The sequence below is a fragment of the Nocardia sp. NPDC004123 genome, assembly GCF_053603795.1.
The window spans coordinates 1-43,364 of sequence record NZ_JBSGGG010000047.1 but is presented as its reverse complement, the minus strand read 5'-3'; the positions used below and the strand labels follow the sequence as shown (position 1 = coordinate 43,364).

Here is a 43,364-nt window from a genome sequence, read left to right as displayed (position 1 = left end):
CGGGCGGCCCGTGGAACCGGAGGTATAGATGACATAGGCGACATGGTCCGGACGCAACGCCGCCCGGCGGTCGGCATCGGTGACCGGGGCATCGGCCGCGTCCACGATGTTGCCCGCCTCCAGAGAGAACCCGTCCAGCAGGATGGTGTTCAGCTCGGCCGCCGCTCCACCTCCCAGCACTTGCTCGACCTGCACGGTCGAGTCGGTGATCACACTGGTCGGCTTCGCGTCCGAGAGCACGTAGGCGATGCGGTCGGCCGGATAGGTGGGATCGATCGGCACGTAGCCCGCACCGGTCTTGATCACGGCCAGCAGCGCCACCACCAGATCCGCCGAACGCGGCAGCAGCACCGCGACCAGCGATTCCGGTCCCGCGCCCTCGCCGATCAGGCGGCGCGCCAGCACATTCGCGCGGCGGTCCAGATCGAAGTAGGTGAGTTCCTCGTCGCCGAAGCGCACCGCGACGCGCTCCGGATTCGCGGCCACCGCCAGATCGAACAGGCTCGACAGGGTGGCGTCGGCCGCCACGAACGGGCTGGCCAGGGCGGCCAGCGGGTTGGCCAGGCGCTCGGCAGACGCGCCCAGCGCGAGCAGGGCGGCGGCCTCGGGCGCGATGCCCGAGGTGCCCTCGGCGACAGCGCGTTCGGCATCGGCGACCGCGGCCCGCGCGGTCTGGGCCAGGGCGACGATGTCCTCGCCCGCGGAGACCCAGTGCTCGGCCACATTGTGGCGCTCGCCCTCGCCCAGCAGGTCGATATCGCCGATGAGCGCGGCCGGATCCTCGGCGACCGCGCGCAGGATGCGGACCAGGCGCTCGGCGAAGGAGATGACGGTCTCGGCGTCGAACAGGTCGGCGGCGTAGTTCCAGGACAGGCCCAGCGAGCCGTCGGCGCGCTCGCTCACGGTGAGCTGCACGTCGAACTTGGCGGTGCCCGGGTCGAATTCGACGACCTCGAGCTCGAGGCCCGGCAGCGCGACCGCCGCGGCGTCCTTGGCCCCGGCGGCCTCGAAGGTCAGCGCCACCTGGAACAGCGGGTGGTGCGCCTGCGAGCGGACCGGGCTGAGCACGTCGACGAGACGCTCGAACGGCACGTCGGCGTGCGCGAAGGCGGCCAGGTCGGTGCGGCGCACCTGGGCCAGCAGGTCGCGGAAGGCGGCGTCCGGCCGCACCTCGCTGCGCAGCACCAGGGTGTTGACGAACATGCCGACCAGGTCGTCCAGCGCGCGTTCGCCGCGGCCCGCGATGGGGGTGCCGATGGCGATGTCGGTGGCCCGGGACAGGCGCGCGGCCCAGGTGGCCAGGGCGGCGTGCACCAGCATGAACAGGGTGACGTCGTGCTCGCGGGCCACGCCGGTCAGGGCGCGGTGCAGCTCGGCGTCGATCGAGAAGTCGTAGGTGCCACCGGCATTGGTGGCGATCTCCGGCCGCGGGCGGTCGGCCGGCAGTTCGATCTGCTCGGGCAGGTCGGCCAGCCGGTCGGTCCAGTAGGCGATCTGCTGGGCCGCCAGGGACTCGGAATCGGTTTCCGCGCCGAGGATCTCGCGCTGCCACAGCGTGTAGTCGGCGTACTGCACCGGCAGCGGCGCCCAGGCCGGGGCCTCGCCGGTGCTGCGGGACAGGTAGGCGGCCACCACATCCCGCAGCAGCGGGCGCAGCGAGACGCCGTCCGCGCTGATGTGGTGCAGCACCAGCACGACGACGTGCTCGTTTTCGCTGAGGCTGAGCACGGTGGCGCGGAACGGCAGTTCGCGGGTGACGTCGAAGAACACGCTCGCGAGCTGGGTGACGCGGGCGGTCAGGTCGGCCGCGGTGACGGTCTCGGTCCGCACCTCGAACTCGACCTCGGACAGCGGCAGGATGCGCTGGTAGCCGTCGCCCTCGACCTCGGGGTAGATGGTGCGCAGCGACTCGTGGCGGGCCAGCACGTCGCCGATGGCGGCGGTGAAGGCGGCCGGGTCGATCGCCCCGGTGAGCTTCAGCGCCACCGGGATGTTGTTGACCGCGGTGCGGTTGTCGAAGCGGTTCAGGAACCACATGCGCTGCTGTGCGAGCGACAGCGGCACCAGCTCCGGGCGCTCCTGGGCGGCCAGCGCGGCGCGCGCGCCGGTGCCGACGCGCGATTCCAGTTGCGCGGCAAGGGAAGCCACGGTGGTGGCCTCGAACAGCGCGCGCAGCGGGATGTCGGCGTCCAGGGCGGCCGACAGGCGCGCGATCACCTGGGTGGCGATGAGCGAGTTGCCGCCGAGCTCGAAGAAGTCGTCGTCCAGGCCGACCCGGTCCAGGCCGAGCACGTCGGCGATGGTGCCGGCGACCGTCTGCTGCACCGGCGTGGCCGGGGCGCGGTAGGTCTTGGCGGCGAAGGTCGGCGCGGGCAGCTGCTTGCGGTCCAGCTTGCCGGAGGCATTGAGCGGGAAGGCGTCCAGCACCATGAAGGCGGCCGGGACCATGTAGGCCGGAAGCCGCTCGGACAGTTCGTCCTTGACCGCGTCGAGGTCGAGGTGACCGTCGGCGGCGATCAGGTAGGCGACCAGCTGATCGCCGGTGCGCTCGTCGGTGCGGACCACCACCACGGACTGGGCGATCGACGGCAGCGCGGTGAGCGCCGACTCGATCTCGCCGAGCTCGATGCGCAGACCGCGCAGCTTCACCTGGAAGTCGGTGCGGCCCAGGTACTCCAGCTCGCCATGACCCGTCCAGGTGACCAGGTCACCGGTGCGGTACATGCGGGCGCCGGCGCCGAAGGGGTTGGCCACGAAACGATCCGCGGTCAGGTCGGGGCGCGCCACATAGCCGGTGGCCAGCTGATCGCCCGCCAGGTACAGCTCACCCGCGACACCCACCGGAACCGGCTTCAGACGCGAATCCAGCACGTACACCTGGGTGTTGAAGACCGGCGCGCCGATCGGCACCGAGGCCAGGTCGGCGTCGGTGACCTCGTGGAAGGTCACGTCGACCGCCGCCTCGGTGGGGCCGTACAGGTTGTGCAGGCGAGCGCCGGTCAGTTCGCGCAGCTTCTGCGCGGTCGGCGCGGGCAGGCCCTCACCGGAGGCGAAGACATTGGTCAGGCTGACGCAATCGGCCGCGGTCGGCTCGGCCACGAAGACGGCCAGCATGGACGGCACGAAGTGGGTGACCGTGACGCCCTCGCGGACGATGATCTCGGCCAGGTAGGCCGGATCGCGGTGGCCGTCCGGCTTGGCGACCACCAGGCGCGCGCCGACCTGCAAGGGCCAGAAGAACTCCCACACCGACACGTCGAAGGTGGCGGGGGTCTTCTGCAGCACCACGTCATAGGCGGCCAGCCCGTACTGGGCGTGCATCCACACCAGACGGTTCACGATCGCGGCGTGGCTCACGGCCACACCCTTGGGGCGGCCGGTGGAGCCGGACGTGAAGATCACGTACGCGGTGTTCCGCGGCCGCAGCGGCGAGCGGCGCTCGGCATCGGCGACCGGGGTGTCGGCGAAGCCGGACAGGTCCAGCTCGTCGATCCGGACCTGGCGCGCGTCAACGCCTTCCAGGTCGTCGCCGGAAGTCAGCACGCAGACCGGTTGTGCGGTCTCGAGGATGTACTGGGTGCGCTCGGCCGGGTGATCCGGATCCAGCGGCACGTACGCGCCACCGGCGACGGCGACCGCGTACATGCCCGCGACCAGGTCGATGGAGCGGCGCATACCCAGCGCCACGAAGGATTCCGGTCCGACACCCTCGGCGATGAGCCAGCGCGCCAGCTTACGCACGCGAGCGGCGAACTCGGCGTAGGACAACTGTGTCTTATTTTCCGGGCTCCGCCCGGGCGTCCCCTCGAAAGTGACAGCAGTCGCTTCGGGAGTCAGTGCGACCTGCGCCTCGAACAGCGAAACCAGGGTCGCCGCAGCGCCTTCGGAGATCTCCGGCAGTGCGGTATCCAGCTCGAACGCGGTCTCGTTCCAGCCGACCAGCAGCTGGCGGCGTTCGGCCTCGCTCAGCAGCTCGACATCGCCGACCAGCTGGGCCGGGTCCGCGGCCACGGCGGTGAGCATGGCGACGAAGCGCTGCGCGAACACATCGGCGTACTGCGCGTCGAAAAGGTCTGTCGCATAGACGAGTTCGGCATCCATGGCCGCGATGTCCGATTCGCGGCCCGCCGCGGCACCGTCGACGACCTCGCTCAGCGTCAGCTGCAGGTCGAACTTGGCCGACTGCTGGTCGATGGCCAGCTCGGACACGCTCAGACCCGGTAGCTCCAGCGAGGTGCGGCCCAGATTCTGGAACGACAGCATGACCTGGAACAGCGGGTGCCGGGCCTGCGAGCGGGCCGGGTTGAGCACCTCGACCAGCCGCTCGAACTGCACATCCGCGTGGGCGAAGGCCTGCAGATCGCGCTCGCGCACGGTCTTCAGCAGGTCGGTGAAGCTGGTGCCGGTATCGACCGGCGACCGCAGCACCAGGGTGTTGACGAACATGCCGACGAGATCGTCGAGGGCCTGCTCGCCACGGCCCGCCACCGGAATGCCGACCGCGATGTCCTCGGTGCCGCTCAGGCGCGCCAGCAGCGCGGCGAAAGCGCTGTGCACCACCATGAACAGGGTGGTGCCATTGGACTGCGCCACCCGGTTCAGCCCGGCGATGAGCTCGCCCGGCACCTGGAACCGGTGGGTACCGGCGTCGTAGGACGCGACGGCCGGCCGCGGCTTGGCCGACAGGCGCAGCTCGTCCGGCAGGCCGGACAGGGTGCCGCGCCAGTAGTCGAGCTGCTCGGTGATGAGCGAGCGCGGATCCTCTTCCGAGCCCAGTGTTTCCCGCTGCCACAGCGCGTAATCCGCGTACTGCACCGGCAGTTCGGTCCAGCCCGGGGTCTCGCCGTTGCTGCGCGCGATGTAGGCGGTCATCAGGTCGCGCACCAGCGGGTTCATCGAGAAACCGTCGGCGGCGATGTGGTGGGCCACCAGCACCAGCACATGATCGTCGGCCGCGAGGCGATAGGCGCGCAGGCGGACGGCGGTCTCGGTGGTGACGTCGAAGCCGCGGGCGGCGAACTCGTAGACCGCGGCGAACAATTCGCCCTCGGTCACGTCCAGCACATCCAGCTCGGGGATGGCGCGGCCGGTGGGCAGCACCTTCTGGTAGGCGACGCCCTCGTGCGACGGGTAGAGGGTGCGCAGCGACTCGTGCCGCGCCACCACGTCGGCGATGGCCCCGCGCATGGCGTCGAGATCCAGTGCACCGGTGAGCCTTACGGCCGCCGGGATGTTGTTGGCGGCCGAGTCCGGATCGAACCGGTTGAGGAACCACATGCGCTGCTGCGCCAGCGATAGCGGCGGGTACTCCGGCCGGGACCGAACCGTGAGGGCCTGACGCACACCGGTTCCCGCGTGCGACTCGACACGGGCGGCCAGCGCGGCCACGGTCGGGGCCTCGAACAGCACACGCACGCCGATCTCGGCGTTCAGCGCCGCGGCCAGGCGGGCCACCACCTGGGTGGCGACCAGCGAGTTGCCGCCCAGCTCGAAGAAGTCGTCGTCCACGCCGACGCGCTCGGCACCGAGCAGGTCGGCGAAGATCTGCGCGATGATCTCCTCGATCGGGGTGGAGGGGGCGCGGAAACGCTTGGCCTCGAAGACCGGCGCGGGCAGCGCCCGGCGGTCCAGCTTGCCGGAGGCGTTGACCGGGAAGGCGTCCAGCACCACGAGCGCGGCCGGGACCATGTAGGCGGGCAGCGAGCCGCTCAGCGCGGCCTTGACCGCGTCGACGTCCACGACCGCCTCGGCCTCACGCACCACATAGCCGACCAGCTGGTCACCGGCGTGCGCGTCGGTGCGCACCACCACGACCGACTGGGCGATGGCCGGCTGCGCCAGCAGCGCGGCCTCGATCTCGCCGAGCTCGATGCGCAGACCGCGCAGCTTGACCTGGAAGTCGGTGCGGCCCAGGTAGTTCAGTTCACCGTCGGCGGTCCAGGAGACCAGGTCGCCGGTGCGGTACATGCGGTCGCCGGAGACGAACGGGTTCGCGACGAAGCGATCGGCGGAGAGGTCGGGGCGGCCCAGGTAGCCGCGCGCCAGCTGGTCGCCCGCCAGATAGAGCTCACCCGCGACACCCGGCGCGACCGGGTGCAGGCGGGCGTCGAGCACGTAGGTCTCGGTGTTCCAGACCGGGCGGCCGATCGGCACGAACACGGTGTCGGTGTCCACGACCTCGTGGTAGGTGACGTCGACGGCCGCTTCGGTCGGGCCGTACAGGTTGTGCAGCCGCGCACCGGTCAGCTGACGCAGCTTCTGCGCGGTCGGCGCGGGCAGCGCCTCACCCGAGGCGAAGACCTGCCGCAAACGCGGTGCGGGGACCGAGGAGTCGCCGTTCTCGTTGCCGAGGGTGGCGACGAACACCGACAGCATCGACGGCACGAAGTGGGCGGTGGTGATGCCGGTCTCGGCGATGACCTGGGCCAGGTACACCGGGTCGCGGTGGCCGTCCGGCCTGGCGACCACCAGGCGGGCGCCGGTCTGCAGGGGCCAGAAGAACTCCCAGACCGACACGTCGAAGGTGGCCGGAGTCTTCTGCAGGACAGCGTCGTTCGCGTCGATCGGGTACTCGTGCTGCATCCACAGCAGGCGGTTCACGATCGCACCGTGCTCGACCGCGACACCCTTCGGGCGGCCGGTCGAACCGGAGGTGAAGATGACGTAGGCCGTGTGCTCCGGCCGGATCGCCTGTCCCCGTTCGGCAGCCGTGATCGGCGCGTCGGAGTAGGCTTCCAGGTTCAGCGTGTCGACCTCGAGCACCGGCACATTGCGGCCGGTGACGAAATCGTCGCGGCCGGTGGTGAGGATCGCGACCGGGCGGGCGGTGTCGAGCACGTAGTCGATGCGCTCGTCCGGCTGATCCGGATCCAGCGGCACGTACGCGCCACCGGCCTCCAGCACCGCGTACATGGCGACGACCAGATCCAGCGAGCGCCGGATGGCCAGCGCCACATGCGATTCCGCGCCGACGCCCTGGGCGATGAGCTTGCGGGCCAGCTGGTGCACCCGCGCCGCGAACTCGGCGTAGGACAGAACTGTCCCCTCGAATTCCACGGCAGGCGCATCGGGGCTGGTCAGAGCCTGTGCTTCGAACAGCGAAACCAGCGTCGCGGCCTCACCCTCCGGCAGCGCGGGCAGCACCCGCGCCAGGTTGAACGCGGTGTCGTTCCAGTCGTCGAGCACCCGCTCGCGCTCGTCGGCGACCAGCAGGTCGATATCGCCGAGCGGCCGGTCCGGGTCCGCGACAACGGCTGCCAGGATCAGGTCCAGGCGGTGCGCGAAGGCCGCGATGGTGGGCTCGTCGAAAAGGTCCAGCGCATAGGAGATCTCGGCGGACATACCGGCGTTCTCGCCGTGGTCGTCCTGCGCCTCCTGCAGGGTCAGCTGCAGGTCGAACTTGGCCAGGCGGGCGTCGTAGTCGATGCCGTTGACCGAGAGCCCGGGCAGTTCCAGGCTGGCCTGCCGGGTGTTCTGGAAGGTCAGCATGACCTGGAACAGCGGGTGGCGGGCCTGCGAGCGGGCCGGGTTGAGCACCTCGACCAGCCGCTCGAACGGGACGTCCGCGTGCGCGAAGGCGTGCAGGTCGGTGTCGCGGGAGCGGGCCAGCAGGTCGGCGAAGGTCTCGCTGCCGTCCACCTCGGTGCGCAGCACCAGGGTGTTGACGAACATGCCGATCAGGTCGTCGAGCGCGGCCTCACCGCGGCCGTGCACCGGGGTGCCGATGGCGATGTCGCCGGTCCCGGACAGGCGGGCCAGCAGCACCGCGAGCGCACTGTGCATGACCATGAACAGCGAGGCATTGTGCCGGCGGCCCAGATCCACCAGCGCCTGCTGGGTTTCGGCGGAGATGGCGAACGGGTAGGTGCCACCCTGGTAGCTGGCCACGGCCGGCCGCTGCCGGTCGGCGGGCAGCACCAGCTCGTCCGGCAGATCGGCGAGCGCGTCGGTCCAGTAGCGGATCTGCTTGGCGATCAGCGAATCCGGGTCGTCCTCGGAGCCGAGCACCTCGCGCTGCCAGAGCGCGTAGTCGGCGTACTGCACCGGCAGTTCCGCCCAGGCCGGGGCCTCCCACGAGGTGCGGGCGGCGTAAGCGACCATGACGTCGCGGGCCAGCGGGCCCATGGACCAGCCGTCGGCACTGATGTGGTGGACCACCATGCCGAGGATGTACTCGGACTCGCTGATCTCGAAAAGCGCGGCGTGCAAAGGCACTTCGTCGGTGACGTCGAAGGCCATGGTGGCCAGCTCGACCAGGTGGTCGATCAGATTCGACTCGGTCACCGGCACCGGCGTCAGGTCGGGCACGATCTGCGCGGCGTCCAGCACCCGCTGCACCGGGCCGTGCGCGGTCTCCGGGAAGACGGTGCGCAGCGACTCGTGGCGGTCGATGACGTCGATGACCGCGACCTGCAGGGCCGCGATATCGAGCTCACCGGAGAGCCGGATGGCGACCGGGATGTTGTTCACCGCCGAGGCGGTATCGAAGCGGTTGAGGAACCACATGCGCTGCTGCGCCAGCGAAAGCGGGACCTCGCTGGGCCGTTCGCGGGCCACCAGGGCCTTGCGGCCGCCGTCGCCGACGTGCGATTCCACCCGGGCCGCCAGGGCTTCCACGGTGGCGGCCTCGAACAGCATGCGCACCGGCACGCGGGTGTCGAGGGCCGTACCCAGTCGGGTCGCCACCTGGGTGGCGATCAGCGAGTTTCCGCCCAGTTCGAAGAAGTCGTCGTCGACGCCGACCCGGGCGATGCCCAGCACCTCGCCGAAGATCTGGGCGACGATCTCCTCGATCGGCGTTGTGGGAGCACGGAATTCGCGGACCTCGAAGCGCGGCGCGGGCAGCGCGCGGCGGTCCAGCTTGCCGGAGGCGTTCACCGGGAACGCGTCCAGCACCATGATCGAACCCGGCACCATGTAGGCGGGCAGGGTGCGCTGCAGCGAGGTCTTGACGCCGTCCAGATCCACCGGGCCGCCGGCCACGATGTAGGCGACCAGCTGATCGCCGGCCACGGTGTCGATGACCAGCACCACGGCCTGCTGCACCTTGGGGTGGTCCAGCAGCGCGGCCTCGATCTCGCCGAGCTCGATGCGCTGGCCGCGGAACTTCACCTGGAAGTCGGTGCGGCCGATGTAGTCGATGACGCCCGGGTCGTTGTGGTTCCAGCGCACCAGGTCACCGGTGCGGTACAGGCGCGAACCCGGCTCGCCGTAGGGGTTGGCGACGAAGCGCTCGGCGCTCAGGTCCGGGCGGCCGAAGTAGCCGCGGGCCACCTGGACACCGCCCAGGTAGAGCTCACCCGGGACACCCGCGGGCACCGGGCTCAGGCCCTCGTCCAGCACATAGGTCTGCGCGTTCCACACCGGGCGGCCGATGGGCACCGAGGTGACCACGGGCGCGTCGATGGGCGCGTAGGTGGCGTGCACGGTGAACTCGGTCGGGCCGTACAGGTTGTGCACGGCCGCGGTGGAGAAGCGGCGGAAGGCGGTCACGGTGGACGGCGGCAGCGCCTCACCGGCGACCAGCACCGCACGCAGCGACAGGCATTCGGCCGACGAGGCGCTGGAGGCGAACACGCTCAGCATGGACGGCACGAACGAGGTCATGGTGACCCGGTGCCGGCCGATGACCTCCGACAGGTACATCGGATCGCGGTGGCCGTCCGGCGCGGCGATGACCTGCTGCGCGCCCACGGCCAGCGAGCCGAACAGCTCCCACACCGAGACGTCGAAGGTGACCGGCGTCTTCTGCAGGATCACATCGGTGTCGTCGATGTCGTATTCGCGGGTGATCCAGGCGATCTGGTTGAGCACCGCGGCATGCGGGATGGCCACGCCCTTGGGGCGGCCGGTCGAGCCGGAGGTGAACAGCACATAGGCGGCATTGGTCGGCCGCAGCGGCGCCAGGCGGTCCGCGTCGGCGACCGGGGCGGCACTGTAATCGCCCAGATCCAGCGAATCCAGGTGCAGCACCGGGCAATCCGAGGATTCCACGGCATCGTCGGCGGTGGTGAGCAGCACCACCGGCTCGGCGGTGCGCAGCACGTAGTCGGTGCGCTCGGCCGGGTGGTCCGGGTCGATCGGCACGTAACCGCCGCCGGCGGTGAGGGTGGCGTAGATGGCGACCAGCATGTCCACCGAGCGGCGGATGCCCACCGCGACCAGGGACTCCGGACCCACGCCGGCGTCGATCAGCCTGCGCGCCAGGCGATTCACGCGCGCGGAGAACTCCGCGTAGCTCAGCTCCTCGGCGGGGCCGAACATGCTGCCGTTGCGCTCGCCCGGATCGAAGATCAGCGCGGTGGCGTCCGGCCGGATCCGCACCTGCCGCTCGAACAGGTCGAGAACGGTTGCGGCGGACGGAAGTTCACGTGCGGTGTGGTTCCACGCGTGCAGCACGGTCTCGCGCTCACCGGCGTCGAGGACGTCGATATCGCGCACCACGGTGTCCGGTGCGGCGACCGCGGTTTCCAGGACGCGGAGGTAGCGCTGCCCGAACTCGGCCACGGTCGAGGCGTCGAACAGATCGGTGGCGTAGGACAGCACCACCGCCAGCCCGGCCGGCTCACCGGCCAGGCCGCGCTGCTCGGTCAGCGTCCACTGCAGGTCGAACTTGGCGATGTCGACCTCGAGCTCGTCCGCGGAGACGGTGAGGCCGGGCAGCTCCATGGAGCCGTGCGACATCTCCTGGAACGACAGCATGACCTGGAACAGCGGGTGCCGGGCCTGCGAACGGGTCGGGTTGAGCACCTCGACCAGCCGCTCGAACGGGACATCGGTATTGGCGAAGGCCGCCAGGTCGGTCTCCCGGGTGCGGGCCAGGAAGTCGGTGAAGCGCTCGGCCCCATCCACCTCCGAACGCAGCACCAGGGTGTTGACGAACATGCCGATCAGGTCGTCGAGCGCCTGCTCACCACGACCGGCGACCGGGGTGCCGATGGCGATGTCGCTGGTGCCCGAGAGCCGGGCCAGCAGCACGGCCAGCGCGCTGTGCATGACCATGAACAGCGAAACACCCTGGGCGCGCGCCAAACCCGCCAGCCGGGTGTGCAACTCGGCCGGAATGTCGAAGGTGACGCGGGAGCCGTGGAAGCTCTGCACCGGCGGACGCTGACGGTCGGCCGGCAGGTCCAGCTGATCCGGCAGCCCGGCCAGCGCCCCACACCAGTAGGCGATCTGGCGGGCGGCCATGGACTCGGCATCGGATTCCGAACCGAGCACCTCGCGCTGCCAGATGCTGAAGTCCTGGTACTGCACCGGCAGCGGCGCCCACGCGGGCTCCTGACCGGCCACGCGCGCCAGGTAGGCGGCGGTCATGTCGCGCGAGAGCGGCCCGAACGAGAAGCCGTCCGCCGCAATGTGATGCACCACGAAGGCGACGGCGAGATCGACCTCGCCGGCCTCGAGCGCCGCCGCACCGGCGACCCGGAAGACGCGCACGCGAATCGGCAGCTGGGTCGAGACATCGAAACCGGCGGAGGCGAATTCCGCCAGCGCGGACGGCAATTCGGTCTCGGCGAGATCGATGACCTCGATGCCCAGCTCCACCTCGGACATCGGCAGCACCTGCTGGAAGCCGCCGTCGCCGGACTCGGGGAAGATGGTGCGCAGGGATTCCTGGCGCGCGACCACATCGGCCAGCGCCAGCTGCAGGGCCTCGATATCGACCTGCCCGCGCAACCGCACCACGAACGGCAGGTTGTAGGTGGGGACGTTCGGGTCGAACTGGTTGAGGAACCACATGCGCTGCTGCGCCAGCGACAGCGGCACCCGATCGGGGCGCTCCTGCGCCACCAGCGGAGTACGCGAAACATCGGACGGCCCAGCGGCTTCCACCCGCGCGGCGAGGCCCGCCACGGTGGGGGTCTCGAACAGCGCGCGCACACCCAGGCGGGTGCTGAACGCGGCCGAGATGCGGGCCACCACCTGGGTGGCGACCAGCGAGTTGCCGCCCAGATCGAAGAAGTTGTCGTCGACGCCGACCCGGTCGTGGCCGAGCACATCGGCGAACACGCCCGCCACGATCTCCTCGGCGGCGGTGCGCGGCGCGCGGTAGCCGGCGGCATCCGCGCTGAACACCGGCTCCGGCAGGGCCTTGCGGTCCAGCTTGCCGGAGGTGTTGAGCGGGAAGGCGTCCAGCACCATGATCGACGCCGGAACCATGTAGGACGGCAACTTCTCGGCGGCGAAACGGGTCAGCTCGGCCGGATCGATGGACTGGCCGGGGACCGGGACCACGTACGCGACCAACTGCTGACCGGTGGCGGTGTCCATGACCAGGACGGCGGCCTGGCTGACGGCCGGGTGGGCCAGCAGGTCGGTCTCGATCTCGCCGAGCTCGATGCGCTGACCGCGGAACTTCACCTGGAAGTCGGTGCGGCCGATGTACTCCAGCGCGCCCGCCTCGTTCCAGCGGACCAGGTCACCGGTGCGGTACATGCGTTCGCCGTTGGGCGACAACGGGTTCGCGACGAAGCGATCGGAGGTCAGATCCGGACGGCCCTTGTACCCGCGGGCCAGCTGACGACCCGCTAGATAGAGCTCACCCGCGGCGCCGATGGCGGCGGGCCGCAGCCGCGAATCCAGAACGTAGACTTCGACATTCCACTCGGGCAGACCGATCGGCACCGTGACGGTGTCGGCGGCGGTGTTCTCCCAGTAGGTGACCGAGACCGCGGCCTCGGTGGGGCCGTACAGGTTGTGCAGGCCGGCCGAGGCGATCTCGCGGAAGCCGGCGCCGGTCTCCGGCGGCAGCGCCTCACCGATCACGAAAACGTACTTCAGCGAGGCACACTGGGCCCGGGTGGCGTGCGCGACGAAGACCGTCAGCATGGACGGCACGAAGTCGGTGACCGTGACGCCGTGGCGCTCGATCATCTCCGCCACGTACAGCGGATCGCGGTGGCCGTCCGGGGTCGCCACGATGAGCTTCGCGCCCACCAGCAGCGGCATGAAGTAGCCCCACAGCGACACGTCGAAGGTGGTGGCGGTCTTCTGCAGGTAGACATCGTCTTCGGTGAGCGGATACTCGTCGAGCATCCACAGCTCTTGATTGACGATGGCGTGGTGGGTGACGGCGACGCCCTTGGGGCGGCCGGTCGAACCCGAGGTGTAGATGACGTAGGCGGTGTTGTCCGGGCGCAGCGGGGCCCGGCGATCCGCATCGGTCACCGGCTCCGCGGAGAAGCCGGAGACGTCGAGCGTGTCGATCGCCAAGCGGCGCACGGAGTCCGGCAGCTCGAGTTCGTCGCGGGCGGTGGTCAGCACACAGACCGGTGCCGCGGACTCGAGGATGTAGGCGGTGCGGTCGGCCGGGTGATCCGGGTCGATCGGCACGTAGGCGCCACCGGCGCGCAGCACCGCGTGCATGCCGACGACCAGGTCGAGCGAGCGGCGCATGCCCAGGGCGACCAGCGATTCCGGGCCGACGCCGTCCGCGATGAGGAAGCGGGCCAGGCGATTGACGCGCGCACCGAACTCGGCGTACGTGAGCTGCTCGCCCTCGAACTCGACGGCGACATTGTCCGGGGTCAGCGGAATCTGCTTGTCCAGCAAGGCCGGCAGCGTGGTGACCGGCACCTCGTGCGCGGCGGAGTTCCACTCCACCAGGGTGCGGGTGCGCTCGGCCGCGGTGGTGATGGGCAGGCCCCAGACGGGCTGCTCCACCCCCGCCGCCAGGAAGCGGTCGAAGAACTCCAGGAACCGCGCGTGGTGACGCTCGGTCTCGTCCTCGGAGTACAGGTTGGGGTTGGTCTCGAAATCGATGTGATTCCGGGTGCCCTTCACCGACTGGTAGAAGTTGACGCCCAGATCCTCGATGGAACCGGTGGACAGCACGCTGTATTCACCGGTGATGTCACCGAGCACGACCTCGTTGTGGAACAACATGATGTTGACCCACGGGCCGAAGAACTGCGAGCCCACCTCGCCGCCGGTGAACTCGCCGGTCGAGTCGCGGCGAATGTCCTCGGCACGGTAGCGCTGGTGACGCAGCGCACCCGACACCTCGACCTGCACCTGCTTGAGCAGATCGCTCACGGTCACGCCGTGGCCGACGCGCAGGCGCAGCGGCACGATGTTCGAGGCCGCGCCGCCGGAGCGGCGCATGATCGCGGTGGTGCGCGCGGTCACCGGGAGGCTGAGGATGACGTCCTCGCTGCCGGTCCACTGCGCGAGATAGGCGGCGAAACCGGCGATGAGCAGGCCCGCGGGCGACGACTCGTGGCGCGCCACGGCGTCGTCCAGCAGCGAGCTCTGGTCCTCGCTGAGCGCGCCCGTGGCGATCCGGTTGATGGCGGCCGGCGGCGCGGAGCGGCCGACCAGGCTGGTGCCGTCCTCGAGCCCGGCGACCCGCTCGGCCCAGTACTCCTTGTCCGACTTGAAGCGGCTGCTCTCGCGGTAGGCGAATTCCTGCTCGACCAGGGTGGGCAGGTCGGTCAGCTTGTGCGGCGCGGGCTCGACGCCCCGCACATACGCGGTGTACAGCTCGGCGACGCGGGTCATGTAGGTCACCGCGCCGAAGCCGTCCAGCACGATGTGGTGGATGCGCGCGTACCAGTAGTAATGGCCGTCGGCCAGCTTCAGCATGGCCGTGCGGATGAGGCGGTCCCGGGTGAGGTCCAGCGGGGCGCTGTAGTCGGCGCGCATCCAGGCCTGGGCCGCGGCGGCCGGATCGGCCTCATCGGTCAGATCGACGTGGTAGATGGTGCGGTCCAGCGAGTGGTCCACCATCTGCATGGGCTCACCGTCACGCTCGACGACGCGCAGGAAGCCCGACCCGAACTCCTCCGAGCCGTGGACCATGGCGCGTTCCAGCAACTCGACGTCGAGTTCGCCGCGCAGTTCCACGTACTGGGCGATATTGATCGGGACCTGCGGGTCCAGGTGCTGGGCATACCAGATGCCGAGCTGCGCCGGCGACAGCGGGAAAATTTCGCCCGATCCCGGTGCGATTTCGCTGCCAGCTTCGCCGATGCCGCCGAAATCCAGCCGGTCCAACCCAAACCTCGCTTCCGGAACACCACGACACGCAGCGCTCCCCGCCGAAAACCCGAACAGGACGCCACGCCTGCTTCAGCGTGGCGTCCGGTGTTCGGGGCTCACTTCACCGTAAATTGAGACTCCCTGGGGTATCCCCCCAGCTGGCCGATCTTGTTACATGGGCGCGACCACACCCGTCGGCCGCTGCAGGGCAGCCACAGTCGCAAACTTGGTGACGGACACTCGGTCCAATCTACCGTCAGCGTGCAAGCGACAATAAGAAAGGGCCATAGCCCTTAACTATCATCGCATTTCGTACTTTCAGCCAGTGATGTGCGACCTATCGCGAGCAGGATCGTACAGATGCGACTGGGCACAGTTCAGGGTTTCGGCCAATGCGGGACCGACCAGAATCACGGCCGCCTGCCGCAGTCCGGCCGCCTCCACGCGATCGGCGATATCGGCCAGGGTGCCCCGGAGAACCTGCTGTTCAGGCTGGGTCGCGCGGTAGACCACCGCGACCGGACAGTCCGCGCCGTAGTCGGGGACCAGCTCCTGCGCGAGGGTCCGGATCCGGGTGATGGCGAGATGCAGGATCAGGGTCGCCCGGGTGCGCGCGAAATTTGCCAGCGCCTCCGATTCCGGCATCGCGGTCGACCGCGCCCGGGTGCGGGTCAGCACCACCGACTGCACCTGCTCCGGCACGGTGAGCTCCGCACCCAGCAGCGCCGCGGCGGCCGCGTACGCCGGCACCCCGGGCGTCACGTCCCAGGGGATTCCCAGGGCGTCCAGCCTGCGCTTCTGCTCGGTGAGCGCGGAATACAAGGAGGGATCGCCCGAGCACAACCGCGCGACGTCCTTGCCCTCGGCGTGTGCCCGCGCACAGTGCGCGATGATCTCGTCCAGATCCAGCCGCTGGGTATCGATCAGCTCGGCATCCGGCGCGCAGTGCCCCAGCACCTCGGGATCCAGATAGGTCCCCGCGTACAGGCACACCGGCGACCGCCGCAGCAGCTCGACCGCCCGTACGGTCAGCAGATCCGCCGCCCCCGGCCCGGCCCCGATGAAGTGCACTGTCATCGGCCGAGTCTCGCACACCCGCTCAGCCGAATTGCCCGGCCGCCACCGGCACCGCGATCAGCCGCTCACCGAGAAGTCGGTGACGATCTTGGTCGGGCGGAGGCGGACCACGAGTTCGCCGGGGACGGCATTGCGCTTGCCGAATTCGTCGGCGCGGTCGGGACCCATGTAGCGGGCGGCGATGTCGGTGGCGGTGCGGAGGAGTTCGTCCGGGTCCTCGGAGACTTCGGCCACACCCTGGACCTGAACGAAGGAGTACGGGGGTGTGGAGACGTCCACGCAGAGGCTCAGTCGGCCGTCGCGCCGGATCGAGCGGCCCTTGGCCGTGTCCCTACCGGTGTTGAAGACGATCTCGTCGCCTTCGAGGATGAACCAGACGGGCGCCACCAGGGGGCGGCCGTCGCTCGCCACGAAGGCGAGCTTGCCGGTCCGGGTGCCCTCGGTCAGGAAGTCGCGTACACGCTGATCGGACAGTGAGGCCATGGGCGACACCGTACGACCTCAGATGGCCCCGCGCTCGCGAGCCCGGGCCACGGCGGAGGTTCGGGATTTGACGCCGAGCTTCGAATAGATGTGGACCAGGTGGGATTTCACGGTGGTCTCGGAGAGGAACAGGCGCTTGCCGATCTCCCGGTTGGAATGGCCGTCGGCCACCAGGCGGAGGACCTCGATCTCGCGGGGACTCAAGGTGGTGTCGGGCTTGCGGACTCGCGTCATGAGACGCGAGGCGACCGAGGGCGACAGGACGCTCTCGCCCTCGGCGGCCGAGCGGACGGCGGCCAGCAGTTCGGCGGGCGGGGTGTCCTTGAGGATGTAGCCGACCGCGCCCGCCTCGATCGCGCCGAGGATGTCGGCGTCGGTGTCGTAGTTGGTGACCACCAGGACATTCGGCGGATTCGGGAGATCGCGCAGGGCCGCGGTGGCGTCCGCGCCGGACTTGCCGGGGCCGAAGCGCAGATCCATCAGGACCAGGTCGACAGGGGTGGTGGAGCAGAAGGCCACGGACTCTTCGGCGGTCGCCACCTCGCCCACGACTTCGATATCGTCGCAATCGGTTTCGGCGACGCTGGAGTCCAGCAGCGCGCGCAGGCCCGCGCGGACGATGGCGTGGTCGTCGGCGAGGAGGATGCGGATCATTTCTGCTCCGAGGGGACGGTGGGCTGCTCCTCCAGGGGGAAGGAGACGGTGACCGCGGTGTGGCCGGGCTCGGATTCGACATCCATGGTGCCGCCCTGCTGCTCCACCCGGCTGCGCATGGCATTGAGACCGAAACTGCCGGAAGGGGATTCGGCCAGCACCGCGGGATCGATGCCGACGCCGTCGTCGACCACGTCCAGGTGCACGGCGTCATCGGCGTAGGTGAGGGTGACCCGCATGCGCTGAGCGTGGGCGTGCCGCACCACATTCGAGACCGCGCCCTGGGTGATGCGGACCAGGGCGGCCTCCATGGACATGGGCAGCGCCTGCGGCTCCCCCTCGACGAGCACCTGGGCATCCAGGCCGGGCGCGGCGGCCCGCTCGGCAATGCGGTGCAGCGCACCGGCGAGGGACTGGCCCTCGAGTGCGGCGGGCGTGAGTTCCGCGATGAGCTGGCGGGTTTCGACCAGGCTGTCGGCGGCGGTCTCGCGGGCCAGCCGGATCTTCTCCAGCGCGGGATGATCCGGGGCGGCGCGCTCGACGGCGTGCAGCAGCAGCTGAATACTGCTGAGGCCCTGGGCAACCGTGTCGTGGATCTCCTGGGCCAGGCGCTCCCGCTCGGCCATCTTGCCGGCGGTGCGTTCCTGTTCGGCGAGAGTGTTTCTGGTGGCGAGCAATTCGTCGATGAGGCGCTGCCGTTCGGCGGCCTCCCGGAACAGCGCCTGGTAGCCGAGCCCGATGGCCACCGCGACCAGGGCGCCGAGCAGCGGGCCGATCACACCCGCCACCGTCCAGCCGCGGTGTGCGGCGTACCCGACCACCGACACCACCGTGGCCGCGGCCACCGCGAGCAGCCCCCAATTGCGCGGCAGCAGATGCAGATACAGGAAGAACAGTCCGAACACCAGGTACACCGCCAGCGGAGCCACGATCACCAGGCCCAGCCACAGCAGCGTCAACAGGCCCAGCCACACCCGCGCCGCGGGAAGATCGCGACGGAACCGGCCGCCGGCGAAGTAGACGCCGAGAAAGACGCTCGCGAGCACCACGACCAGCACCCGATGCGAACCCGTCAGGAACTCCTGCACCCCCACCACGATGGTGAGCGCCACCACCATGACATGCAGTCCCGCCTGCAGGGCGGAGAAGACCGGGGTGAGTGGCGAGCGGTGCACGCGACCAGCTTATGCCCGGCTATTGCCGCGGCATCCATCGAAAGTAGGAATCGCCGCCCCACCCTTGGCTGGTCCGGGAACCGTCCTGCTCGACGATGGTTTTCGAGGTCCGCGACGACACAGTGGAATCATGTTCGTCGCACTCAGAGATCTGCGGGCCGCCCGCGGCCGCTTCCTCCTCATTTCCCTGGTGGTCACGCTGGTCGCGCTGCTGGTGAGCTTTCTCAGCGGCCTGACGGCCGGCTTGGCGCACCAGAACATCTCCGCCATCCAGTCCCTCAACACGAGCACGGTCGTCTTCTCCGACACCGGGTCCTCCCCTTCCTTCGACGCCTCCACCTTGAGCACCGAGCAGGTGCAGACGTGGCAGGCGGCGGGCGGCACCGTCGATCCGATCGGCATCAGCCGCACCCGCGCCACCCTCGATGGCGCGTCGCCCACCCAGGTGGCACTGTTCGGCGTCCAGGGCACGCCTTTCGGCAAGCGCGTGGCAACCGATCCGGGCTCGGTGATCCTGTCCAAGGCCGCCGCCAAGGACCTCGACGCCAAGGCCGGCGACACCGTCGAGCTGGGCGCGGCCTCCTACACCGTGCAGGGCGTGACCGATGACGACTGGTACGCGCACACCCCCGTGGTGTGGATGACGTTGGCGGACTGGCAGTCCCTCAACCCCCACGCGGGCGCGGCCACCATCCTCGCGGTGTCCGGCGTGAGCGATCAGTCCGCGGTGAACGCGTCGGCGCACACCACCACGACCAGCAGCAAGGACTCCCTGTCCGCGATGTCGTCGTACCAGGCCGAGAACGGTTCGCTGACCCTCATGACCGTCATGCTGTTCGCCATCTCGGCGCTGGTGATCGGGGCGTTCTTCACGGTGTGGACCGTGCAGCGGCAGCCGGACATCGCGACGCTGAAGGCGCTGGGCGCGACCACCGGCTCCCTGATCCGGGATGCCCTGAGCCAGGCGCTGATCGTGCTGCTGCTCGGTGTCGGCATCGGTGTCGGCCTGACCGCCGTGGCGGGCGTATTCATGGGCGGCGCAGTGCCTTTCGTGCTCAGTGCAAGCACGACGCTGTTCCCGGCCGCGGCGCTGATCGCGCTCGGTCTGCTCGGCGCGGCCTTCGCACTGCGCTTCCTCGTCACCACCGATCCCCTCACCGCCCTCAACCAGGCCCGCTGATGACCACACTCCCCTTGCCTCCCAGGAGCATTGCGATGACCAACGCACTGACCGTCTCCGATCTGACCCTCACCTTCCCGGACGGCACGGACCGCATCACCGCCCTCGACCACGTGAACCTGCGCGTGGGCGGCGGCGAGATCGCGGCCATCACCGGGCCGTCGGGCTCCGGCAAGTCGACCCTGCTGGCCACCGTCTCCACCCTGCTGCGCCCGGATTCGGGGCGGGTGGAGCTCGAAACCGCCACGGGCACCATCGATCTCGCCTCGCTGAGCCGACGTGACGCCGCGACCCTGCGGCGCAGCTCGATCGGCATCGTGTTCCAGCAGTCCAATCTGGTCCCGGCGCTGACCGCCGTCGAGCAGCTCGAGGCCATGGTGCACCTGGGGCAGAGCTGGTTCGTCTCACCCGCCAAGCGGCGCGCAGCTCGCTCGCGCGCACGGGATCTGCTGGCGGCCGTGGGGCTCTCGGGGCACGAGAACAAGCGGCCGGCTCAGCTCTCGGGCGGACAGCGGCAGCGGGTGAACATCGCGCGCGCCCTGATGAACGACCCGTCGCTGCTGGTCATCGACGAGCCGACCAGTGCGCTGGATCAGGAGCGCGGGGCGGCCATCATCGATCTGATCGTCGGGATCGTTCGGGAGCATGGAGCGTCGACGTTGCTGGTGACGCACGATCTGTCGCATTTGGATCAGATGGACAGCGTGTACCGAATGGTGGATGGCGTTCTTACACAACAGAAATCGGCATTGGCGGCCTGAAATATACAGGGATACTGGACAATTCGGATTCCTATCTTATAGCGAAAGCGATAGCATAGAGGTATGAATTCGAAGGGGAAAGCGCTGGAGAGCTGCGGTATCGCCGAATTGGCGACCGCAGTCCAGACCCTTTCGAACACCAGCCTGAGGCAATTCTCCGATGCCGATGTCGTGGAGTTGATGCAGCGCCTGGAAACCTGCAAACGCCAACTGTCGGCGCTCGATTCACGCCTGATCATCGAAGCCGCGAATCGCTCCCTGCCCGAAACCAGTGGAGCCGGGGACCTGGTGCCGTTCCTGCGCCAGACACTCGGGTTGTCGAAATACGAAGCGTCGGTGCGGGTGAAGATCACCCGCCAATGCGGCGAGTTCTTCGAACCCACTGGCCACCTGCGTCCGCCCACCTTGGCCGAGACCGCCGAAGCCTTTGAGACAGGCGACATCTCACGCGACCGCGTCCGCAACATCATCGACGTGATGAACCACCTGCCCACCGACATCCCCGGCGAGACCCGCGCCGAAGCCGAGCACATTCTGGTCGGTCACTCGCGGATCGGCTGGCCCGATGACCTGCCCAAGATCGGCCGCGACATCCTCGCCCGCGTCGACCCCGACGGCAAGGTCGTCTCCGACGCCGACCGCCGTCGCAAGCGGGGAATCATGCTGTGCCGCCCCGGCATCGATGGCATGTCCTGGATCGAAGGGTGGATCACCCCGGAACTGCGTGCCCTGCTCGATGCCGTGTTCGCGAAGTTCGCGCGCCCGGGCATGTGCAACCTCGAAGACCCCGAAAGCCCCACCGCCACTGCCGCTGTCATCGACTCGAAGGCCCTCGAGGCCGCCGCCCGCCGCGACCGCCGCGACGCCGGTCAGCGCACCCACGACGCGCTGTTCGCGTTGCTGCGGCCCGGCGTCGACCCCGCCAAGCTCGGCTCCCACCGGGGCCTGCCGGTGCAGGCCATCCTGACCATGTCCGTCGCGGATCTCGAGCGTGGGGCCGGGGTCGCGACCACCGCCTCGGGCGGCCACGTGAGCATCAACGAGGCGTTGAAGATGGCCGAGGGCACCCGCCCGGTACTGGCGGTCCTCGACGCCGACGGGCTGCCGCTGTACCTGGGTCGCTGCCAGCGACTGGCCACCCCGGCCCAGCGCCTGGCCCTGATCGCCCGCGACAAGGGCTGCACCCGACCCGGATGCGACGCACCCGCCTCGATGTGCGCAGTCCACCACATCACCGACTGGGCCACAGGCGGCCCCACCGACCTGACCAATCTGACCCTGGCCTGCGACCACTGCCACGCACTGGTCAACGACAGTCCCGACGGCTGGAAAACCGTTGTCATGGGCAAAGATTCCCCCTACCGGGGACGCACCGGATGGATTGCACCGAAGAGTCTTGATCCCACCGGCATTCCTCGCGTGAACGACAGACATCACGTGGGCCAGCAGGTCGCCACTGCGATCGAATCGAGTTGCCGAAGGTGGGGTTCACGAGCGGCATGATTCCCAGCTGCGCATGTCTTGCCGGCGTGCGCAGGGACCGGGGAGTGTGGTTTGCCTCGTCTTCCGAACGCCGAACGCCCGCACCGACATTCCTGCCACGGTTTCTCCGATCTCAATCGCCACTGCCGCCACCAAGACGCCGACAACCATCATGTGGCGACCCCAACCCGGTGATCTGAAGGAATACGTCCTGCAGTAACCCCACATGCGGCTTCAAAGGTGAGGGGGCTGGTAGGTGTAGGCGCGGACGTGAGCCCGACCCCCTCCCTTCTCCAGGCATCTTTGTCTTTCAATCTTTTGATCTTTTGGGTTTTGGTCCTTTTATCTTTTGGCTTCTATTGCGCGGGCGGCGCGATCGCGGATCTTTCGCAGCTCGTCTGTTAGTTGGCAGGGACTGTGCACTTCGAATTCGACGCCCAGCTCCAGGAGGCGGTGTGCTACCCATTCGGGGAGGTCGTCGCGGGACATGTTCAGGGTGCAGGTGTTTGGTCCGTGCGGGACGATGTCGCCGGGCCCTTCGCCCAGGCGGCCGATTACGGCTTCGGCCGGGGCGGCGATGTCGACCTGGAAGTGCAGGGTTGGGGTGCCCCAGTCGGTTCGTTCGCCGGTTACGTAGGCGGCGGGGTTGGCGGCGGGGAGGTCGCGTGGGGTGAAGCGGGCGCCGGTGGGCTGGAGGCGGTGGATTCGGTCGGCGCGGAAGACGCGCCAGTCGTTGCGGTCGAGATCGAAGGCGACCAGGTACCAGCGGTGCCGGTGGGGGACCAGGCCGACGGGCTCGGTGTTGCGCCGGGTTTCGGCGCCGTTGGCCGCTGCGTAGGCGAAGCGGATTCGCTCCCGGTTGGTCACGGCTGCGGCCAGGGCGGTGAGGAGCTCCGGGTCGACGGGGGTCGCACCGGAGCGGGGCGGGACGGTGGCGGCTCCCAGGACTCGCACCCGGCGGCGCAGTTTGGCGGGCAGTACCTGTTCGATCTTGGCGAGCGCGCGGACGGACGCCTCCTCGATGCCGGCGATGGCGGAGCCCGCGGCCGCCCGGAGGCCGACCGCGATGGCGACCGCCTCCTCGTCGTCGACCAGCAGTGGCGGCATGGCGGCCCCCGCGACCAGCCGGTAGCCGCCGGTGGCGCCCATGGTGGCCGCGACGGGGTAGCCGAGATCGCGGAGGCGGTCGATGTCGCGGCGGACGGTGCGATCGGTGACGCCGAGACGTTCGGCGAGTTCGCTGCCGGGCCATTCGCGCGGGGTCTGCAGCAGCGACAGCAGCCGCAGCAGTCGTGCCGACGTGTCGCTCATACCCGCCATCCTCCGCTCGAAGTAGGACGAGAATAGTCCTATATGACTCCTACCGTGGTCAGCGGATCGTCCGCCCGACGTCAGGAGTCACCATGACCAGCACCGATATCCGCCCGTTCCGCATCGCCATCCCGCAGTCCGATCTCGATGACCTCCTCGACCGGCTGGCGCGGACCCGCTGGACCCGGCAACTCCCGGGACAGGGCTGGGAGCGCGGCGTCCCGGTGGCCTATCTGCGCGAGCTGGCCGAATACTGGCGCACCGAATTCGACTGGCGCGCACAGGAAGCGGCGCTCAATGAGCTCCCGCAGTTCCTGACCGAGATCGACAGGCTGGACGTGCACTTCCTGCACGTGCGCTCGGACGACCCGGACGCGCTGCCGCTCATCCTCACCCACGGCTGGCCGAACAGTTTCGTGGAGTTCACGAAAACCATTCCGCTGCTGACGAATCCGCGAGCGCACGGCATAGAGTCGGCACAGGCGTTCCACGTGGTGATCCCGTCGGTGCCGGGTTTCGGGTTCTCGGCGGCGCCGCGCGAACCGGGCCTGCGGCCATGGCACGTGGCCCGCATGTGGGTGGAGCTCATGGCCCGCCTGGGTTACGACCGTTACGGCGCGCAGGGCGGGGATCTGGGCGTGCGTGGTGCAGGAGATGGCGATCGCCGCCCCCGGCCACCTGGTCGGGGTGCACATCGACGGCGGCATCGGCCTGCCCACCGAGGCGGACGTCCCGACCATGACGGCCGAGGAACGCGCCGAGTGGGATCTCATGCAGAAGTGGCAGTCCGGCGTGAATCACCATGTCCTGCTCCGCCAGGCGCCGCAGACGTTCGCGCACGCCTGGACCGACTCCCCCATCGGCCTGCTCGCGTGGCTGGTCCACAAGTTCGACGAGTTCTCCCCGCTGGCCGACCGGCTGGAGGACGCCGTGGACCGCGACCAGCTGCTGACCAATGTCAGCGTCTACTGGTTCTCCGATACCGCCGCCACCTCGTCCTGGCCCATGTACAACGGACTGGGCGACCATGGTTTCGCATGGCCGACCGGCCAGAAGCTGGTCCCGGTGGGCGTGTACGCCGGGGGCTCGCCGCTCATGCGCCGGCTCGCCGACCGCGACAACACCATCGTGCACTGGCCCGAGGGCAACACCGGCAACCACTTCCTGGCCATGGACGTTCCCCGGGCGCATGTGGCCGATATTCAGGCCTGCTTCGGCACGATCCACCGAGCCCGCCATATTTGACCGATTGGTCTTGAAAGCCGTAGTGTCCGTGCCATGGCGAGGACCAAGGAGTTCGATCCGGACACCATGCTCCGCCGGGCTCTCGAATTGTTCTGGGAGCGCGGCTATGAGGCGACGTCCATGTCGGATCTGGTTGAGCACCTTGGGATTGCCAGGGCGAGCATCTACTCGACCTTCGGCGGCAAGCGCGACCTCTACCTGAAGGCCCTTCAGCGCTACCTCGAGACCACCGATCCGGTGATCATGGACGAGTTGTCGCAGCCGGGTCCGGTTCTGCCAGCGGTGCGCGGACTCGTGCAGCGGTTCGTCCGCGAAGCATCCAGTCCCGATTCATCTCTGGGCTGCCTGGTCGTGAACAGCGCGGTCGAGTTGGCGCACTGCGACGAGGCGGTGGCGCGGCTCGTGGAGTCCAGCTGGGCGCACCTCGAGACGACATTGACTTCCGCGCTGCTGCGCGCCCGCGCGCAGGGCGAACTGGCGGCGGACTCAGACCCGCGTGCACTCGCCCGATTCCTTCTCGTCTTCTTCCAGGGAGTCCGCGTCATCGAGCGCACGCCGGATTCGGCTGCACGCCTGCAGGATGCGGCCCGCGTGGCCGTATCCGTGCTCGGCTGAACAGGTTTCCCATTCATCCACAACCTTTTCCACTGTCCATATTCGAGAACGATCATTCCGAAAAGGAGCTTCGAACTGTCATGACCACCCGATTCGATGACAAAACTGTGCTGATCACCGGCGGCGCGGGCACGATCGCGGGCGCGACCGCCCAGGCCTTCGCCGATCTCGGCGCCACGGTCGTGCTGGCAGGCCGTGATGCGCAGCAGCTGGCCGACGCCGCCGGACGAGTTCGGCCGGCGGCCGGCACGGTTGACTGGGTGGTCGCCGACGTCACCGACGGCTACCAGGTCGCGGCCATGATCGAGGAGGTCGTGCGCCGGCACGGCGGCCTGGATGTGGCCTTCAACAATGCCGGAATTCTGGGCACGCCCGCCCCGGTCGGCGAGCTGGAGGATGCCGACTGGCACCGGGTGCTGGATGTCAACCTGACCGGCGTCTTCCTGTCCATGAAACACGAGATCGCCCATATGCGCGGCAATGGCGGCGGCGTCATCGTGAATATGGCCTCGAATATCGGCGCGCACGGGCGCCGTCCTGGTCTGGCGGCCTACGCGGCCTCCAAAGCGGCGGTCAGTGTGCTGACCCAGACCGCCGCGCGTGACCATATCGGCGACGGTATTCGCATCAATGCGGTCAGCCCGGGGGCGACCGATACGCGAATGTCCTTCCGCCCGGGGGAAACTCGCGCGGATCGCGATGCGCGCATGGCGTCGGCAATTCCACTGGGCCGGGTCGGGGATCCGGCGGAGATCGCGGCGGCCGTGGTGTGGCTGGCCTCCCCGGAATCCGCTTTCGTCATCGGCCACGATCTGGTGATCGACGGCGGCGCCACGGCGTGATCTCACCGTTTGCCCAACGGGTACGGCGAGCTTCCAATAGCGGAATCGAAGTGGGGTGTTGAACCGGCAGACACGTCCCTGTCATCTGCGCTGACTAACGTGCTGGGAATTCGCAGGTCGCGTTATAGGAGTCGCGATGAGGGACACACTGCCATCCAAGAACCAGGTCCTTGAGGCTTGTCGAGGTTCTGGTCAGCCCGGTCATCCACTACTACGCGCGGCGCACGACCTGACCGCGCTGCACGAGCGCCTGCTCAGTGCCGAACCGGCCCAGCTGATCGAACTCGACACCATCCGGACGGACCTGGTGCATCAGATCGACTGCTGGGTGACCGCGCAATTGCCGCCGTCACACGGCGCGGCCCGGGTACACACCGAAACCCTGGGCGCGGTCATCGATCGGCTGGCCCGGTTCACCGCCACCGCCTATGCGGCGCTGGCGCGCGAATCCGGCCGGGAACTCACCATAGCCTGGGAGCACCTGGCCGAATTGGCGGTCGGCTATGAGGATTTGGCGTCGGAAGTGTGCACCGGGCGTCGTCGCCTGCCCGGTGCACACTGACCCACCTCACTTCGGCTTGCGCGCGGCGTACCAGTCCAGGAGTTCGGGAACGTCGACGGCCGTGGGTGCCACCACCGTGGACACCTCGGCGCCCTGGATCAGTTTCTTGATCGGCACTTCCAATTTCTTGCCGGTGCGAGTATGCGGAATGCCGGGTGCCGCGATGATTTCGTCCGGCACGTGTCGCGGGGACACTTCGGCGCGAATGGTCGCATTGATGCGGGATCGCAGCTCGTCGGTCAATTCGGCCCCGGGGGTCAGCACCACGAACAACGGCATCCAGTAGCCGCCGTCCGGTTGTTCGGCGCCGATGACCAGTGCCTCGGTAATTTCCGGTATGCGTTCCACCGCCGTATAGATATCGGCGCTGCCCATCCGGATGCCCTGCCGGTTCAGGGTGGAATCGGAGCGGCCGTGCACCACGATGCTGCCGTGTTCGGTAATGGTGATCCAGTCGCCGTGCCGCCACACACCGGGGAACATCTCGAAATAGGCGTCGCGATAGCGGGAGCCGTCGGGATCGTTCCAGAAGGACACCGGCATCGACGGCATCGGCTTGGTGATCACCAGTTCGCCGACCTCGTCGCGCACCGGATTGCCCTGCTCGTCCCAGGCGTCCAGGGCCACGCCGAGGTACGGGGCGGACAGCTCGCCGGGCCAGACGGGCACGGTGCGGACGCCGCCGATGAAGGCGGACACCACATCGGTGCCACCGCTGATCGAGGCCACCGGCACCTGCTCGCCGACGTTGTCGCGCAGCCACAGCGAGGACGACGGGGGCAGCGCGGAGCCGGTGATGCCGACCAGCCGGAGGGCGGACAGATCGTGGTCGGTGCGCGGCACGGATCCGGCCTTGGCGCAGGCCAGCACATAGCCGGGGCTGGTGCCGAGGACCGTCGTGCCGGTGCGGGAGGCCAACTGCCACAGCGCATCCGGCGTCGGCGCGGCGGGGCTGCCGTCGTAGCAGACGATGGTCGCGCCCACCAGCAGTCCGGCGACCTGGAAGTTCCACATCATCCAGCTCGGGCTGGTGTACCAGAAGAACGTGTCGTCCGGGCCGATATCCGATTGCACGGCAACGGCTTTGAGGTGCTCGAGCAGCACGCCGCCGTGCCCGTGCACGATGCCCTTGGGCTTGCCGGTGGTGCCGGAGGAGTACAGCACCCACAGCGGGTGTGCGAAATCCACCTCCTCGATCGGGAGCACGACGAACTCGTCACCGGGATCGACGCTCTCCCAGGCCAGGGTGCCGGGCACCTCGAGGCCGAGACGCGGGACCAGCACGGTCGCCGCCAGCGAGGGCAGTCCGGCGCGCAAGGCGGCGATATCGGCGGTCTTGTCGTGCGCCTTGCCGCCGAACCGGTAGCCGTCGGCGGTGACCAGCACCTTCGGTTCCAGCTGCCCGAGCCGGTCGAGCGCGGCCTGGGCGGAGTAGTCCTGGCCGCAGGCGCTCCAGACGGCCCCGATGCTGGCGGTGGCCAGGAAGGCGATGACGGCCTCGGGGATGTTCGGCAGGTACCCCGCGACCCGGTCGCCGGGTCCGACGCCCAGCGCGCGCAGGGTGTGGGCGAAGGCGGCGGCGGTGGCGATCAGTGCGGCCCAGGAGATCTCGGTGATCTCGCCGGTCTCGTCGACGGACAGGATGGCGGGCCGGTCGTCGCGGACCTGCCGCATCACCTGCTCGACATAGTTCAGCGTGGTGCCCGGGAACCACTGCGCGCCGGGCATTTCCGTGCTCCCGAGCACCTCGTCGGAGCGCTCGCCGAGATCGAAGTAGTCCCAGATCGCGCCCCAGAAGCCGGGCAGGTCGTCCACCGACCACTGCCACAGGGCTCGATAGTCCGGCAGGGACAGCCCGGTGCGCTTCTCGACGAACAGCGCGAAGCTGGTCACCTGTGCCTCGGCGATGTCCTGATCGCTGGGCACCCACTGTGGTTCCACCGCAATACCTCCTACGACGCGAATCCCGCGCTGCCGGCCGTGGCGGCCCGCTGCACGATTCGCTCGGCATGCCGGATGACGGGCATGTCCACCATGCGCCCCTCGAAGGTGAAGACACCCCGATGGTTCGGCGCTTCCGCCAATAGTCTGCGCGCCCAGTCGACTTCGCCGGGCGTCGGCGCGTAGGCGGTCCGGATGACCGGCACCTGGCTGGGGTGGATGGCCACCTTGGCGTCGAAGCCGATGGCGACCGCGTCCTCCGATTCGGCCGCCAGCCCGGTCAGATCCGGAATATCCAGGTACACCGAGTCCAGCGCGAACTTGCCGTACGCCTTGGCGGCCAGCAGGGATTGGGAGCGCACGTGCCGCGCCACATCCCGGTAGCCGCCGTCGGCGTGCCGGCTGGAGTTGCCGCCGAGCGCGGCGACCAGATCCTCCGCGCCCCACATGACGCCGATGGCATTGCGCACCATGACCGCCCGCCCGACCGCGAGCGCGCCCAGCGGGGATTCGATGAGCGCGATCACCTCGTAGTCGGTCAGCCGCGTGATCTGTTCGGCCGATTCGCATTTGGGCAGCATGATGCGCCGGTACTCGGTGCGCACCAGGGCGTCCAGGTCGAGCATGTGCTCGAAGGTGCCCGCGGCATTGACACGGACGACGGTGCGTTCCGGGTCCAGCGGGGTGGCGATGAGCGCCTCGCGGGCCGCCGCCTTGTCGGCCTCGGCGACGCCGTCCTCGAGGTCGAGGATGACCACGTCGGCCGCGGCGAGGGCCTTGCCGTAGCGCTCGGGCCGGTCCGCGGGGCAGAAAAGCCAAGCGGGGCCGGGCATTTCCCAACTCATGCGGGTTCCTCCAGCGGGCTGGATGTCGGGCTCCGTCTCACCAAGGTTTTCCGGGCGGCGGTGGCCACGATGTCGCCGTGCTGATTGCGCCCGGTGTGCGCGAAGGTCACGATGCCCTCGCCCGGGCGGCTCTTGGATTCCCGCAGGTCGGTCACCACGGTCTCGGCGTACAGGGTGTCGCCGTGGAAGAGCGGCTTGGGGAAGGCGATCTCGGAGAAGCCGAGGTTGGCCACGATGGTGCCCTGGGTCAGCTGCGCCACCGACAGGCCCACCAGCGTGGACAGCGTGAACATGGAGTTCACCAGCCGCTGGTGGAACGGCGGCAGCGCGTCGGAGAACGCCGCGTCCAGGTGCAGGGCCTGGGTGTTCATGGTCAGCGTCGTGAACAGCACATTGTCGGCCTCGGTGATGGTACGGCCGGGCCGGTGCTCGTACACCACGCCGATCTCGAACTCGTCGAACCACAAGCCGCGCTGGACAACCCGCTTCACCTCGGCGGTACCCGTGTGTCGCTCGCTCACAGGCCGAGCTCCCGACCGATCAGCATCAACTGCACCTCCGTGGTGCCCTCACCGATTTCCAGGATCTTGCTGTCGCGATAGTGCCGCGCCACAGCATATTCGTTCATGAAGCCGTAACCGCCGAAGATCTGCGTGGCGTCGCGGGCATTGTCCATGGCGGCCTCGCTGGCGACCAGCTTGGCGATGGCGGCCTGCTTCTTGAAAGGCTTGCCGGACAGCATGAGCGCGGCCGCGTCGTAATAGGCGGTGCGGGCCATGTGGGCGCGCGCCTCCATGCGGGCGATCTTGAAGGCGATGGCCTGGTTGTTGCCGATGGCGCGGCCGAAGGCCTCGCGCTCCTTGGCGTAGCGCACGCTCTCGTCCACGCAGCCCTGCGCCGCGCCGACCGACAGCGCCGCGATGGCGATCCGGCCCTCGTCGAGGATGCGCAGGAAGTTGGCGTAGCCGCGGCCGCGCTCGCCGAGCAGGTTCTCGGCGGGCACCCGGACGTCGTCGAAGCTGAGCGGGTGGGTGTCGGAGGCGTTCCAGCCGACCTTGTTGTAGGCGGGTTCGGCGGTGAAACCGGGAGTGTCGGTCGGCACGATGATCGTCGAGATCTCCTTCTTGCCGTCCACTCCCCCGGTGACCGCGGTGACCGTCACCAGCCGGGTGATGTCGGTGCCCGAGTTGGTGATGAACTGCTTGGAGCCGTTGATGATCCAGGTGTCGCCGTCCAGCCGCGCGGTGGTGCGGGTGCCGCCCGCGTCACTGCCCGCGCCGGGCTCGGTGAGGCCGAACGCGCCCAGCGCGCGCCCGCTGGCCAGCAGCGGCAGCCACTCCGCCTTCTGCTTGTCGTTGCCGAAGCGGTAGATCGGCATGGCGCCCAGGGAGACACCGGCCTCCAGGGTGATGGCCACGCTCTGGTCGACCTTGCCGAGCTCCTCGAGGGCCAGGCACAGCGCGAAGTAGTCGCCGCCCATGCCGCCGAACTCCTCCGGGAACGGCAGGCCGAACAGGCCCATGTCGGCCATGCCCGAGACCACCTCGTAGGGGAAGCTGTGCTCGGCATCGTGCTTGGCGGCGACCGGGGCCACCACCTGGTTGGCGAAATCGCGGACGGTGAGGGCGAGTTCGCGGTACTCGTCCGGCAGGGTTCCGGTGGACAGGAAATCGGTCATGACTGGGTGTTCTCCTCGGCGATGATGCGAGCCAGCGGCTGTTCGAGTTTCACCTGCGCGCCGGGCTCGACCAGCAGTTCGACGCGGCCGGCAATGGGTGCGGTGAGGGTGTGTTCCATCTTCATGGCCTCCACGACCACGATGGGCGTGCCCGCGGCGACGATCTCGCCGTCCGCGGCGGGGGTGGCGATGACCGAACCCGGCATGGGGCTCTGGATCTCGGCGTCGCCGACATGGGCGTCGCCGCCGCGGACATCGGCCTCGGCGACCTCGCGCAGCAGCGCGGTGCCGGTGCGGTCGGCGACCCAGATCTGACCGGACCCGGTGGCGACGCGGAAGCGGGTGCGCAGGCCGTCGAGGGCCAGCATCAGCGAGTCACCGTCGGATTCCACTGTCAGGACGTGCTTTTCGCCGCCCTCGACCCAGGCCGTCGCCTGCTCCGGGGTGCCGGACAGGTACACGTGGGCCGTGCGGTCGCCGCCGATGAGGCGGATGCCGACGGGCGCGTGCGCGCCGACCCGCCAGCCGGTGGGCTGCTGCCACGGATCGACCGGGGCGGCCGGCCAGCGGCGCAGCCAGAGTTCGGCCGCGGCGGCGATGAACTGCTCGTCGCTGACCGGTTCGGGCGTGAAGCCCACGGCGCGGCGGTCCAGCAGACCGGTATCCAGCTGTCCCGCACGGACATCCGGGTCGGCAAGCAGGAAGCGCGTGAAATCGGTATTGGTGCGGACGCCGAGGATCTGCGTGTCCCGCAGGGCCGCATCGAGTTTGGCGATGGCGGCGGTGCGGTCGGCGGCGTGGGCGATGACCTTGGACAGCATCGGGTCGTAGTCGCTGCCGACCACGGTGCCGGCACGCAGGCCCGAATCCACCCGCACGCCGGGGCCTTCCGGCTCCGCCAGTGCGAGCACGGTGCCGCCGGTGGGCAGGAAGTCGCGGCCCGGGTCCTCGGCGTAGACGCGCGCCTCGATGGCGTGGCCGGTGAGGCGGATGTCGTCCTGCGCGGCCGCCAGCTTCTGCCCGGCCGCGATGCGCACCTGGCATTCCACCAGATCGACGCCGGTGACCAGCTCGGTCACCGGGTGCTCGACCTGCAGGCGGGTGTTCATCTCCATGAAGAAGAACTCGTCCGGCTGGTCGGCGGAGACGATGAACTCGACCGTGCCCGCGCCGACATAGTCGACACTGCGCGCGGTATTGCAGGCGGCCGCGCCGATCCGGGCGCGGGTCTGCGGATCCAGCAGCGGCGAGGGCGCCTCCTCGATCACCTTCTGGTGGCGGCGCTGCAGGCTGCACTCGCGCTCGCCCAGGTGCAGCACGTGGCCGAACTGATCGGCCAGGATCTGCACCTCGATGTGCCGGGGGCGGGTGACGAAGCGCTCCAGGAACAGGGTGTCGTCGCCGAAGGCCGCGCCGGCCTCGCGGCGGGCGCTGACCAGGGCGGCGGGCAGGTCGGCCGGATCATCGACCCGGCGCATGCCCTTGCCGCCGCCACCGGCGGACGGCTTCACCAGCACCGGGTAGCCGATCTCCGTTGCGGCGTCGATCAATTCGGCGTCGGTGAGGCCGGGCTTGGCGATGCCGGGCACCACCGGCACGCCGTATTCGGCCACCGCGTTCTTGGCGGTGATCTTGTCGCCCATCACCTCGATGGCGCGGGCGGACGGGCCCAGGAAGGCGATGCCCGCCGCCTCGAGTGCGGCCGCGAAGGCCGAATTCTCCGACAGGAAGCCGTATCCCGGGTGTACGGCCTGCGCGCCGGAGCGCACGGCGGCCGCGACCACCTTGTCGATGCTGAGGTAGGACTCGCGCGCGGGGGCCGGGCCGAGGTGGACCGCGGTATCGGCCTCGCGCACATGGCGGGCGTCGGCGTCGGCGTCGCTGTAGACCGCGACCGATCGAATCCCCATGGCGCGCAGGGTGCGAATGACCCGCACCGCGATCTCGCCGCGATTGGCGACCAGCACGGTGTCGAAGGCGACGGGTTGCGCTTTGTCGGAGACAAAGGAGGACATCGTGTTCATCAAGGTCATCACATCCGGAAGACGCCGTAGGAGACGGGCTCGAGCGGGGCCTGCGCGCAGACCGAGAGGGCCAGGCCGACAACGGTTCTGGTGTCGGCGGGATCGATGACGCCATCGTCCCAGAGGCGGGCCGTGGAGTAGTACGGGTTGCCCTGGTGTTCGTACTGCTCCCGGATCGGGGCCTTGAACGCCTCGAGGTCCGCCTCGGACTGGTCACCCCGCACGGTGGCCAGCACGGAGGCCGCCTGCTCGCCGCCCATGACCGAGATGCGGGCATTGGGCCACATCCACAGGAAGCGCGGCGAATACGCGCGCCCGCACATGGAGTAGTTGCCCGCGCCGTAGGAGCCGCCGATGACCACGGTCAGCTTGGGCACGCGGGCGCACGCCACCGCGGTCACCATCTTGGCGCCGTGCTTGGCGATGCCGCCCGCCTCGTAGTCGCGCCCGACCATGAAGCCGGTGATGTTCTGCAGGAACAGCAGCGGGATCTTGCGCTTGTCGCACAGCTCGATGAAATGCGCGCCCTTCATGGCGGATTCGCTGAACAGCACGCCATTGTTGGCGACGATGCCGACCGGGTGGCCGTGGATGCGGGCGAAGCCGGTGACCAGCGTCTTGCCGTATTCGGCCTTGAACTCCTGGAATTCGCCGCCGTCCACCATGCGGGTGATGACCTCGCGGACGTCGTACGGGGTGCGCAGGTCCACCGGGACCACGTCGTACAGCTCGTCCTGCGGCGCAATGGGATCCACGGTCGGGGCGACGTCCCACGGGGTCGGGGTCTTCGGGCCGAGGGTGGCCACGATATTGCGCACGATGCGCAGTGCGTCCTGATCGCTCTCGGCCAGGTGGTCGGTGACACCCGAGGTGCGCGAGTGCAGATCGCCGCCGCCCAGCTCCTCGGCGGTGACCACCTCACCGGTGGCCGCCTTCACCAGCGGCGGGCCGCCCAGGAAGATGGTGCCCTGATTGCGCACGATGACGGTCTCGTCGCTCATGGCGGGCACGTACGCGCCACCGGCGGTGCAGGAGCCGAGCACCGCGGAGATCTGCGCGATGCCCTTGGCGCTCATGTTCGCCTGGTTGTAGAAGATGCGGCCGAAGTGCTCGCGATCGGGGAACACCTCGTCCTGACGGGGCAGGTAGGCGCCGCCGGAGTCGACCAGGTAGATGCACGGCAGGTTGTTCTGCAGCGCCACCTCCTGGGCGCGCAGGTGCTTCTTGACCGTCATCGGGTAGTAGGTGCCGCCCTTGACCGTCGCGTCATTGGCGATGATCACGCACTCGCGCCCGGAGACGCGGCCGATGCCGCCGATCACGCCCGCGCCGGGTGACTCGTCGTCGTACATGCCGTTGGCCGCCAGCGGCGACAGCTCCAGGAACGGGCTGCCGGTGTCCAGCAGCTGGTCCACCCGCTGGCGCGGCAGCAGCTTGCCGCGCGCCAGGTGCCGTTCCCGGGCCCGCTCCGGTCCGCCCAGCGCGCTGACGGCCAGCCGCTCTCGCAGCTCGTCGACCAGCGCCAGATGCGCGGCCCGGTTCCCGGTCCGTGTGCCTTCGGTCAGCGTCATCCGCTCCGCCTCCCCGTTCGGCCGATCCGGCCGCTCGGTTAGTCACCAATAACTGGAAAATAAGATAATCTTCACTAACTGAGTTGTCCAGCACCGGCGAGAGGGAGCCACGGTGAACACTGCGGAAACCGTCACGCTCACCCGTCGTGAGCAGCTCAAAGCCCAGCGTAGGCAGCAGTTGCTCGAGGCGGGGGCGCGGCTCATCGCCGATCGCGGATTCCTGGGCATGCGGCTCGACGACCTGGGCGCGGCGGCCGGGATCAGCGGGCCCGCGGTGTATCGGCACTTCCCCAACAAGGAGGCGCTGCTGGTCGAGCTGCTGGTCGGCATCAGTCAGCGGCTGCTCGACGGCGGCCAGGCCGTGGCCGAGCAGGCGGTGTCGCCGCAGGAGGCGCTGAGCGGGCTGGTGGATTTCCACCTCGACTTCGCCCTCGGCGAGCCCGAACTCATCCGGATCCAGGATCGCGACCTGGAGAACCTGCCGGAGTCCGCGCGCCGTCAGGTGCGGCGCACCCAGCGGCAGTACGTGGAGGTCTGGGTGGCGGTGCTGCGTGAACTGCGGCCGGAGCTACCCGAGCAGGCGGCGCGCGTGCAGGCGCACGCGACTTTCGGCCTGATCAACTCCACGCCGCACAGCGCGCCGGCCAGCGCGACCCGCGCACGACCGGTGCTGCGGCGCATGGCGCTCGCTGCCCTGGGGTGAGGTCGGCACAGGACCGAGATCGACGCCTGGGTGAGATCGGCACTGGGCTGAATTCCCCTGGCGCGGTATGGATGTGGCGCGGGCGGAGATGATCCGCCCACGCGGAGCGAGGCCGGGCGAGGTGACCCGCGGCCCGACGAGCCCAGCGACCACGCCGCGGCGTGGGGCACTCGCGGTGGCGGGCCGAATCTCCCCGAGCGCGGTCGGGGACGGTGGCGCGGGTGGATGTGAATCCGCCCGCGCCACTGTGTTTTTCAGTTCTTCGAACCCGTGATCCGGGTCTGGGCCGCGGCCAGGCGGGCGGCGAATTCCGGGGATTCGAGGGAGGCCAGCTGCGGCACCACCTCGGTGTTCACCGCCTCGGCGTGGGCGGCCAGGGCGCGGGTGGCGCGCATGGTGCGCTTGGTGGTGATGAGCAGCTCGCGCGGGACTTCCGCGGTAGCGGAGGCGAATTCGACGGCGGCGGCCACCAGGGCGGCATGATCGCCGTCGACGACGCGGTGCACCAGACCGGCCTGGGCTGCGGCGTGCGCGTCGAGCACCTCGCCGAACAGCGTCATGGCCGTGGCCTGCTGCGGACCGACCGCGCGCTGCAGCATCCAGGTCATGCCGCCGCCCGGGTGGATGCCCAGGCGCAGGAAGCGAGCGTCGAAGCGCGCCTTGGGATTCGCGAATCGCACGTCCGCGGCCAGGGCCAGGTTCAGGCCCGCGCCGACCGCCGCGCCGCCGACCGCCGCGACGGTGGGCAGCTTGCAGCGCGCCACCGCCAGGAAGCCCTCGTAGATGGCCCGCAGGCCCTCCTCTTTCGCCTCACCCAGGGCGGTCAGGTTCGCGCCCGCGCAGAAGGCCGGGGGCGTGCCGGTGACCACCAGCGCGTGTACCGAGTCGTCGCCCTCCGCGTCCGCCACCGCGTCCGCGAGATCGGCGGACAGGTCCAGCGTCAACGCATTCCGCTTGCCGGGGTCGTGCACCGTTACGAGCGCCACTGAGTTCAGGCGCTCCACCTTGATCTCCGCCATGGCCCCAGATGGTAACCCGCGTCACCGCCCGCCCAACTCGCGCTCCGCGGTTCGCAGCACCATGACGAAGCCGCCACGCACCACCGGCAGGAAGATCCGCGTCCACAGCGGCGCGAGCACTGGCGCGGCGATCTCGAAGGTGGACGACCAGCACACCCGGGTGCCGGCGGCGACCGGCGCGCAGGTGATGGAACCCTCCTGATGCCGCAGGGGCGGAACGGAATTCAGCAATCGGTAGCGCATGAGGCGGGGCGGATCGTATTCCACGATCTCCTCGGTGAGGCGCAGCAGCGGGGTCACCACCAGGCGCACCGCGCCCGCACCGTTGCCCGCGGTATCGCCGGGACGCACCAGGGTGACGCGGCGAACCATCGGGACCCGTTGGTAATTGGTGACATCGGTGAGCCAGTCGAAGACGTCGGGCGGTGCTGCCGCGATGGTGCGTTCGACATCGACCGTGCGCATGCCGGCTCCGTTCTGATGGACGCGGATCCTGTGGGCAGCCTACGAGATCGGCGGCGCGGCGTCGACGGAAATGCCTGGTGACTACCATTGCGATATGACCGTCGAGGAGCAGCCGCAGCGCGTGATTCGCCGCCGCCCGAAGAACCGGCGCGCCCAGATCGCCGCCACCTCGGCCGCCGCCTTCGGTTCGCTGGGCTATCACGGCGTCAGCATGGAGGACATCGCCGCGCGGCTCGGCATTTCCTCGGCCGCACTGTATCGCCACTATCCGAGCAAATACGCGCTCTTCCGCGAGGAGTTGCTGCGCCTGGCGCGGCTGACCGCGGAGGCCGCCACCCCGCCCGACGAGTCCGAGGGCCTGTCCCCGCGCGAACGGCTGGACCGGGTGCTGGACCGGTTGATCGCCGAGACCATCGCCAATCGCGCCACGGTCACCCTGGTGCGCTGGGAGCGCCGCTACCTCGACGACACCGACCGGCAGACCCTCGAGGAGCAGTTCACCGCGGCGCTGGCCACCCTGCGCGGGCTCATCGCGGATGTGCGGCCCGAACTGGACGGGCACAGTCGCGCGGTGCGGGCGGTGTCGATACTCAGCGTCATCTCCAGCATTGGCGACCATCACGCCACGCTGCCCGCGAAATCGCTGACGGCCCTACTACATTCGGCCTGCGACGCCATCATCGCGACCGAGCTGCCGCCCGAGGGCACCGTCGCCGAGCCGCCGCGGGCGGTGGAGATTCCGCAGAGCTTCAAGCACGAGCTGCTGCTCAAGAAGGCCGTCGAGCTGTTCCACGCGCGCGGCTATCCGAACGTGAGCGTGGAGGACATCGCGGCGGCGGCGGATCTGTCGGCGGCCTCGGCGGTGTACCGCTACTACCGCAGCAAGGGCGATCTGCTGGCCGCCGCGTTCCGACGGGCGGCGGATCGGGTGTCGGGGGCGATCGGGCCGGCGGTGGCGTCCTCGTCGAGTCCGGCCGAGGCGATGAGCAAGCTGGTGGACCTATATGTCGCGGGGTCGTTCGCCGAGCGCGAGCTGACCTTCGTGTACTACGCCGAGTTCGGGCACGTCGCCGCCGAGGAGCGCACCATGCTGCGCAATGTGCAGCGGCTCATCGTGACCGAGTGGGTGCGGCTGCTGGTGGCGGTGCGCCCGGAACTGTCCGAGGGCGAGGCGCGCATCCTGGTGCAGGCCGCCTTCGGTCTGGTGGTGGACCTGGGCCGGGAGTTCGGCGGGTATCCGGCGATCTGCCCGCAGCCCAGGGTGATCCGGCTCATGGAGGTCACCCTCTTCGGAGCCGGGACGCCGGAGTCCCGAGGCTAACCGGCCAGGGTTTTCAGCGGGGTGAACGGCGCGTAGTCGCACACGTGCCCCTTGTCCCACTCCCACAGCGAGATCGGATCGACGGCGACGCCGCTCTGCAGGATGAGCCGCCAGCCGGCGTCCTCCCGCTGCCAGATGTCGCCGTCGCGGTCCCAGTAGAGGCCGATGGTGTTCGGTTCGACCGTGTCACTCCGGCTCATGGTCTTCCTCTCATAGCTACCCGTCAGCGATTGCGAGACTCCGGGCGGCCAGGCTGCGGCACGCATGATCGCCGCCGGGCACGGCCTCGTCGTCCTCGCTCCTGCTTATTGCGGTCACCATTGGCAATCCCGGTGCAGCTGTCATGCCGAAAAGTATTCGCCGCCACGCTTCCGGGACTCTTTCGTGGTGATTAGGGCTTCTCTTCTGAGCAAATATATTTGCCAAACATTCGCCGATGGTTGAAGCTGCACGCGCGAGTCGAATTCACTCACCGGTTTCCGCCGTTTGCGGCCGCGTCGCGGCGGAATAATTGCTGTCCTATGGTCGAACCGATTCACGTACTCGGCCAGATCTCAGCATAGAAGACCAGTCGGTTGGTTTGGGGGCCATCATGTTACGGACTTCGCCGGCCCGCCTCGCCACTGCGAGCGGCCGCGCCACCAGCGCCGATCGGCTCATCGACGATCTGCGGGAAGACAATCCGCCGCATACCGGCCTGTCGATACCGCAAGTGCACATTCGCTATACGGGGGCTAACAGATCTCCGGCTCACTGCGGCGGAAATGCGCGCGGCGGTGGAACTGGAACGCAATCGGCTCGGCGAGGTCGCCGTCGAACTGCGCACCGTCTTCGACGCGCATCCCGAACGCGAGGAAATCACCCGGCAGCTCGCGACCGCGCAATACCGGGCCGGGCAGCAGGCCCATGCGCCGCCCGCGCTTGCGCACTCGCGCGTGTATCCGAGCGTCGCCGAATACAGCATCGGCCCCAGTCGAGCGCGGTGGGCGAGACCTCGCGGGCCGCGACCCACCACGCCGCCGGGCCCTACCGGACAGAGCACCCCGACGGGCGCCCGGTCCGGACCTGCCCAGGCAGGGTCAGGGACGTCGTCGATCGTCGATGCGGGAGACCCACGCGGCCGGCAGGTCGTCGGAAAGGACCGGTGCGCCGAGAATTTCATCATCGAGGCCGAACGCGTCCAGCAGCGTGGGTAGCTTGTCGGCGAGGTTGTCCAGGGCCAGGCGGAGCTGCTGCTTGATCGTCTGCACAGCGTCGATGTCGAGCAGGCCGCGGGTGAGGTACCAAGTGGCGTGCTGATCGAGGTAGCTCAGTGCGAAAACGTCACGCACGGCGATGATCTCGGGATGATCGGAATACTGGTGGAGCAGCTGCAGCGCCTCTTCGGCGCTGTATGCCTCGGCCAGCTCCAGCACCTCCGGAATGATCGCCAGCCGGGCTTCGAGCCCCGGCGTCGTCAGATAGTGCTGCGTCTCCTCCACGATCGTCAGAGTGCGTGTGCTGAACAGGCTCATGCGGTCGCCGGGATCCGCGCCATCGTGCACGCGGACTTCGGGGACCGGCTTCCCGGCCAGGTGCTTGGCCAGGACGCGGCCGGCCACGGAGCCGAGCACGTGGCAGTCGCCCTCGCCGGTGATGGCCGCGTGACAGACACCGAGATAGTCGGCAACCCGGTTGGCGCTGAACATGCCCTGGGCGGCCATCTTGAGGCGGCTGTTGGTCACGGACTGCAAGGCGTGCGGCTGGATGTAGTGCTTGGCCAGCATCACCGAGACGACGGTGTCGCGACTGGTGAGATCGCTGCCCGCGAGCGATGTCTTGATCGCGTTCCCGTAGATCGTGCGGGCGACGGTGCCGGCCAGATCGGTGAGCAGGGTGTCGCGCACGTGCGGGATATCCGCCATCAGCGGACTGTCGAACGGTGTCAGCGGCACCACCCGCTTGGAGGCGTAGCGCAGCGCGATGTAGAGCGCGGCGCGGGCGGAGGCGTTCAGGCAGGACGAGAGCGCCAAGCGTCCCACGGTGAGCTGGCTGATCGCCGAGGCGAATGCCCGCTTCTGGCTGGTCTCGTCGCGCCAGGTCAGCACGCCGTCGTCGTCGATGGTGGCCAGGTCGTTGCTCAGCCAGGCGCTGCGCTCGACCCGGAGATTGTCGAAGCTGATCACCGAGTTGTCCATGATGACCAGCGGCTGGTGGTCGAGCTGGGTGATCGTCACGCCGGGCGCCGCTTCGCCGTCGGCACCGCGCAGGCGCGCCGTGAACAGATGCACGCCCTGATCGACGCCCGCCGAGTCGATGTAGCGGGCGCCGACGACGCAGACCCGGGACACCGGGATGCCGACGCTCGGCATGAACTTGCGCGCCCGCGGGTTCGGGGTGTTGATCACGAACCCGTCGCCGTCCCAGGTCGCGCGGGTCTGCATGAACTGGATGTTGGAGCCGCACCCGTACTCGGTCAGCAACATGACGCCGATGGCGGAGGCGTCGTCCAGATCCTCCAGATACGGTGCGGCCGAATCGGAATCGGTCAGCGTGGCGAGGCTGCCCGAGGCCAGGTTGTAGTGGCCCGAGATCAGCGGAATCAGGTCCGTCGCCAGCACTGCCGCCCAGTCGAACACCGCGAACAGCTGCGGGAGGCTGGTAGCGACATCGCTGGTGCTACCGATCTCCTGGACCAGATATCGCAGCTGGTCGTAGGCGTTCTGCCGGCGCTCCGCCTGGCTCTGCTGCTCAGTGACGAAGTAGTCCGGGTTGCTGAGCACCTTCTGCAGCTGCTGGTCGAATGCCAGGTCACCATGCCGAAGCAGCTCGGCCAGCGATGTCCCTTCCTTGCGCCCGTGCGTATCCATAACCGCCTCCTACTCATTCACGATCCCAGCGGCGATTCGTCCACCACTGGGCATGCGAGACGATCGCTGCCGAACTTCGATGCACCGGGGGCCACCGTTGGCGCACGCTCACACGGGCACCGCGGGGACCGGAAAGGGAGCCGGGCGATCACCTGTCAAAAGTTCGACGCACCACACACCTTCACGTGAAGTCCCCGCGGCGACGGTCGCCCGAGCTGGTCCGGTCGCCGGGGTGGCAGGTGTGTTCGTACCGGTTGGGCAGCAGCGCATACCCGCTGATGAGCCGACATTACGGCCGCGTCGAACTGCGGCAACACCGTTGCCGCAGAACTACCTTCGACCGACCGTGTCATGGATTGTATTGTTACACAATTCGTGTCGCGGCTCACGGTGAACAATCACAGACCGGGGTCACCACGGGTCCGAGGCGCCGGAAGCTGCACCTACACAGCGGGAAACGGCCTGGTAGGCGGGAACACCACGGGCAACTCGGTGAGCGCCCGGTGGAACGGGCCGGGCCGCCACACGAGATCGTCTGCGGCGACCGCCAATTGGATTTCCGGGAGGAAGTCCAGCAGCTGATCGATGACCTCCTGCGCGAGCAGACGCCCGTACGACTGGGCGTGCACGGGGCAGGCGTGATCGCCGGAGCTGAACGCCAGGTTCCATGCGTTGCCGAGGGATTCGCCCGGGTTCAACTCCGGATCGGTGTTGCAGGCGGCCATGCTGATGATGACCGGCTGATCGGCCGGCAGCCACACGTTCTCGATCAAGGTGGGTTGCCGCGGGTAGGTGATGCAGTAGTTCGCCATCGGCGGGTCGGTGGCGAGCCGCTCGCCGATCGCGGTGCTCGTCGGCAGCGGAATCCCCTGTACGGCACTGGTGAAGCGGCTGTCGGTCATCATCAGCAGCAGGGTGTTGGCGATGAGATTCAGGGGCGGTTCGACACCTGCCGCGAACAGCAGGACCAGCTGATGCACCATCTCCTCGTCGGACAGCCCGGCGGGATGCTGGACCAGTCTGGTGGTGACGTCGTCGCCGGGCTGAACCCGCTTCAGCGCCGTGAGGTCGAGCAATGCCTCGCCCATGCTCGCATTCACGGTCTCCGTATCCACGCCGTCGAACATCGCGGCACTGGCGGCCGCGACGCGCTGACCGATGTCCGGCGGGCAGCCGAGTGACTGGCAGAAGACCGAGAAGACCAGCGGGAGGGCGTACTGGCTCAGCACGTCGGCCCGTCCGTCCTCGCAGAAGGTGTTGACCACGGGGATCGCGGTGCGCTCCACCATGGATCGCACCGAGTTCAGGTCGATCCCGGCCAGGGCGTCGCTCAGCGCCTTGCGGTAGCGAGTGTGCACCGGGCCACTGGTGCGGATCGCGTTGGGCCGGTACTCGATCATCGGCATGATCGGGATATCGCCGGGCACGGACCGCTGCCAGGCACTCGGATCGGCCGGAAAATGAGTGGAGTCGTTGAGAATACGCACCGCGGTCGCGTATTTGACGACCAGGGTCGCGGGTACTCCCGGCCAGATCTCGACCGGCACCAGCGCGCCATAGTCGCTGCGCATCCGACGGTAGTACCCGTGGGGATCGGCAGCGAATTCCGGGCTGTAGATCGGGATTCGCGGACCCATGTCCTCGACCGGCGACTTCGAGCTGGCGGTAGCACCCTGTTGCGTGTGCTGCGGATACACGTAGTCTCCTTGGAATCGGTTGCGGCAGAATAGTACCCAAGGCAGCCTCGGCCCCCAAGGGCCCGCAGATCCGAAACTGCCGGTTAACGAGGTTTCGGGCGGGTTACACGAATCTGGCCGGAAGGCGTTGTGTCCATGAGAATTATGGCGAAGCCGTGGACGAGGGCCGCTACGGCGAACTCGAAACGGGTGCGGTCATCGGTGCCCGCGCCGGTGCGTGCCGCCTGCAGGATCAGCGGGAATTCCTCGGGCTCGAGGGTTTTCAGGTAGTCGACCGACCCTGGATCACCCGCCTCGTTGACGGGGGTCGTACGGGCTTCGGAGTTGGCGTGGGCCACCACGAACAGGGTGAGCGCGTTCAGGGCGTCGAGGGCGGGGCCGAGATCGAAACCTGCCTCCACCAATAGTTTCAGGCCGCGTTCGGCGGTGTGCAGGGTCTTCGGGGTCACCGCGGGCCGGGTCGCGACCAGCGGCAGCGCGCCGGGATGCGCGAGCAGCGCGGTCCGCAGGGCGCGGGCGTAGTCGACGAGGACCGATTGCCAAGGGCCGTCGGTGAATCCGGCGTCGGCCTCGGACATGACACGCTCGACCATGCCGTCGAGCAGGGCGTCCTTGTTCGGGACGTAGTGGTACAGGGTCATGGCCTCCACGCCGAGTTCGGCGCCGAGCTTACGCATGGACAGCGCGGCCAGGCCGTCCCGATCGGCGAAGGCGAGCGCCGCGTCGAGCACCTGCTCGCGGGAAATGCCTGCTCGTTCGGCTCGGGTGCGCTTGGCGGCCATCGGGTTTCCCTAAGTTTGTAGGTGTCTGGGGTTGGTGCCCTGGATGCCCAGGGCGGTGGGGTGTAGCTGATCGGGTTTTGCCTGTTGTCGAGGCTCGAAA

Annotated in this window: 28 protein-coding genes and 1 pseudogene; 11 read left to right on the top strand and 18 right to left on the bottom strand. The window is 68.9% G+C overall.

From position 1 onward, the window contains the following. The 5 genes from ACWEQQ_RS43355 to ACWEQQ_RS43335 all read right to left on the bottom strand — a co-directional run. The coding region (locus tag ACWEQQ_RS43355; protein ID WP_452352347.1) for an amino acid adenylation domain-containing protein at nucleotides 1-14,997 on the bottom strand (14,997 nt) is incomplete at its 3' end. Nucleotides 14,998-15,300: 303 nt separating this feature from the next. Beyond that, entirely contained in the window at nucleotides 15,301-16,059 is a 759-nt protein-coding gene (gene cobM / locus ACWEQQ_RS43350; protein ID WP_452344781.1) for a precorrin-4 C(11)-methyltransferase, read from the bottom strand. 57 nt (nucleotides 16,060-16,116) lie between these two features. Continuing rightward, nucleotides 16,117-16,542 carry a PPOX class F420-dependent oxidoreductase gene (locus tag ACWEQQ_RS43345; RefSeq protein ID WP_452352346.1) on the bottom strand — a complete coding sequence of 142 codons (426 nt, stop codon included), beginning with the start codon at nucleotides 16,540-16,542 and terminating at the stop codon, nucleotides 16,117-16,119. Between the two features lie 18 nt (nucleotides 16,543-16,560). Then, a complete protein-coding gene (locus ACWEQQ_RS43340; protein ID WP_033090529.1) occupies nucleotides 16,561-17,196 on the bottom strand; it encodes a LuxR C-terminal-related transcriptional regulator in 636 nt (211 codons plus the stop codon). Further along, the gene (locus ACWEQQ_RS43335; protein ID WP_452352345.1) at nucleotides 17,193-18,371 is read right to left on the bottom strand and encodes a sensor histidine kinase; all 1,179 of its coding nucleotides are present in this window, start codon (nucleotides 18,369-18,371) and stop codon (nucleotides 17,193-17,195) included. Before ACWEQQ_RS43335 ends, ACWEQQ_RS43340 begins: the two co-directional genes overlap by 4 nt. A 130-nt stretch (nucleotides 18,372-18,501) precedes the next feature. On the opposite strand from ACWEQQ_RS43335, the gene ACWEQQ_RS43330 reads away from it, so the two are divergent. From ACWEQQ_RS43330 to ACWEQQ_RS43320, 3 genes are all read left to right on the top strand, one after another. After that, complete coding sequence (locus ACWEQQ_RS43330; protein WP_452352344.1) at nucleotides 18,502-19,551, top strand: ABC transporter permease; 1,050 nt, start codon at nucleotides 18,502-18,504, stop codon at nucleotides 19,549-19,551. Between the two features lie 35 nt (nucleotides 19,552-19,586). Next, on the top strand, nucleotides 19,587-20,312 hold the full coding sequence (locus ACWEQQ_RS43325; RefSeq protein WP_452352343.1) for an ABC transporter ATP-binding protein: 726 nt from the start codon (nucleotides 19,587-19,589) through the stop codon (nucleotides 20,310-20,312). A gap of 63 nt (nucleotides 20,313-20,375) precedes the next feature. Next, entirely contained in the window at nucleotides 20,376-21,815 is a 1,440-nt protein-coding gene (locus ACWEQQ_RS43320; RefSeq protein ID WP_452352342.1) for a DUF222 domain-containing protein, read from the top strand. 321 nt (nucleotides 21,816-22,136) lie between these two features. On the opposite strand, the gene ACWEQQ_RS43315 is transcribed toward ACWEQQ_RS43320, so the two are convergent. Further along, nucleotides 22,137-23,105, bottom strand: a complete 969-nt coding sequence (locus ACWEQQ_RS43315; protein ID WP_452352341.1) for a helix-turn-helix transcriptional regulator — start codon at nucleotides 23,103-23,105, stop codon at nucleotides 22,137-22,139. Nucleotides 23,106-23,197: 92 nt separating this feature from the next. Between ACWEQQ_RS43315 and ACWEQQ_RS43310 the strand changes: the two are divergent. The 5 genes and pseudogenes from ACWEQQ_RS43310 to ACWEQQ_RS43290 form a co-directional block, all read left to right on the top strand. Beyond that, nucleotides 23,198-23,683: pseudogene (locus tag ACWEQQ_RS43310) on the top strand (epoxide hydrolase family protein); the annotation flags it as partial. Nucleotides 23,684-23,759: 76 nt separating this feature from the next. Beyond that, nucleotides 23,760-24,350: a hypothetical protein gene (locus tag ACWEQQ_RS43305; RefSeq protein ID WP_452352340.1), complete on the top strand. Its 591-nt coding sequence runs from the start codon at nucleotides 23,760-23,762 to the stop codon at nucleotides 24,348-24,350. Between the two features lie 33 nt (nucleotides 24,351-24,383). Further along, complete coding sequence (locus ACWEQQ_RS43300; RefSeq protein WP_452344789.1) at nucleotides 24,384-24,965, top strand: TetR/AcrR family transcriptional regulator; 582 nt, start codon at nucleotides 24,384-24,386, stop codon at nucleotides 24,963-24,965. 80 nt (nucleotides 24,966-25,045) lie between these two features. Further along, complete coding sequence (locus tag ACWEQQ_RS43295; RefSeq protein ID WP_452352339.1) at nucleotides 25,046-25,807, top strand: SDR family NAD(P)-dependent oxidoreductase; 762 nt, start codon at nucleotides 25,046-25,048, stop codon at nucleotides 25,805-25,807. 136 nt (nucleotides 25,808-25,943) lie between these two features. Then, a complete protein-coding gene (locus tag ACWEQQ_RS43290) occupies nucleotides 25,944-26,369 on the top strand; it encodes a DUF4254 domain-containing protein (protein WP_433563353.1) in 426 nt (141 codons plus the stop codon). 6 nt (nucleotides 26,370-26,375) lie between these two features. Here ACWEQQ_RS43290 and ACWEQQ_RS43285 read toward each other — a convergent pair whose 3' ends face one another. The 6 genes from ACWEQQ_RS43285 to ACWEQQ_RS43260 are packed head-to-tail and all read right to left on the bottom strand — an operon-like array spanning nucleotide 26,376 to nucleotide 34,428. Further along, the gene (locus ACWEQQ_RS43285) at nucleotides 26,376-28,310 is read right to left on the bottom strand and encodes an acetoacetate--CoA ligase (protein ID WP_452352338.1); all 1,935 of its coding nucleotides are present in this window, start codon (nucleotides 28,308-28,310) and stop codon (nucleotides 26,376-26,378) included. A gap of 11 nt (nucleotides 28,311-28,321) precedes the next feature. Beyond that, nucleotides 28,322-29,155: an HpcH/HpaI aldolase/citrate lyase family protein gene (locus ACWEQQ_RS43280; RefSeq protein WP_379397205.1), complete on the bottom strand. Its 834-nt coding sequence runs from the start codon at nucleotides 29,153-29,155 to the stop codon at nucleotides 28,322-28,324. After that, the gene (locus ACWEQQ_RS43275) at nucleotides 29,152-29,676 is read right to left on the bottom strand and encodes a MaoC family dehydratase (protein ID WP_452344792.1); all 525 of its coding nucleotides are present in this window, start codon (nucleotides 29,674-29,676) and stop codon (nucleotides 29,152-29,154) included. The genes ACWEQQ_RS43280 and ACWEQQ_RS43275 overlap by 4 nt, the downstream gene beginning before the upstream one ends. After that, complete coding sequence (locus ACWEQQ_RS43270) at nucleotides 29,673-30,833, bottom strand: acyl-CoA dehydrogenase family protein (protein WP_452344793.1); 1,161 nt, start codon at nucleotides 30,831-30,833, stop codon at nucleotides 29,673-29,675. Before ACWEQQ_RS43270 ends, ACWEQQ_RS43275 begins: the two co-directional genes overlap by 4 nt. Beyond that, nucleotides 30,830-32,857 carry an ATP-binding protein gene (locus ACWEQQ_RS43265; protein WP_452352337.1) on the bottom strand — a complete coding sequence of 676 codons (2,028 nt, stop codon included), beginning with the start codon at nucleotides 32,855-32,857 and terminating at the stop codon, nucleotides 30,830-30,832. The genes ACWEQQ_RS43270 and ACWEQQ_RS43265 overlap by 4 nt, the downstream gene beginning before the upstream one ends. Nucleotides 32,858-32,865: 8 nt before the next feature. Then, the gene (locus tag ACWEQQ_RS43260; RefSeq protein WP_433563358.1) at nucleotides 32,866-34,428 is read right to left on the bottom strand and encodes a carboxyl transferase domain-containing protein; all 1,563 of its coding nucleotides are present in this window, start codon (nucleotides 34,426-34,428) and stop codon (nucleotides 32,866-32,868) included. 112 nt (nucleotides 34,429-34,540) lie between these two features. On the opposite strand from ACWEQQ_RS43260, the gene ACWEQQ_RS43255 reads away from it, so the two are divergent. Further along, complete coding sequence (locus ACWEQQ_RS43255) at nucleotides 34,541-35,131, top strand: SACE_7040 family transcriptional regulator (protein WP_452344795.1); 591 nt, start codon at nucleotides 34,541-34,543, stop codon at nucleotides 35,129-35,131. A 254-nt stretch (nucleotides 35,132-35,385) separates the two neighbouring features. On the opposite strand, the gene ACWEQQ_RS43250 is transcribed toward ACWEQQ_RS43255, so the two are convergent. Both ACWEQQ_RS43250 and ACWEQQ_RS43245 read right to left on the bottom strand, forming a co-directional pair. After that, on the bottom strand, nucleotides 35,386-36,150 hold the full coding sequence (locus tag ACWEQQ_RS43250) for an enoyl-CoA hydratase (RefSeq protein WP_452352336.1): 765 nt from the start codon (nucleotides 36,148-36,150) through the stop codon (nucleotides 35,386-35,388). 21 nt (nucleotides 36,151-36,171) lie between these two features. Continuing rightward, nucleotides 36,172-36,615: an SRPBCC family protein gene (locus ACWEQQ_RS43245; protein ID WP_452344797.1), complete on the bottom strand. Its 444-nt coding sequence runs from the start codon at nucleotides 36,613-36,615 to the stop codon at nucleotides 36,172-36,174. Nucleotides 36,616-36,709: 94 nt separating this feature from the next. Here ACWEQQ_RS43245 and ACWEQQ_RS43240 point away from each other — a divergent pair, with 94 nt between their 5' ends. Beyond that, nucleotides 36,710-37,936 (top strand): TetR/AcrR family transcriptional regulator, encoded by a 1,227-nt coding sequence (locus tag ACWEQQ_RS43240; RefSeq protein WP_452352335.1) that lies wholly within the window; start codon nucleotides 36,710-36,712, stop codon nucleotides 37,934-37,936. Here the strand turns inward: ACWEQQ_RS43240 and ACWEQQ_RS43235 are convergent. Further along, nucleotides 37,933-38,136: a hypothetical protein gene (locus ACWEQQ_RS43235; protein WP_452344799.1), complete on the bottom strand. Its 204-nt coding sequence runs from the start codon at nucleotides 38,134-38,136 to the stop codon at nucleotides 37,933-37,935. The genes ACWEQQ_RS43240 and ACWEQQ_RS43235 overlap by 4 nt on opposite strands. A 564-nt stretch (nucleotides 38,137-38,700) precedes the next feature. On the opposite strand from ACWEQQ_RS43235, the gene ACWEQQ_RS43230 reads away from it, so the two are divergent. Continuing rightward, nucleotides 38,701-39,132 (top strand): BTAD domain-containing putative transcriptional regulator, encoded by a 432-nt coding sequence (locus ACWEQQ_RS43230; protein WP_452352334.1) that lies wholly within the window; start codon nucleotides 38,701-38,703, stop codon nucleotides 39,130-39,132. Here ACWEQQ_RS43230 and ACWEQQ_RS43225 read toward each other — a convergent pair. The 3 genes from ACWEQQ_RS43225 to ACWEQQ_RS43215 all read right to left on the bottom strand — a co-directional run bounded on the left by ACWEQQ_RS43225 (nucleotide 39,016) and on the right by ACWEQQ_RS43215 (nucleotide 43,264). After that, nucleotides 39,016-40,785: a hypothetical protein gene (locus ACWEQQ_RS43225; protein ID WP_452344801.1), complete on the bottom strand. Its 1,770-nt coding sequence runs from the start codon at nucleotides 40,783-40,785 to the stop codon at nucleotides 39,016-39,018. The genes ACWEQQ_RS43230 and ACWEQQ_RS43225 overlap by 117 nt on opposite strands. 443 nt (nucleotides 40,786-41,228) lie before the next feature. Further along, on the bottom strand, nucleotides 41,229-42,422 hold the full coding sequence (locus tag ACWEQQ_RS43220) for a cytochrome P450 (protein ID WP_452344805.1): 1,194 nt from the start codon (nucleotides 42,420-42,422) through the stop codon (nucleotides 41,229-41,231). Nucleotides 42,423-42,565: 143 nt separating this feature from the next. Next, nucleotides 42,566-43,264, bottom strand: coding sequence for a TetR/AcrR family transcriptional regulator C-terminal domain-containing protein (locus ACWEQQ_RS43215; protein WP_452352333.1), 699 nt, complete (start codon nucleotides 43,262-43,264; stop codon nucleotides 42,566-42,568). Between the last annotated feature and the right edge of the window lie 100 nt (nucleotides 43,265-43,364).

Excerpts from the sequence above, each read along its gene's own strand:
- cobM (WP_452344781.1), bottom strand. The coding sequence starts at position 16,059 with ATGACAGTGCACTTCATCGGGGCCGGGCCGGGGGCGGCGGATCTGCTG.
- ACWEQQ_RS43345 (WP_452352346.1), bottom strand. The coding sequence starts at position 16,542 with ATGGCCTCACTGTCCGATCAGCGTGTACGCGACTTCCTGACCGAGGGC.
- ACWEQQ_RS43340 (WP_033090529.1), bottom strand. The coding sequence starts at position 17,196 with ATGATCCGCATCCTCCTCGCCGACGACCACGCCATCGTCCGCGCGGGC.
- ACWEQQ_RS43330 (WP_452352344.1), top strand. The coding sequence starts at position 18,502 with ATGTTCGTCGCACTCAGAGATCTGCGGGCCGCCCGCGGCCGCTTCCTC.
- ACWEQQ_RS43325 (WP_452352343.1), top strand. The coding sequence starts at position 19,587 with ATGACCAACGCACTGACCGTCTCCGATCTGACCCTCACCTTCCCGGAC.
- ACWEQQ_RS43320 (WP_452352342.1), top strand. The coding sequence starts at position 20,376 with ATGAATTCGAAGGGGAAAGCGCTGGAGAGCTGCGGTATCGCCGAATTG.
- ACWEQQ_RS43315 (WP_452352341.1), bottom strand. The coding sequence starts at position 23,105 with ATGAGCGACACGTCGGCACGACTGCTGCGGCTGCTGTCGCTGCTGCAG.
- ACWEQQ_RS43305 (WP_452352340.1), top strand. The coding sequence starts at position 23,760 with ATGGCGATCGCCGCCCCCGGCCACCTGGTCGGGGTGCACATCGACGGC.
- ACWEQQ_RS43300 (WP_452344789.1), top strand. The coding sequence starts at position 24,384 with ATGGCGAGGACCAAGGAGTTCGATCCGGACACCATGCTCCGCCGGGCT.
- ACWEQQ_RS43295 (WP_452352339.1), top strand. The coding sequence starts at position 25,046 with ATGACCACCCGATTCGATGACAAAACTGTGCTGATCACCGGCGGCGCG.
- ACWEQQ_RS43290 (WP_433563353.1), top strand. The coding sequence starts at position 25,944 with ATGAGGGACACACTGCCATCCAAGAACCAGGTCCTTGAGGCTTGTCGA.
- ACWEQQ_RS43280 (WP_379397205.1), bottom strand. The coding sequence starts at position 29,155 with ATGAGTTGGGAAATGCCCGGCCCCGCTTGGCTTTTCTGCCCCGCGGAC.
- ACWEQQ_RS43270 (WP_452344793.1), bottom strand. The coding sequence starts at position 30,833 with ATGACCGATTTCCTGTCCACCGGAACCCTGCCGGACGAGTACCGCGAA.
- ACWEQQ_RS43265 (WP_452352337.1), bottom strand. The coding sequence starts at position 32,857 with ATGAACACGATGTCCTCCTTTGTCTCCGACAAAGCGCAACCCGTCGCC.
- ACWEQQ_RS43260 (WP_433563358.1), bottom strand. The coding sequence starts at position 34,428 with ATGACGCTGACCGAAGGCACACGGACCGGGAACCGGGCCGCGCATCTG.
- ACWEQQ_RS43250 (WP_452352336.1), bottom strand. The coding sequence starts at position 36,150 with ATGGCGGAGATCAAGGTGGAGCGCCTGAACTCAGTGGCGCTCGTAACG.
- ACWEQQ_RS43245 (WP_452344797.1), bottom strand. The coding sequence starts at position 36,615 with ATGCGCACGGTCGATGTCGAACGCACCATCGCGGCAGCACCGCCCGAC.
- ACWEQQ_RS43240 (WP_452352335.1), top strand. The coding sequence starts at position 36,710 with ATGACCGTCGAGGAGCAGCCGCAGCGCGTGATTCGCCGCCGCCCGAAG.
- ACWEQQ_RS43235 (WP_452344799.1), bottom strand. The coding sequence starts at position 38,136 with ATGAGCCGGAGTGACACGGTCGAACCGAACACCATCGGCCTCTACTGG.
- ACWEQQ_RS43230 (WP_452352334.1), top strand. The coding sequence starts at position 38,701 with ATGCGCGCGGCGGTGGAACTGGAACGCAATCGGCTCGGCGAGGTCGCC.
- ACWEQQ_RS43225 (WP_452344801.1), bottom strand. The coding sequence starts at position 40,785 with ATGGATACGCACGGGCGCAAGGAAGGGACATCGCTGGCCGAGCTGCTT.
- ACWEQQ_RS43220 (WP_452344805.1), bottom strand. The coding sequence starts at position 42,422 with ATGGGTCCGCGAATCCCGATCTACAGCCCGGAATTCGCTGCCGATCCC.
- ACWEQQ_RS43215 (WP_452352333.1), bottom strand. The coding sequence starts at position 43,264 with ATGGCCGCCAAGCGCACCCGAGCCGAACGAGCAGGCATTTCCCGCGAG.